Origin of the sequence: Micromonospora tarapacensis, from assembly GCF_019697375.1 — a bacterium.
Taxonomy (GTDB): Bacteria; Actinomycetota; Actinomycetes; order Mycobacteriales; family Micromonosporaceae; genus Micromonospora; species Micromonospora tarapacensis.
Map to the genome: position 1 here is coordinate 1,748,579 of NZ_JAHCDI010000004.1, position 55,033 is coordinate 1,803,611.

Consider the following 55,033-nt stretch of genomic DNA (forward strand, 5'->3'; position numbering starts at 1 on the left):
ACCCCCGAGATGCGCGTCGAGCTGCCCCTGCTCGACGTCTTCGGCCGTGGCGGCGCGTTGAGGTCCAGCTGGTACGGCGACTGCCTGCCCAGCCGTGACTTCCCGATGCTCACCGCGCTCTACCTGCAGGGCCGCCTGGATCTCGACGCCTTCGTCACCGAGGAGATCGGCCTGGACGGGGTGGAGGAGGCGTTCGCCCGGATGCACCGCGGCGACGTGCTCCGCTCGGTGGTGGTCTTCTGATGGCCGCCCGCGTCGACCACGCCGTCACCTCCGGCACCTTCTCCCTCGACGGCCAGACCTTCGACGTCGACAACAACGTCTGGGTGGTCGGCGACGACGCCGAGTGCGTCGTGATCGACGCCCCGCACGACGTCGACGCCATCCTCCAGCTGGTGGCCGGCCGCCGGGTCACCGCGATCGTCGCCACCCACGCCCACGACGACCACGTCCGGGTCGCCCCGCAGCTGTCCCGCGCCACCGGCGCCCCGGTGCTGCTACATCCCGCCGACCGGGTGCTGTGGGACATGGTGCATCCCGACGAGCCGCCGGGCGGGCAACTGGATGACGGCGAGACCATCGAGGTGGGCGGCACCACGCTGACCGTGCTGCACACCCCGGGGCACAGCCCCGGCGCGTGCTGCCTGCACGCTCCCGCGCTCGGCGTCGTCTTCACCGGCGACACCCTGTTCGCCGGCGGCCCCGGCGCCACCGGCCGCTCGTACAGCGACTTCGGCACCGTCATCGAATCGATCCGCGACCGGCTGCTGACCCTGCCGCCGCAAACCGTGGTGCACACCGGTCACGGCGACAGCACCACCATCGCCGCGGAGGCGCCGCAGCTGCCGCAGTGGCTGGCCCGGGGCCATTGACCGGACCGGCAACCCGGCGTGCCGGTGAGCCGGGAACGCGGACGCGTCGGCCCGCCCGTGTCGGCGACAATGCCGGCGTGTCCGGGTGCCGCGGGCGAGCCCGCAAACTCGGTCCACAAGGGTCTTCACGCAGCCCGGGGCAGCGTCGCGCCGGTCGAGGACGTACTTGACGCTGCTCTTCGGTGTTGGGTCCGACGCGAGGGCGGCCACCCCGCGCCGGACCCAACCGCCGCCCCCGTCGCCACGCCTTGTCACTCTGGCGGTTTGTGGTAGATGTCTGCCAGGGCGTTCACGGCGCACGAATCTCCAATTCGTGTCGTGCGGGTGCGTACCATGCGAGGCGCGGAGGTGTGATCATGGGCGAGCTCGTGGGTCAGATGCTGCGGCATTGGCGCGGTCGTCTGACACGCGAGGACATCGGGCTACCGTCCCGGCTGCGCCGCCGCCGCAGTGGAGGTCTGACCCAGGAGGACGTGGCCGAGGCGGTGGGGTATGGTCTACGCACCTATGTGGATCTTGAACACGGTGGTCGTGGCCGTCCCAGCGCCGACCTGTTGGAGCTGGTCGCGGATGTGCTGCGCCTGGACGCCGGCGAGCGCCGCGCATTGTGGGTGACGGCGACCGGCACGTCCCGGCCGGCGCAGAGCTACGCGACCGATCCCGACGCTGGCCTGACGCAGCTGTGCGAGCAGATGGCTTGCCCGGCGTACGTGACCGACGCGGCATGGCAGGTCCTCGCGGCGAACCGCGCCGTCGCCCAGTGGTTCGTCGACTTCGGATCCGTACCTGTCGACGACCGCAACGTCGCCAAATGGATCTTCGGTAACGTGCATTCCCAGCACGCGTTCGTCGACTGGCCGCGCTTCGCAGACGAATTCGTGGCCCGCTTCCGCGCCCTGTACGCGCCGATGACCAGGAACCCGGGATTCTTGGCGCTTCTTGAAGATCTGCTCGGCTACCCCGAGTTCGCCGCCAGATGGGCTACGACCTCGGTGATCAGCGTGGACCCACCCACCGCACGCCGCCGTTTCCGGGAGCCCGGTACCGATCTCGATGATCCCGGTGTGCCCCTGGACATGGTGATCCTCGCTGCGGTGGCACCGGAGGACGGCCGGCGCGTCGTCGTGTTTCAGTTTCCGCCCGAGTACACGCCGCCGGCGCCGTCGGCCGATACTGCGCCGGACCGTTGCCCGGCCTGCGCGCGACTGCGGACATGACCGCCGCCCGGCCCGCGGGCGCCTGGCTGGCCGCCGTCCGCCGTAGCGCGGGCCTGACCCAGGCAGCCGCCGCGCGTCGGGCAGGTTTCACCAGTCGGGCCTGGCAGTCCATCGAGGCCGGCCACCGGGCGGCACCCCACACCCTCGCCCGGTTGGCCGAGGTGCTCGCCCTCGACGCTGCTGCGGTGCGGCATCTGGACCGGCTGAACCGGCCGCCGTATGCGGCCCCCGTGCCGCCGGACCCCGTCCATCTCTCGCTGCTGGTCGCGGGCCTGGCCGTCCCCGCGTGGGTGGTCGACCCGGCCTGGACCGTGCTGTCGGCCAGCCCGGTCGCCGCCCCGACCGTGCACAACGTCGCACGATGGGCGATCCAGATTCGCGGCCTGTGGGACGACTGGCCGACCATCGCCGGCCCAGTTGGTGGCACGGACCCGGTCGGTGGCCTCCTGGTACGCCGTCCCTGGGCAGGCCGTGCACGATGTCGTCGCAGCCCTGTGCGCGGCGAGCAGTTCCGCGACCGCCGCATGGTCTGCTGGCCGGGTCGACGACACTCCGCATCACGAGGTCGTCGGCCTAGCTGGCTCCGCAATCACCGTGCAGTGGGCGTGGCTGGGCACGGACCCGTCAGCCCGGCTGGTCATGATTACGGATGTCGACGGACGGCCTCCGGTGCTGTCATCCTGGTTCGGTGACACAACTTCCCGCGACCAGTCTCGTCCTGGTCCAACCCGGCCCTGAATGGGACCATTCTCAGCCGCTGGCAGCACAGCGCAACGCCGCCGGCCACATGGCGTGGATCAAGCGCCAGGTTGAGACCGGGACGGCCGTGGTCGCCGGACCGATCTGGCGGCATGACCAGCGACTGACCGGCAACCTCGTCGGCGTTCTGGTCCTGGCGCTGCCTCCAGGTCCGGCCGCCGATCTGACCGCGACCGATCCGGCTGTCGCCGGCGGCCAACTCACAATGATCACGCACCCTTACCACCAGGTCCACCCTCGGTAGCGCCATTGGTGGCGACACCACGGCGTCGCCAGTGGATGTAGCCGGCTCCTCGCGAGCACAGTCGGCGGCTTCGCCCGCTCACTCCCGGTATCGGCTGGCCGCTACACGCCGCCGGGCTGCTAACCGGTTCGCCGTCATCGCGGACCGAGAGGCGCTGACCGTCATCGACGACCCAAAGATCGCGCCGATCTCTCACGGTTGCTGACCCGCCGCCATCAAACGACAGCAGACCCTCAAGGGTCGACTCGACCTCGGACGACACGGCGGACCACCGGCCCCGACGTTCTCGTACGCGTCCTACGACGCGTCTGAGCGGCGCCGTCCGGTTCGTGCCCGCAGCGGCCCGCCGGTCCGGGTTTCGCGGTGACCCAGGTCGCAGCCACGAGGGCTGGCCGGCATTTCCGGAATGCCCGACACGTCGGTCAGGTTGTCCCCCCGTAGCGCCGGTTCGTAAACGTCGACCGGTCCCCGCTGTCCCCCGAGAGCGGCTCGACCCCGAGCGGCTCGTACCCGATCGAAAGGGCAACCATCGTGAAGTTGGACTTCACTCGATGGCTCCCCGCCATCGCGACGATCCCGAACCGGAAGACCACGCTGAGCGTGGTGGGCGTGACCGCCCTGGCCGGACTGGCCTTCGGCCCCACGGCTGTCGCCGCACCGATCACCGCCGGCCCGCACTCCGGGGCCGTGGCGGCGATCGACCTGGCCACCGGCCGGAACACGACCGGCACCACGGTGGAATCCGGGCTGACCACCGGCGGTCACACGGACAAGCCGGACGCCGGCAAGCCCACCCGCGACCAGCTGATCCCGCACGGCGTGCAGGGCGCGCAGTCGCGCATCCCGCTCGACGACGCCCAGCGCGACAACGCCAAGACCATCATCGAGGTGGCCAAGAAGACCGGCGTGGGTGAGCGGGGCGCGGTGATCGGCATCGCCACTGCGTTGCAGGAATCGAAGCTGTACAACCTCGGCCACCTGGGCACGTACAACGACCACGACTCGCAGGGCCTGTTCCAGCAGCGGCCGTCCAGCGGGTGGGGCACCGAGGAGCAGATCACCGATCCCGAGTACTCCTCGCGGGCGTTCTTCCAGGCACTCCGGAACGTCGGCGGCTGGCAGGACCTGCCGCTGACCGCCGCCGCGCAGACGGTGCAGGTCTCCGCCTACCCGTTCCACTACGCGCAGTGGGAGGAGCAGGCGGCGGACATCGTCTCCCAGCTCTGGTGACATCGATGGTGAACCCGGCCGGCCCCGATGCGGGCCGGCCGGTTCGCGTCCTCCGGGCCGGCTCGCCGGCGTCTCCGGCGCGCCCGAGCGCGCCACCGGCCGGCGCGACGGCTCAGGCCAGCGGCGTACCCACCCCGCGTAGCTTCGCCGAGCCGCCGCCGACCGACCAGCCGGCCGTGCCGGAAGGTGCCGGCGGCGGCCAGTGCCGCCGCGCTGGCGGCGAGGGTGGAGCCGGCCAGTGCCGCCGTGCCGGCGGAGGCGCCGGCCACGCGCAGGAGCGTACGACGGTCGAGGGTGTTCGTCGTGGTTGCCGTTACCGGCAGCCCGAGGCCCCGCGTTCGCACCGGACGAGGTGTGGTGCCGATCGTCCGGGTTCGTCGGGGCGGGCGGCGTCCCGGGATCGGAATGGTCGGGGGGTGGGTGGTGTTGTGGTGGGGTGGCGGGCCGTGGTGGCCGTCCCTGCCTGCGTCTTCGCCTTCGGGTGGGGGCCGGGTGGGGGAATGGTGTGGGCGGGTCGGTGGTTGTATCAGGTTCCGGCGTTGCGGTAGCAGCCGTTGGCCCCGCCCTGCCGGTCAGCGAGTTCCCCTTCTTGTGAATCTTCTTTCCCCCCTTTTGTTTGGGCGCCTGTCGGTGCTTGCGTGCGCGTGCCTTCTCCCCCTTGGGGTGCGTGTGCGTCGACCCCCGAATGGAGCTTGGTGATGAACACGATCATTCGTAGGAGTGTGCTGGGTGTGGCGGGTGTGGCGTTCGCCGGTGGTGTGTTCGCCGGTCCGGTGGCCGGTCACGCCGATGTCACGGCGGTTCGGGCCGCGCCGGTCGCGGTGGTGCAGGCGGACAAGCCCGACGTGGGTAAGCTGTTGCCGCACGGCATTCCGGGCGGCCAGTCGCGGATCGAGTTGAACGACGAGCAGACGGCGAACGCGAAGGCGATCGTCGCGGCGACGAAGAAGGCCGGGATGGACGAGCGGGCGGCCGTGGTGGCCATCGGTACCGCGTTGCAGGAGTCGAAGTTGGAGAACCTGGGTCATCTGGGTGACCGCAACGATCACGACTCGCAGGGCCTGTTCCAGCAGCGTCCGTCGAGCGGGTGGGGCACGGTGGACCAGATCACCGACCCCGAGTACGCGACCCTGGCGTTCCTGAAGGGCCTGAAGCAGGTCGACGGCTGGCAGGACATGCCGCTGACCGAGGCCGCGCAGACGGTGCAGGTGTCGGCCTACCCGGACCACTACGCCCAGTGGGAACAGCAGGCCGCCGACCTGGTCGCCGCACACTGGACCAGCTGACCACCACCCGAACCAGCCGACAACCGTCAGCTGACAACCGAAGACATTCCTCCACCGGGGGAGCAGGAACCGCCGGCCGGCACCTGGAGGTGCCGGCCGGCGGCATCTTCATCCCCGGCCGCGCCGGTGGTTGCGGGCGATGTCGACGATGGCCGCTAGCAGGGCCAGCGAGATGATCCCGGCCGAGGCCAGCAGTGACCGCTCGAACGCCCTCGACCAGGCGTCCGCGCCGTCGGACAGCGCCGAGAAGAAGACCGCGCCGACCCCCGCGATGCCGGCCGCCGACCCGATGCGCTGGCCGGTCTGGAGCATGCCCGCCCCGCTGCCCGCCTGCGGGACCGGCACCTGCGACAGGGTCAGCGTCTGGTTCGGGGCGATCACCAGGCCGCTGCCGAGCCCGGCGAGCAGGAGCGGAGCCGCGGTCACCCAGGGCACGGGCGCGTGCGGCGCGAGTTCGATGGCGAGCGCCGTCAGGGCGAGACCGGCCACCACGGCCACCAGGCCGACGGCGACCAGTGGCCGACCGTACCGGTTGACGATCCGCCCGCCGACCGCTGCCGCGGCGGCCGAGCCGAGCGCGAACGGAGTGATCGCCAGGCCCGCGACGAGTGCGCTGTAGCCGAGCCCGCTCTGCAGGTACAGCGTGAGAATGAAGAAGATCGCGGTGAACCCACCGAAGTACAGCAACGCGATCAGCGAGCCGAGTGCGTACGACTGGTGGCTGATCAGGCGGACGTCGAACAGTGGCGGGCCGTTGCGCGCGTACCGCCGCTCCCAGAACCCGAAGCCGACCAGCGTGCCCAGGCCGGCGGGCACCAGCAGCCACTTTGCCGCGCCCTGCCACTGTTCGCGCTGCACCAGCGGCAGCAGCACCAGCGTCACCCCGACGCCGAGCAGCAGCACACCGATCGGGTCCTGTCGCCGCCGGACCGGCTGGCCGGCCGGCCGCCCGGGCAGTAGCCGCCAGCCGAGGACCACCGCGACGATTCCGACGGGCACGTTGACGAAGAAGACCCAGCGCCACCCGTGCTCCGCGCCGCCGGCCGCGATCAGCAGGCCGCCGAGCAGCGGACCGATCGCCGTGGAGACGCCGATGGTGGCGCCGAGCAGCCCGAACGGTCGGCCCCGCTCAGGCCCCTGGAACAGCTGTTGGATAAGCCCGGTCACCTGCGGGTTCACCAGACCGGCGGCGGCGCCCTGGACCAGCCGGGCGGCGACCAGCCAGCCGGGGGACTGGGCCAGCCCCGCCAGCCCGCTGGTCAGCGTGAACAGGGCGATGCCCAGGACGAACGCGTTGCGGCGACCCCGGACGTCACCGAAGCGTCCCGCCGGGACCAGGACCAGACCGAAGGCCAGCGCGTATCCGGACAGCACCCACTGCAGGTCGCTCGGGCTGGCCTGCAACGCCCGGTCCAGCGACGGGATGGCGACGTTGACGATGCTGATGTCGAGCAGCGTCATGAACGCCGCGACCAGTCCGACGCCCAGCGCCTGCCAGCGCCGCCGCTCGTCGTACGCCGTGTCGGCGTCGGCGCTCACGCCAACTGTTGCGCGCAGAACCGTGGGCCGAAGTCGAGCCCGGCCATCGGCGAGTCCTCCCGGTGTAGCAGGTTCTTTTCGGTGAGCAGGTGCAGCGGGGTCTGCAACTGTTCCTCGGTCAGGCCGCACTCCTGGGCGATCAGGTCCGGGTAGGGAACCTGCCCGCGCGACTCCAGGGCCGCCACCGCGTCGTAAACCCGAGCCTCGACATCCGACAGCTGCACCTGCCGCATGGTGTCCTCCTCACGTCCTCCCGCCGGTTGCTGGCGGTCCGCGTCGCGCGGTTACCCCGGGCCGCGCCGAAGATGCGCCCCGGCCGGGCGGTGGCGTGCCGTTCCCGTCCGGCGTTCAGTTGACCTACGCTGCACCGGTGACCGTCTGGGATCTCGTGGTGATCGGCGGCGGCCCCGCCGGACTGTCCGCCGCTCACGTCGCCGCCGGTCGTGGCGTACGCACGCTGGTCGTCGAGCGGGCCGCACACCCGCGCTACAAGACCTGCGGCGGCGGGTTGACCGGCACCTCGCTGGCGGCCGTCGCCGGACGGATCGAGGTGCCCGCCCACGACGCGGTCGACCGGATCACCTTCACCCTGGACGGGCGACGCGGTTTCACCCGCCGGCACGGCGCGGGACCACTGGTGAGCATGGTGCGCCGGGACGAGTTCGACGACCGGCTACGGGCCGCGGCGGTGGCCGCCGGAGCCGAGGTCCGCGAGCGGGTCGCGGTCCGCTCGCTGGACCTGACCACCGAGGGCGTACGCCTGCGCCTGGCCGACGGTGACACGCTCCTCGCCCGCACCGTGGTCGGTGCCGACGGCTCCTCCGGGGTCAGCGCTCGGCACGTCGGGGTCCGTTACCGGCAGGTCGATCTGGGGCTGGAACTGGAGCTGCCGGTGCCGCCCCCGCAGCAGGCCCGCTGGCGGCACCGGGCGCTGCTGGACTGGGGGCCGCTGCCCGGCTCGTACGCCTGGGTTTTTCCGAAGGGTGACCGGCTCACCGTCGGGGTGATCGCCGGTCGGGGCCAGGGGGAGCGGACCCGGCAGTACCTTCGCCGTTTCGTCGACCGGCTGGGCCTGGCCGGCCTGCCGCCGGCGCACGACTCGGGGCACCTGACCCGCTGCCGGGCCGACGACTCGCCGCTGCGGCGGGGCCGGGTGCTGGTCGTCGGTGACGCCGCCGGCCTGCTGGAACCCTGGACCAGGGAGGGGATCAGCTACGCCCTGCGCTCCGGCATGTGGGCCGGCGAGGCGGTCGCCGACGACGATCTCGCCGGCTACGAACGGGCGGTGGCCGAGCGGCTGGTGCCGGCCATCCAAGCCGGACATCGACTGCTCGACGTCTTCTCCCGGCGGCCGGAGATCTGCCACGCGCTGCTGGCGATGCCACCGGGCTGGCGGGCGTTCACCCGTTTCTGCCTGGGCCGGGCCGACTTCGACGAGTTGGTCGGGCGCGCGCCGGTCCGGGCCGCGCTGGCACTGGCGGACCACCTGCCGAGCCCGAGACGCCCCAGCGCCGTGCCGCCATCCCGCTGAGCCCTCACCTGCCGGCTCGGTATCCCGCTCGACCGCAGATCCGAGCCAGCCGTCCAGGATCCTAGGATGCCGTAGGGGTGGTGGTGACCCCGACCAAACACAGCGGGGAGTTTTCGTCGACCGCGGCCGGGTAGGGCCTTGCGGGACCGCATCCCCCGATCGCCCGAGGAGACGTCCGTGAGCAAGGACCAGCACACCCGGCAGGACCCGGCCGAGCGGTACGGCCAGCAGTCCGGGCAGCCCGACCAGCAGCAGCGCCCGCCGGGCCGGACCGACGAGATGACGCCGGAACCGGATCACGGCGAGCAGACCTACCGGGGCACCGGCAAGCTGGACGGCAGGAAGGCGGTGATCACCGGCGGCGATTCCGGCATCGGCCGGGCGGTGGCCATCGCGTACGCGCGGGAGGGCGCCGACGTGCTGATCTCCTACCTCGGTGAGGAGGAGGACGCCGACGCCCGGGAGACCGTCCGGCTCGTCGAGGCGGCCGGCCGCACCGGCATCGCGGTCCGGGGCGACATCGCCGACGAGCGCAACTGCCAGGCGTTGATCGGGCAGGCGGTGACCGAACTCGGTGGCATCGACATCCTGGTGAACAACGCGGCGTACCAGATGGCGCAGGACAAGGGCATCGCGGGGATCGGCACCGAGCAGTTCGACCGGGTCTTCAAGACCAACATCTACGCGATGTTCTGGCTGTGCAAGGCCGCCCTGCCCCACCTGGGCGAGGGGGCCACGATCATCAACACCTCGTCGATCCAGGCGTTCGACCCGTCGCCGCAGCTGCTCGACTACGCCACCACCAAGGCGGGAGTCGCGAACTTCACCAAGGCCCTCGCCGCCGACCTGGCCGACCGTGGCATCCGGGTCAACGCGGTCGCGCCGGGACCGATCTGGACGCCGCTGATCCCGGCGACCATGCCGGAGGGAAAGGTCGAGAAGTTCGGCCAGGACACCCCGGTCGGCCGCCCCGGGCAGCCCGCCGAGTTGGCTCCGGCGTACGTCTTCTTCGCCTCGCCGGAGTCGAGCTTCATCACCGGCGAGGTCCTCGGCGTCACCGGAGGACGTTTCACCAAGTGAGGCGCCGAGAGGGGCCCCTCCACGCCTGGGAGGAGGGGACAGCCGGCTCCGGCTGGCGGACGTCCTGTCGAGGAGGGCTCAGCGTGGCCAGGCGGCGAGCTGCCGCCGGACCCGGACGATGTCGGCGGGGCCCAACCCGTAGCGGGTGAACCGGCGGTCCGGTATCCGGTCCAGGTAGCGGCCGGCGGCGCGGACGTCGGAGTCGTCGAGGGCAGGGTCGAGCTGCCGGGCGAGTGCCAGCAGTTCGACCACGGACCGGCCGTCCAGCGCGGCGGCCACGTCGATGTAGTCGCGGACCTCACGGCGGTTGACCAGGGCGGCGGTCTTGTTGGCGATGAGGTCGCGGACGTCCATCACCGGTCCGAGGTCCATCACCACGGGGCTGCGGTGCCGGTCGAGGCGGGCCAGGCTCAGCCGGATCCGCCGGCCGTCGCGGCTGACCACGAAGTCCCGAAGATCCCGGTCGAAACCGTCGAACAGGTCGCCCAGGTCGCTGTCCGGGTCCGCCTCGGCCACCTCGAACCCGGCCGTCCGCAGCGCGGCCCGCACCCCGTCGGCCGCCGCCGCGGCGGCACCCTCCACGTCGGCGAACAGGTCGACGTCCTCGGTGGGGCGGGTGACCAGACCGTGTGCGGCCCAGGCGACCCCGCCGCCGAGCACGAAACGGTGCGGCCCGGCGACGGTCAACGCGACCCGGGCCACCTCGCGGTAGAACTCGTGCGGGTGGGCTTCGGGTCGGGCCTCGCTCACGCCGACCGGAGGCACCGGTGCCGGGTCTCCCACGCCAGCCGGACGCCCCGGGGCAGGTTGAGCAGTCGCCAGACCCGGCGCAGCATCCGGCCGTTGACCAGCCGGCGCAGGTCGTCGGGGTTGCTGGCTTCCCGCAACACGTTCTCGTACAGCCAGAGCAGTTGGTCGGGGTCGGCCAGGTCGAACGCGCGGTCCGGGCACCACATCAGCCGCACCGGCAGCTCCACCACGCCCCGGGTGGGCCCGCCCAGCTCGGCCAGCGTCCGGGCCACCACGGCTGGACGGCCGGGTCGAGCCAGGTGCGCCACACCGGTGGTGGTGGGGGAGACGGCCTGCATGCTGTCAGGGTAACCCCAGCCGGGCCGGTAAGGGCCCCCACGACCTGACCCCGGCGCGCCATTGCTCACCCGGTTCACCCGGTTCATCCGGTTCCGCGCCACCCCGCGCGGGGTGCGCCCTGTGTGAGTGCTGGACGCTTTTCATCAATCGTCGCCAATCGTCGACGGAAGGTGTCCAAGATTCGCGTGGTGGGCGGCCTGGGAGGGACGGGCGGTGATGTCCGATCCGCTTTCGGGCGGCGTCCCGGGATCGGAATGGTCGGGGGGTGGGTGGTGTTGTGGTGGGGTGGCGGGCCGTGGTGGCCGTCCCTGCCTGCGTCTTCGCCTTCGGGTGGGGGGCCGGGTGGGGGAATGGTGTGGGCGGGTCGGTGGTTGTATCGGGTTCCGGCGTTGCGGTAGCAGCCGTTGGCCCCGCCCTGCCGGTCAGCGAGTTCCCCTTCTTGTGAATCTTCTTTCCCCCCTTTTGTTTGGGCGCCTGTCGGTGCTTGCGTGCGCGTGCCTTCTCCCCCTTGGGGTGCGTGTGCGTCGACCCCCGAATGGAGCTTGGTGATGAACACGATCATTCGTAGGAGTGTGCTGGGTGTGGCGGGTGTGGCGTTCGCCGGTGGTGTGTTCGCCGGTCCGGTGGCCGGTCACGCCGATGTCACGGCGGTTCGGGCCGCGCCGGTCGCGGTGGTGCAGGCGGACAAGCCCGACGTGGGTAAGCTGTTGCCGCACGGCATTCCGGGCGGCCAGTCGCGGATCGAGTTGAACGACGAGCAGACGGCGAACGCGAAGGCGATCGTCGCGGCGACGAAGAAGGCCGGGATGGACGAGCGGGCGGCCGTGGTGGCCATCGGTACCGCGTTGCAGGAGTCGAAGTTGGAGAACCTGGGTCATCTGGGTGACCGCAACGATCACGACTCGCAGGGCCTGTTCCAGCAGCGTCCGTCGAGCGGGTGGGGCACGGTGGAGCAGATCACCGATCCCGAGTACGCGACCCTGGCGTTCCTGAAGGGCCTGAAGCAGGTCGACGGCTGGCAGGACATGCCGCTGACCGAGGCCGCGCAGACGGTGCAGGTGTCGGCCTACCCGGACCACTACGCCCAGTGGGAACAGCAGGCCGCCGACCTGGTCGCCGCACACTGGACCAGCTGACCACCACCCGAACCAGCCGACAACCGTCAGCTGACCACCGAAGACATTCCTCCACCGGGGGAGCAGGAAACCGCCGGCCGGCACCTGGAGGTGCCGGCCGGCGGCACGCTGGTCGAAGGCCGGCGCGAGTGGTGTGGCGGCGGTCACGGCAGGGGTAGGAAGACCCGAACCGGGTAAGGTGTTGACTCGGGTGTCGGTGTGATCCAGTGTCCCCGGGCCTCACCTAAATTGCCTTCGCGGAATACCGTCCGGCTGGAGCCGCGTCGCGCCACTCGCCGAGAGGCGACCTGCACACCGACACCCACCGCCGCCCCCGGCCCGCTCTCGGGCCGGGGCGGCGGCGTTGTGCCGAAGGTGGGTCGCCGACCCGGCCCGGCTGCCCTAAGGTCGAGACCGGAGGTGTCGGCGTGGGGCTTCGGGACGTGTTGCTGGGCTGGCCGGTCTACCGGCAGCTGACCGGCGGTGACCCGCTGGGGCGGGGCGCGGCGGTGCGGTCCGGGCGCACGGCCGGCCGCACCGCCCGCACCGAGGTCGCCGACAAGGTGGCCCGTTCCGTCTGCCCTTATTGTGCCGTCGGCTGCGGCCAGCGGGTCTTCGTGACCGACAACCGGGTCACCCAGATCGAGGGCGATCCGGACAGCCCGATCTCCCGTGGCCGGCTCTGCCCGAAGGGTTCGGCCAGCCGGAGCCTGGTCACCAGTCCGCTGCGCCAGACCAAGGTCCGCTACCGGCGGCCGTACGGCACCGAGTGGGAGGACCTCGACCTCGACACGGCGCTCGACATGATCGCCGACCGGGTGCTCGCCGCCCGTGCCGAGACGTGGGAGGACGCCGACGCCGCGGGCCGGCCGCTGAACCGTACGCTGGGCATCTCCAGCCTGGGCGGGGCCACCCTGGACAACGAGGAGAACTACCTCATCAAGAAGCTGTTCACCGCGATGGGGGCGCTCCAGATCGAGAACCAGGCGCGTATTTGACACTCCGCCACCGTCCCCGGTCTGGGGGCCAGCTTCGGTCGCGGTGGCGCGACGGACTTCCAGCAGGACGTGGCCAACGCCGACGTCATCGTCATCCAGGGCTCCAACATGGCAGAGGCCCATCCGGTGGGCTTCCAGTGGGTGATGGAGGCGAAGCGGCGCGGCGCCAAGGTCTTCCACGTCGACCCGCGGTTTACCCGCACCAGTGCGGTGGCCGACGCGTACCTGCCGATCCGGGCGGGCACGGACATCGCGTTGCTCGGCGGGGTGGTGAACCACATCCTCGCCAACGAGCTGGACTTCCGGGAGTACGTGCTGGCGTACACCAACGCCGCGACGATCGTCAGCGACGACTTCGTCGACGCCGAGGAGGCCGACGGTCTCTTCTCCGGTTTCGACCCGGCGACCGGCAGCTACGTGCAGGACAGCTGGCAGTACGCCGGCCATGAGCGGGATTCCGGCAGCGGGCACACGGCCGCCGAGCGGGACACCGCCGCCGGCCTGCACCACGAGTCGCACGGTGCGCCGGTCTCCCGCGAGGTGCGGCGCGACGAGACCCTGCAACACCCGCGCTGCGTGTACCAGATCCTCAAGCGGCACTTCGCCCGCTACACCCCGGAGATGGTGGAGCGGGTCTGCGGACTGCCGCGGGAGAGGTTCCTGGAACTGGCCCGCGCCTGGACGGAGAACTCCGGCCGGGAACGCACCGGATGCCTGATCTACTCGGTGGGCTGGACCCAGCACACCGTCGGTGTGCAGTACATCCGCACCGGGGCGATCATCCAGTTGCTGCTGGGCAACGTGGGCCGGCCGGGCGGTGGGGTGTTGGCGCTGCGCGGGCACGCCAGCATCCAGGGGTCGACGGACATCCCGACCCTGTTCAACCTGCTGCCCGGCTATCTGCCCATGCCGCACCACGCCCGGCACGCCGACTTCGAGTCCTGGGTGGAGAGCATCCGGCACCCGGGTCAGAAGGGCTTCTGGGGCAACGCCCGCGCCTACGCGGCCAGCCTGCTGAAGGCGTACTGGGGGGACGCGGCGACGCCGGACAACGACTTCTGCTACGGCTACCTGCCCCGGCTGACCGGCGATCACGGCACCTACCGGCAGGTCCTCGACATGATCGACGGCAAGATCAAGGGATACTTCCTGCTCGGCCAGAATCCGGCGGTCGGCTCGGCCCACGGCCGGGCGCAGCGGCTGGGCATGGCCAATCTGGACTGGCTGGTCGTCCGCGACCTGTTCATGATCGAGAGCGCGACGTTCTGGCAACGCGGCCCCGAGGTCGCCACCGGCGAGATCGTGCCGGAGCGGTGCGGCACCGAGGTGTTCTTCCTGCCCGCCGCCTCCCACGTGGAGAAGGAGGGCACGTTCACCCAGACCCAGCGGCTGCTGCAATGGCGGGAGAAGGCGGTCGATCCACCCGGCGACGCCCGCTCCGAGCTGTGGTTCTTCTACCACCTGGGGCGCCGGCTGCGGGAGAAGCTGGCCGATTCGCCGCTGCCGCGCGACCGGGCACTGCTGGACCTGACCTGGGACTATCCCACGCACGGTCGGCACGCCGAGCCGGACGCCGAGGCGGTGCTGCGCGAGATCAACGGGTACGACACCTCCACCGGCCGCCCGCTGTCCGCGTTCACGCAGGCCCGTGGCGACGGTACGACGGCGGTTGGCTGCTGGATCTACACCGGCGTGTACGCCGACGGGGTGAACCAGGCGGCCCGGCGTCGGCCCGGGCAGGAGCAGGACTGGGTGGCCGCCGAGTGGGGCTGGGCGTGGCCGGCGAACCGCCGCCTGCTCTACAACCGCGCCTCCGCCGACCCGCAGGGGCGGCCGTGGAGCGAGCGGAAGCGCTACGTGTGGTGGGATGCCGACGCCGGGCGGTGGACCGGCCGTGACGTGCCGGACTTCGAGGTGACGAAACCGCCGTCGTACCGCCCCCCGCCGGGGGTCACCGGCCCGGCGGCGCTGGCCGGTGATGATCCGTTCATCATGCAGGCCGACGGCAAGGGCTGGCTGTACGCCCCGAGTGGCGTGCTGGACGGACCGCTGCCCACCCACTACGAGCCGGTCGAGTCGCCGGTGCGTAACCCGCTCTACGGCCAGCAGGCCAACCCGACCCGCAAGATGTACGCGCACCCGGTGAACTCGACGAACCCGAGCCCGCCGCAGGAGCACGGTCAGGTCTTCCCGTACGTCTTCACGGTCAGCCGGCTCACCGAGCACCACACGGCCGGTGGGATGAGCCGCACGGTCGCACCGCTGGCGGAGCTGCAGCCGGAGATGTTCGTCGAGGTCTCCCCGGAGTTGGCCGCGCTGGCGGGGTTGACCCAGCTGGGGTGGGCGCACCTGGCCACCGCCCGGGCGGTGATCGAGGCCAGGGTGCTGGTCACCGACCGGCTCGCGCCGCTGCGGGTGGACGGCCGGGTGATCCACCAGCTGTGGCTGCCGTACCACTTCGGGTTCGAGGGGTTGGTCACCGGCGACTCGGCCAACGACCTGTTCGGCATCACTCTCGACCCGAACGTGCTGATCCAGGAGAGCAAGATCGGCACCTGTGACGTCCGGCCGGGCCGCCGGCCCACCGGGGCGGCGCTGCGTGACCTGGTGGAGGATTACCGTCGGCGGGCCGGCATCGTGGCGGGTGTCACCCCGCCGGCGGTCACTGACGGTGTGCCGGTCGAGCCGGCCGGGCCCGGCGACGGAAGGGGGCGCGGTGATGGTCGATCAGGGTGACCGGTCCAATCCGGGTGCGACGCCGGCAGGCGTCGCCGCGACCGCAGACGACCCGGCGGCGCGGGCCGGTTGGGTCGACGCGCCGCCGAGGATGGGCTTCTTCACCGACACCAGCGTCTGCATCGGCTGCAAGGCCTGCGAGGTGGCCTGCAAGGAGTGGAACGGGGTGCCCACCTCCGGGCTGGATCTGCTCGGCATGTCGTACGACAACACCGGTGCGCTGACCGCGGACTCCTGGCGGCATGTCGCGTTCGTCGAGCAGCCCGTACCGGCGGGTCAGCACGGCGCCGCCCCGACCTCGGCGGAGTTCCTCGGCATGCCGGCCGCCGGGCCGCCCGGGCGCACCGGCAGCGAGCAGGGGCGCAGCGACTTCCGCTGGCTGATGATGTCCGACGTGTGCAAGCACTGCACCGACGCCGGCTGCCTGGACGTGTGCCCGACCGGGGCGTTGTTCCGCACCGAGTTCGGCACCGTCGTGGTGCAGGAGGACATCTGCAACGGCTGCGGCTACTGCGTGTCGGCCTGCCCGTACGGCGTCATCGACCGGCGGGCCGGCGACGGCCGGGTGTGGAAGTGCACGCTGTGCTATGACCGGATCGGCGTGGGGCTGACCCCGGCCTGCGCGCAGGCCTGCCCGACCGAGTCCATTCAGTACGGGCCGCTGGACGAGCTGCGGGACCGGGCCGCGGCCCGGGTCGCCACGTTGCACGAGCGGGGGCGCCGCAGGCGCGGCTCTACGGCCACGACCCGGCCGACGGCGTCGGGGGCGACGGCGCGTTCTTCCTGCTGCTCGACGAGCCGGAGGTGTACGGGCTGCCACCGGATCCGCAGGTCACCACCCGTGATCTGCCGCGCATGTGGAAGCGCGCGGGGATGGCGGCGCTGGCCATGACGGCCGCGGCGGTGGCCGCGTTCGTCGGCGGCGCACGGTGAACCCGGATCGGCCGGCGGTGGGCGCCCGGTTCACCCGCTTCCGCGACCGCCTGCGGGCCGCCGGGGCGACATCACCGGCCCGACCGGGCGCGGTGGCCGCCGCGACGGCCCGACCCGCCGGGGCGGCGGCACCGACGCGCCGGCGTGGGCGTGGCGGTGAGGAACTGGCCGTGCCTCAGGCGGAATTCTCGTCCTACTACGGCCGGCCGATCCTGAAGGCACCGGTGTGGACGTGGGAGATCGCCGCGTACCTGTTCACCGGCGGGCTGGCCGCCGGCTCGTCGCTGCTCGCGGCGGGTGGGCAGGTCACCGGGCGGCCCGAGATACGCCGCGCGGGCCGGGTCGCCGCGCTGGCCGCGGTCACCGCCAGCGCCGCCCTGCTGGTCAAGGACCTGGGCCGGCCGGAGCGGTTCCACCACATGCTGCGGGTGGCGAAACCGACCTCACCGATGTCGGTGGGCACCTGGATCCTCAGCGCGTACGGCCCGGCCGCCGGGCTCGCCGCCGCCGCCGAGGTGGCACCGCTGCTGCCCGAGAGGGGTCCGCTCGGCCTGGTCCGCCGGGTGTTGCCGCCGGTGGGCGGGGCCGCCGGGCTCGTCGCCGCGGCGACCGCACCCGCCCTGGGTACGTACACGGCGGTGCTGCTGGCCGACACGGCCGTGCCGTCGTGGCACGAGGCGTACCCTCACCTGCCGCTCGTCTTCGCCGGCAGCGCCCTGGCCAGCGGCGCGGCCGTGGGGCTGCTTGCCGTGCCGTCGGCGCAGGCCGGCCCGGCCCGGCGGTTGGCGGTGGCCGGTGCCGGCCTGGAGCTGCTCGGTGCGCATCGGCTGGAGACGCGCCTCGGCCTGGTCGGCGAGCCGTACCGGACGGGTCGGCCGGGCCGGCTGTTGCGCGCCGGGCGGGCTCTGACCGCCGCCGGGGTGGCCGGCGCGGTGCTGGGCGCGCGCAGCCGGACCGTCTCGGCGCTTTCCGGCGTCGCGCTGCTGGCCGCCTCGGTGGTGACCCGGTTCGGGGTGTTCCACGCCGGTGTCGCCTCGACCCGGGATCCGAAGTACACGGTGCTGCCGCAGCGGGAACGCCGCGACCGGCGCGGCGACGCCGAGCCGGACCGGTAGGCACGATCCGATCCGGTCGCACACCCGCCGCCGAGCTGTGGTCCAATGCTCGGTGGAGGCGTTCAGGCGGCTGGTGCCCCTCCCGGTCTTCAAAACCGGTGTGGTCCGGGATCCGGGCCAGGCGGGTTCGATTCCCGTCCGTCTCCGCCAGGCTGCGAGGTGATGACGCGATGGGCGACGGCGCCGACCCGCGGCGTCGGGTGCCGCGCACCGATGTGCTGCTGGCCGACGCGCTGTTGACCTCGGCCGCCGCCACCGTCGGACGTGACCGGGTCAGGGTCGCCGTGCGGCAGGCCCAGGACCGCGCCCGGCGTGGTGAGATCACTCCCGACGAGGTGCGCGACGCCGCGCTGGCCGGCTTGCCGGCGGCCACCCCGCGGGCCGTGCTCAACGCCACCGGGGTGGTGCTGCACACCAACCTCGGCCGGGCCGCCCTCTCCGACGCCGCGCTGGCCGCGGTGGGCGCCGCCGCCGGGCACACCGACGTCGAACTGGACCTGGCCACCGGCCGGCGGGCCCGCCGCGGCCGGGACGCCCTGGCCGCCCTCGCCGCGGCCGTGCCGGCTGCCGAGGCGGTGCACGTGGTGAACAACGGTGCCGCCGCCCTGGTCCTCGCGGCGGCCGCGCTCGCCGCCGACGCGGAGATCGTGGTCAGTCGGGGAGAGCTGGTGGAGATCGGCGACGGTTTCCGGCTGCCCGACCTGTTGACCAGCACGGGCGCTCGGCTGCGGGAGGTGGGCACCACCAACCGGAGCACCGTCGCCGACTACGCCGCCGCCGTCGGCCCCCGCACCGCTTTCGTGCTCAAGGTGCACCCGTCCAATTTCCGGGTCAGCGGCTTCACCTCGGCCGTGCCGGTGCGGCGGCTGGCCGGCCTCGGCGTGCCGGTGGTCGCCGACATCGGGTCCGGGCTGCTCGCCCCGGACCCGTTGCTGCCCGACGAGCCGGACGCCGCGACCACGCTGCGCGCCGGGGCGGCCCTGGTCACCGCCAGTGGTGACAAGCTGCTCGGCGGGCCGCAGGCCGGGTTGCTGCTGGGCACCGCCGACCTGGTCGAGCGGCTGCGCCGGCACCCCTGGCCCGGGCGGTGCGGGTGGACAAGCTGACCCTGGCCGGGCTGGCCGCCACCCTGGCCGATCCGGTCACGCCCACCCGCCGTGCGCTGCACGCCGACGCGGTGGCGCTGCGTGAGCGGACCGAGCGGCTGCGTGACGCGCTCGCCGCCGACGGCCGCAAGGTCGAGGTGGTGCCGTCGGTCGCCGTGGTCGGCGGTGGCGGTGCCCCCGGCGTCGAGCTGGCCTCGTGGGCGTTGAGCCTGCCCGAGCGGTACGCCGGACCGTTGCGCACCGGGCACCCGCCGGTGCTGGGCAGGGTGGTCCGGGGCCGGCTGCTGCTGGATCTGCGCTGCGTGCCCGAACACGCCGATGTCCGGGTCCGCGCCGCGGTGCTGGCCGTGCCGGGCGGCGACTGAGCATGCTGGTGGTGGCCACCGCCGGGCATGTGGACCACGGCAAGTCGACGCTGGTGCGGGCGCTGACCGGGATGGAACCGGACAGGTGGGCGGAGGAACGCCGCCGTGGCATGACCATCGACCTGGGATTCGCCTGGACGGCGCTGCCGTCCGGCGGCACCGTCGCGTTCGTCGACGTGCCGGGGCACGAACGCTTCGTGCCGAACATGCTCGCCGGGGTCGGGCCGGTGCCCGCCGCCGTGGTGGTGGTGGCTGCCGACGAGGGCTGGATGCCGCAGTCCGCCGAGCACCTGGCCGCGCTGGACGCGCTCGGGGTCGCGTACGGCCTGCTGGTGGTGACCCGCGCGGACCTGGCCGAACCGGGGCCGGCGCTGGCGCGGGCCGGTGCGGAGGTGGCGGCGACCTCGCTGGGTGCGGTGGAGGCGGTGGCGGTCAGCGCGGTCACCGGCAGCGGCCTGCCCGAACTGCGCGACGCCCTGGACCGCCTCGCCGCCCGGCTGCCGACCCCGGCGGGCGATGCGCCGGTCCGGCTCTGGGTCGACCGCTGCTTCACGGTGCGCGGCAGCGGCACCGTGGTCACCGGCACCCTGGGAGCGGGCCGGCTGCGCGTCGGCGACGAGCTGGAGTTGGCCGGCACCGGCGAGCCGGTCCGGGTGCGGGGCCTGCACCGTCTCGGTGCGCCCTGCGGCGAGGCCGGCCCGGTGGCCCGGGTGGCGGTCAACCTGCGCGGCGTGTCCCGGGACCGGGTCGCCCGCGGTGCCGCCCTGCTCACCCCGGGCCGGTTCCGGCTGACCGACCTGGTCGACGTGCGCCTGTCCGGCGACCCGGTGGCCGACCTGCCGGCGACACTCACCCTGCACGTCGGCTCCGCCGCGGTGGCGGTGCGGGTGCGTCCGCTGGGTCGGGACACGGCCCGGCTGCGGCTGGGCCGTCCGCTGCCGCTGCTGGTGGGGACCGGGCGTTGCTGCGCGACCCCGGTCGCCACCGGGTCGCCGGTGGCGTCACCGTGCTGGACGTGCTGCCGCCGCCGCTGCGGCGGCGGGTGCCGCCGCGACCCGGGCGGCGGTGCTGGCCGGCCTGGACGGGTGCCCCGACCTGGCCGGCGAGCTGCGCCGCCGGGGCCTGATCCGGGCCGCTGACCTGGTGCGTTCGGGCGTGCCGGTGACCGTCGGGCCGGTGGCGGGGGACTGGCTGGCCGATCCCGAGCACTGGCGGCGGCTGGGCGACCGGCTCGCCGTCGCCGTCGCCCGCTACGCCCGGGAGCACCCGCTGGAGCCGGGCGCCCCGGTCGAGGTGCTGCGCCAGCAGCTCGACCTGCCCGACCGGGCGCTGGTCGAGGCCCTGGTGCGGCTGCCGCTGCGGCTGCGGGCCGGCCGGGTCGCGCTCCCGGGCGCGGACCCGTTGCCCGAGCCGGTGGCCCGCGCGCTCGCCCTGGTCGGCGCCGACTTCGCGGTCCACCCGTTCCGCGCACCCGACGCCGACCGGCTCGCCGCCGTGGGCCTCGGCGACCGGGAGATCGGCGCCGCCGTGCGCGCCGGTGCGTTGCTGCGGCTGGCCGGCAACGTGCTGTTGCCGCCCGGCGCACCCCGGCAGGCCGTCCGGGTGCTGGCCGGGCTGCCCCAACCCTTCACGCTCAGCGCCGCCCGGCAGGCCCTGGACACCACCCGTCGGGTGGCGGTGCCGTTACTGGAACTGCTGGACCGGCAGGGGATGACCCGCCGGCTGCCCGACGACGCGCGGGTGGTGGTCGCGGGTTGACCGCAACGCCGGCCAGCAGCGGGGCGGTCCGCCTACGGTGACGCCATGGACCCATCCGCGGTCTGGCGGGACCGGCAGCACCGGTGGCGGATCGAGGCGTACCGCGCGCCGGACCTGCGGTTCGCCATCTTCGCCACCAACGGCACCACCGAGTCGGCGCCGCTGTGGCTGTTCGGCATGTCGGCGCTGGCCCGCTGGCTGATGAGCCACAAGATCTCGCTCGACGACCTGGAGGCCGACTGAAAGGGTCGCCCGGTCGGGGGACAACCGCGGATCGATGCGACGTGGTGGCCGGGCCGACCGTACGGTGCGAGCTGTGAAGGACCGAGGCATCCGGAAATTCGTCGCGGTGCTGGCCGGCCTCGCCGTGATCTACTTCGGCACCACCGGCCGCGCGCCGGAGGAAGGTGGCGGGCTCTCCGGCGGGCTGGTGGTGCTGGCGTTGCTCGCCGCCCTGCTGGTGTGGCACCTGACCAAGCCGGGCGGCGACGCGGCGAAATGAGCCGGCTGGCGACTGACGCCGGCGGGCGTCGTCGCCCGCTCAGCGGGCGGCCACGCTGCGGCTGATCTGCCCCGCCGACTCCTCGCCGAGGGCCACCCGGACCAGCGCCGAGGCCAGCCGGCCGAAGTCGACCTCGTCGACCAGCCGGGCCAACCGGTCGGTGGCGGCGGGTAGCCCCAGCCGCTTCGCCCCGGCGACGGCGCGACGGTCGGCGTACGGGCGCAGCTCCGGCCAGACCGTCTGCACCTCGCGCAGGAAGATGTCCGCCCCGGTGGGGCCGACGCCGGGGAAGTTGGTGAGCAGCCGCCGCAGCCCGGCCGGGTCGCCGGCCGCCTCCCGGTGCAGCCGGCGCAGGTCGCCGTGCCAGCGCTCCAGGCACAGCCGGGCGCCGGTGCCGAGCATCGTCGCGGTCCGCTCGTCGTAGCGGCGGTAGTGGCCGCGCCCCAGCGCGTCGACCCGCTCCTGCCAACTCGCCGCCTCCATCGCCCGCGGGGTCCGGTAGCCGGCCGCGAAGAGTTCCCGGGCCGCCGCCACCGCAACCTGCGCCCTGATCCGGGTGCTGAGCAGGGTGACGAGCACCAGCAGTTGGTACAGCGGTGCCGGCCGGTCGGCGAGCGTGATGCCCGCCTCCTCTGCGTACGTCCGGCGGGTCAGCAGGACCCGCGCCACAGCCTGTTGGTCGCCCATCGTCGGGGGATACCCCCCTCGGGCCCGGCTAGACCCGGCACCCCGCCGTCACCGAATGCCGCCGGCGGCGGCGGGTAAGCCGCGGGTGGACGCGGCAGCCCGCCGCACCGGCGAAGGGAGACGACCGTGACGAACCCGCAGCAACAGGAGCTTCGGCGCGACGCGCAGGGCGGGACCAGCCAGGACAGCAAGGGCCCCGGCCCGACGGGTCATCCCCGCAACCGCGGTTCGTCGACCGGGGACACCGGTCGACCGGTGCCGCGTGGGCAGGTGTCGCCGTACGGCCCGACGGACCAGCCGGTGGCCGAGGACGACAGCGACCGGGCCGCTTAGGGTCTCGACGGCCGCAGCCGGTTCCAGGTGGCTGCGGCCGTCAAGCCGTAGGCGAGGTGCGGGACGAGATCCGAGATCCAGTCGACGCGCCGCCAGGTACGCGGGTCGGTGACGCCGAGCAGCGTCAGCGACCCGTCGGTCAGCGTCATCACGCCCCCGCCGAGCAGTGCGGTGGCCCGCAGTACCGGCTGCCGCCGGCCGCGGGCCACCATCGCGAAGCCGACCGCCGCGGCCATGCCGAGGCCGTAACCCATCAGCGCGCCCAGGCCGGAACGACGGTTGGTCGCCTGCTCCTCCGACCCCAGGTCGACGTGCGCGGCGCCGGCCAGCTTCCCGACGCTCTCCTCGGGGGTCTGGCTGGCCGGCCGCGCCCGGGCCGTCATGTCCAGATAGGTCACGATGTTGAGGGCCGTGGTGCCCACCGCCCCGGCGATGAGGCCGTCGGCCAGGTCGGCGGCTTTCACTTCTTCGGGTCGCCCGGTTCGCGGTTGCCCTTGGGACCGTAGGTGCGTTCGCCCCGCGCTACGCCGCGCTGGCCGCGATCCTCCTGCAGGATCCGGTTGGCGGTCTCGTCGGCCTTCTGGTCCGGTGCGTGCCGGCCGGAGCCGTCGATCGCGTTGCGGAGGCGGGCGCGCTGCTTGTCGTAGGCGTTGCTGCCGGGCCGAGGTCCTGGCATCGCTGTCTCCTCTGGTCGTCGCCGGTGGCGTACGCGGCCCGTCTACCCGCCTGGACCGCCGCCAACCCCGTCGACGGCCGGGCCCGGGGCGCGCACCACCGCGACCGGGCAGTGGCTGTGGTGCAGCAGGGACTGGCTCACCGACCCCAGCAGCAGCCCGGTCACCTCGCCTCGCCCCTGACCCCCCACGACCAGCAGTTGTGCCCGGCGGGAGGCCTCGGTGAGCACCTTGGCGGCGCGACCGCGTACCGCCTCCCGGGTGACCGGCACCTGCGGGTACCGTTCGGCCAGCCCGGCCACGGACTCCGCGGTCACCCGGTCCTCGTCGGCCCGCAGTTCCGACTCGTCGTACACCAGTGGTTGCATGTCGCCGGGGCCGGTGGACACCGGATGCCGGTAGGCGTGCAGCGCGACCACCTCGGCGCCGCGTAGCGCGGCGGTCCGCACGGCGAACTCCACGGCGTGCCGGGACAACTCGGAACCGTCCACACCGACCACGACCGGGCCGTCGGGTCGCTGCGCGCCGCGCGCCACCAGTACGGGGCAGTCGGCGTGCGCGGCCACCTGCACCGCCACCGAGCCGACAAGCAACGCGGCGAACCCGCCCATACCCCGGTCACCGAGCACGATCATCGCTGCGTCGGGCGCCGCGTCGAGCAGGACCGCGGTGGCCGCACCGTCGACGATCTCGCCGGTGACCGGCAGCCCCGGGCCGCGGCCGCGGCCTGGTCGACCGCGGCGGCGACCAGTTGTTCCGCCTGCCGGCGTAACCCGCCGTCGGGCGCGCCGGCGGTGGCCGGCCGGACGGGGAGTGCAGCAGTGGCCAGATGAAGGCGTGCACCACCCGCAGCGGTCGGCGGCTCCGGGCCGCCTCGGCCGCGGCGAGCCGGACGGCGGCGAGCGCCGGCTCGGAGCCGTCCACGCCCACCACCACCACCGCCGCGCCGCTGGCCGAGTTCACCGTCGCCTCCCTGCTGTGGGCCGTCATCGAGCCCGGTCGAGGCCAGTATCGCGGTCGGCGGTGGCCGGCGGGGCGATACCGGCGAGCGGCACGCTGACCACGACCTATCATCCTAGGATGTCCTTCGAGTGGTGACGCCGGTCACACCGCCGGAACGCGAAACCCCGACGCTCGGCACCGAAGACACTGGTGGCCGCCCGTTATAGTGGCAGCGCATCCGACCGGCCCGTGATCATCGACGGTGGACGGCGGGCCAGGGGAGGTCCCGGACCGGGGATCGCAGGGGGGTTGCCGGCGCCAGCCGGCAGGACAGCGCGTACGACGCTCCACGGCGGGTCACGTCCGCGGTGGCCGAGCGTGTCGGGGGAGGAGGTTCGGTGTCGCGTCGGGCGGAGCAACCGCAGGCCCGGCAGTCCCGCGACCAGGTGCTCACCTGGCCGAACCTGATCAGCCTGATCCGGCTGCTGGGTGTCCCGCTCTTCCTCTACCTGTTCCTGGTCGTGCGCGCCGACGTGGCAGCGCTCGTGGTGTTGGCCGTCGGTGGCACCAGCGACTGGGTGGACGGCTGGATCGCCCGCCGGCTGCGGCAGGTCAGCCACCTCGGCGAGTTGCTCGACCCGCTCGCCGACCGGCTCTACATCCTGGCCACCCTGGTCGCGTTCACCGCCCGCGACGTGGTGCCGTGGCAGTTCACCGCCGCGTTGCTGGCCAGGGAGGCGCTGTTGCTCGGTTCGCTCGCGGTGCTGCGGCGGCACGGCTACGGGCCGCCGCCGGTGCACTACGTCGGCAAGACCGCCACGTTCCTGCTGCTGGCCGCGTTTCCGGTGCTGCTGCTGGCCGCCGCTGTGCCGGCGGTCGCGGCGGTCGCCGGTGCGGTGGGCTGGGCACTGGCGTGGTGGGGTCTGGTGCTCTATTGGGTGGCCGGGGCGTTCTACGTGATCCAGTCGCGTCAGCTGGTCCGCGCGGTACGCGGTCGACGGGGAGGGCCGGCGTGAGCGGACGAGTCATCGACCTGACCGGGGTGTCCTCGTGAGTGACGGTCCCGGCGACGGCCGGCGCAACGCCCGGGGGTTCACCCCGGACTTCCTCACCGAACTGTTCCGCAATCCGTTGGATCCCGGTTACGCCGACGCGGCGGCCCAGCGTGCGAAGACCGGCCGGGCGGCTCGGCCGGGCTGGTCGGTGGGCCCGGTCGGCCTCGTGGTGATCGTGTTGCTCGGCTTCCTGTGCGCGGTGGCGTACCGGCAGACGATGGCCGAGGAGCCGGGACGCGCCCAGGCCCGCTCCGGGCTGGTGGCGCAGATCAAGCAGCGGCAGGGCGAGACGGACGAGTTGTCGGTGCGGGCCGAGCAGCTGCGCGAGGAGGTCAGCCGGCAGCGCGAGGCGGCGCTGGGTGGTTCCCGGGCGGCGCAGCTGCGTGACCTGGAGGCGAGCACCGGCCTGGGGCGGGTGCGCGGCGACGGTGTGGTGGTGCGGCTGGCCGACGCTCCACCGGAGCAGGACGCTCTCAGCGGTGCCGATGTCGGTCCGCCTCAGGTGATCTACAGCGATCTGCAGGGGGTGGCCAACGACCTGTGGGGCGCCGGCGCGGAGGCGATCGCCATCAACGGGCAGCGGTTGACGTCGACGTCGACGATCCGGTCCGCGGGTAAGGCGATCCTGGTGGACTTCCGGCCGGTGACCGGGCCGTACGAGGTGTCGGCGATCGGCCCGGGGTCGATGCGTGAGCGGTACGAGGCCAGCCGGAGCGCGTCGACGATGCGCACGGTGGCACAGAAGACCGGGCTGTCGTTCGCGGTGCGGGACGCCGACGACCTCACCCTGCCGGCGGCTCCGGAACCGCGGCTACGCTACGCGGAGCCCTCGGTGAGTCCGAGTGTGTCGCCGTCGGGTGCAGACGAGCCGTCGGGCTCGGGTACGTCCCCCAGCCCCTCCGGAGGTGGTCGATGATCGCGGTGCTGGCCCTGTTGGCCGGTGTGGTGTTCGGGCTGTGGCTCGATCCCACGGTGCCGGCGGCGTTGCAGCCGTACCTGCCGATCGCGGTGGTGGCCGCGTTGGATGCGGTGTTCGGTGGGGTCCGGGCGAAGCTGGACCGGATCTTCGACGACAAGCAGTTCGTGGTGTCGTTCATCTCCAACGTGCTGGTGGCGGCGCTGATCGTGTATCTGGGTGACCAGTTGGGGGTGGGTGGGCAGTTGTCCACCGGTGTGGTGGTGGTGTTGGGAGTTCGCATCTTCGGCAACGTGGCGGCGATCCGCCGGCACCTGTTCCGGGCGTAGGTTTGTGGCGTGAGTGACGAGCACACGGAGACGGGCACGGGGTGGCCGCAGCCGGCGGGGCCGGTCCGCCCGGGTGGCCCGGCGGGGAGCCGGATCCGCGTCCGGACGCGCCGGATCCGGACGAGTTGAGTCCGTTGTCGCCGCCGGGTCGATCCGAGCCGGATGGCTCACCGCCGGCGGAGGTGGTGCCGGCGGAGCCGCCGATGCCGCGTCGGCGTCGGCGCCGCGGCGGCGGAGGTTGAGTTCGGCGGCGGTGATGATCGCCGTGTTGTTGGGCTTGTTCGGTTTCACGCTGGCGGTGCAGCTGAAGACGACGTCGACTGATTCGTCGTTGGCGGCGGCGCGGCAGGAGGATCTGGTCCGGATCCTGTACGACCTGGAGGCGCGGGAGATCCGGCTGCGGCAGGACATCGCGGCGCTGGAGGACAGCCAGCGGCAGTTGCGTTCGGGTGAGCAGGGTCGTGAGGCGGCGTTGGAGGAGGCGACCCGGCGGGCGGACGAGTTGGGGATCCTGGCGGGTACGTTGCCGGCGCGGGGTCCGGGTCTGGCGGTGCGTTTCCAGGCGGGTCCGGCGAAGCCGATCTCGGCGGGTGGGGTGCTGGACGCGGTGCAGGAGTTGCGGGGTGCCGGTGCCGAGGCGATGCAGATCTCCGGTGGTGACCGCGCGTCGGTGCGGATCGTCGCGTCGACGTATTTCGTGGACGGGGAGAACGGTTCTTTGATCGTGGACGGGCGTCGGTTGACGGGTCCGTTCACGATCACGGTGATCGGGGATCCGGCGACGATGCGGACGGCGCTCAACATTCCAGGTGGGGTGGTCGCGTCGGTGGCGCGCGACGGCGGTAACGTGATCGTCGAGGATCGTGAGGTTGCCGAGGTTTCGGCGCTGCACGTGCCGAGCCCGCTGAAACATGCCCATCCGGTCGCCTGAGACCGGCGGGGCCGGCACCGGTTGGTCCGGTGCCGCGATGGATGAGGACACTTCTGGTGATTCCTGAGGATCTGCGGTACACCGCCGAGCATGAGTGGGTGGTCGCCGCCGAGGGTGGGGCCGTGCGGGTGGGTGTCACCCATTTCGCGCAGGATGCTCTTGGCGACATCGTGTATGTGCAGTTGCCGGAGGCCGGTGCGGTGGTGGCGGCCGGTGAGTCGCTGGGTGAGATCGAGTCGACCAAGAGTGTGTCGGAGATCTACGCGCCGGTGGGCGGTACGGTGTCGGCGCGCAACGAGGTGTTGGTGGACACTCCTGAGATGATCAACACGGATCCGTACGGTGCGGGGTGGTTGGTGGAGATCGCGCCGGCGGATCCGGCGGCGGTCGACGGGTTGTTGAGTGCGGACGCGTATCGCGTGCTGACCGAGAGCTGAGCGTTTCCTGTGCCGGCGGGTCGGTTTCCGTGCCGCGCGTCCGGTTGCCCTGTTTTTCGGCGCTGGCTAGGCTCGCCCAGTCGACCGAGAACCCATTAGTTGAGCGTCGCGGACAGCCTTTCGGGGCACGGAGAGCCAGCCGCCGGGTGGATGAGAGCCCGGCGGCCAGACCCGCCGTCACCCGACGCCGACCGAAACAGATCCGTGAGGTGGTCCCCATGACTCGCCCAGGCGACGAGTTCCCCCCGCTCGACGTCACGTCGACGCTGAATCTCGGCTCGCTCGAGGAAGCGCTGGAGGGACCGGACACCGATGTGGTGCCGAGCCGGATGTCCGGGTCGTTGCCGCCGGGGATGGCGCTGCTGGTGGTCCGGCGGGGTCCGAACGCGGGTGCCCGGTTCCTGTTGGATCATGACGTGACGACCAGTGGGCGGCATCCGGACAGTGACATTTTCCTCGACGATGTGACGGTGTCGCGGCGGCACGCTGAGTTCCACCGCGACGGTGGGACGTTCACGGTGCGGGACGTGGGCAGTCTGAACGGCACGTACGTGAACCGGGAGCGGGTCGAGGCGGCGACCTTGACCAACGGTGACGAGGTGCAGATCGGCAAGTTCCGGGTGGTGTTCATCGCCGGTCCGCGCCCGGAGGGGGAGGCCGGCCGGGGGTGAACGAGCCTGCGGCCTCCACGCCGTCCGGGGCGGGTCGCGCCCAGCCGTTGATGAGCATCGGCGAGGTGCTGTCCCAGTTGCGGGCGGATTTTCCGGATGTGACGATTTCGAAGCTGCGGTTTCTGGAGGCTGAGGGCCTGGTGGAGCCGCAGCGGACGGCGGCGGGTTACCGGAAGTACGGCTGGGATGATGTGGCGCGGTTGCGGTTCGTGTTGACCGCGCAGCGGGATCAGTATCTGCCGTTGCGGGTGATCCGGGAGCAGTTGGCCCAGTGGGATGTCGACGGTGAGGCGCCGGAGCGTTCGCGCCCGGCGTTGGTGGCGGTGGGTCCCGACGGTGAGGTGCCGGGGCGTGGTGCGGCGCAGCCGGTCGAGTCGGCGCAGGTGCGGCTGGATCGGGCGGAGCTGTTGGCGCGCAGCGGGCTGGACGAGTCGATGCTGGGTGAGTTGGAGCGGCTCGGGTTGGTGGTGTCGGATCCGCCGGGTTGGTACGACGGCGACGCGTTGATCATCGCGGGGGCGGTGGCGGGTCTGGCGGCGTACGGGTTCCAGCCGCGGCATCTGCGTGGTTATCGGACGGCGGCCGATCGGGAGGTCGGCTTGTTCGCGCAGTTGGTGGCGCCGTTGGTGCGGCAGAGTGATCCGGCGGCGCGGGCGCGGGCGGCGGAGACGGCGCGGGAGTTGGTGGCCCTGTCGCAGCAGTTGCACGCGGCCCTGGTGCGGGTGGGATTGCGTTCGACGTTGGGGCGGTGAGGCGCGGGTGCGTACCGGTCGGTGGTGTCGGGGCGTGGCGTAGGCTTGCCGGGGTAACCCCTCTTCTGGCGCGGGCGTGGGCTGCGGACAGCGCGTGGGACGGCCGTGTCGCGGTCCGTGTACCGTGCAGGGAAGGGCACGGTGCGGCGTAGGTGACAACGACACGGAGGCGGCGGTGCGCGAGCTGAGCGTGGTCGGGGTTCGGGTGGAACTGCCCAGTAACCAGCCGATCGTCCTGCTCAGGGAGGTCGAGGGGGACCGCTATCTGCCGATCTGGATCGGCGCGGTCGAGGCGACGGCGATCGCTTACGAGCAGCAGGGTGTCAAGCCGGCGCGGCCGTTGACCCATGATCTTCTGCGGGACGTGTTGGCGGCGTTGCAGGCGCCGTTGGAGGCGGTGGAGATCACGGAGCTGAAGGAGAACGTGTTCTTCGCTGATCTGCTGATCGGTGACGGGGTGCGGGTCTCGGCTCGGCCGAGTGATTCGATCGCTTTGGCGTTGCGGGTCGGTGCGCCGATTCGTTGTGCGGAGCAGGTCCTCAGTGAGGCGGGGATCGTGATTCCCGACGAGCAGGAGGACGAGGTGGAGAAGTTCCGGGAGTTCCTGGAGCAGGTCCGCCCGGAGGACTTCGCCGGTTGAGGTCCGGTGGCCGTCCGGTGTCGACGGGCAGTGCCTTTCGCGTCGGGTGGTGACTTTCGGTGATGGTGACGGTTATCGCCATCGATGCGCGGCGTGTCGCGCCGGTTTCTCCGTGGTAACCCTTGGCGGTCGCTATAGGGTTGCCGTGTCGAGGGGTGCGCGTCGGCGGAAGCGACGGGTCACCGCACTGACGGGGAGGTTGTCCGGATGCACGAGCCGCGAGATTCCGATCCGGGTACGGGGCCGGACGAGCCGGGTGGGATGCCCGGGTGGGCGACTGACGGTGACGGTGCGGTGGGCTACCGCGGTGTGACGGCGTGCCACGCGGTGGGGATCAGCTACCGGCAGTTGGACTACTGGGCGCGGACGTCGCTGGTGGTGCCGGGTGTGCGGGACGCCTCGGGTTCCGGTACGCAGCGGTTGTACTCGTTCCGCGACCTGGTGGTGTTGAAGGTCGTGAAGCGGCTGTTGGACGCCGGCGTGTCGTTGCAGAACATCCGTAGGGCGATCGAGGCGTTGCGCTCGCGTGGGGTGGAGGATCTGGCGGGCATCACGTTGATCTCCGATGGGACGACGGTGTACGAGTGTCGTTCACCCGAGGAGGTGGTCGACCTGTTGCAGGGCGGCCAGGGGGTGTTCGGCATCGCGATCGGCGGCGCGTTCAAGGAGATCCAGGGGTCGTTGTCGCACCTTCCGGCGGAGCCCGCGGGCGGGTCCGTGGTGCAGGAGCCGGAGGCGGCCCCGTCCGGGGCGCAGGTGGGCGACGAGTTGGCGGCGCGGCGGGCCCGGCGGCGGGCCGGTTGAGGCGTTTGCGGTTCGGGTGACGCGTCCGGGTGGGCGCGGGTCCGCCGGTTCACCGGTCCGGTTTCCGGATCGAAGGGTTGTCACTGCTCGTGGTCGGTTGCTGCCGGAACTCGCCAGGTCGGCGGTGACGGGTCCGCTGCGGCACGCTATCGTCCGACACGGTCTGCCGGATGCCGCTGCGGTAACGCGGGTCCGGTGTGCCGGCGGGTCGTCGCGTGCTGCGCGCCGACGCCGTGTGTCCCCTCACGACGGAAGGAACGACCGTGACGGTTACCGGAGAGACCGCCGCCCCCGCCTCGCATTTCGAGCGGATCGGCGGGGCGCGTTCGGTGCAGGCCGCTGTCGAGCTGTTCTATGACCGGGTGCTCGCCGACCCGGAGCTCGCCGGCTATTTCGCCGGCGTGGACATGGCGGGGCAGCGGCGGCATCTGGCGTTGATGCTGACGGTGGTGCTCGGTGGTCCGAACGAGTACACGGGCCGTGACCTGGCGTCGGCGCATCAGCCGCTGAACATCCCGGTGGCGCACTACGTCGAGGTGGGCGGGCATCTGACGGCGACGTTGACGCAGCTGGGTGTGCCGGGCGACATCATCACCGACGTGCAGGCGGTGCTGGCGCAGGTGCAGGACCAGGTGGTGGCCGGCGGGAACCCGGCGGGCGCCTGAGCGTGGACGTCTCGCGGCTGAAACAGAGTTGGTCCCTGGTTGCCGGGCACGGCGACCAGGTGCCGCTCTACTTCTACTCGACGCTGTTCCTGGCATATCCCGAGACCCGGCAGATGTTCCCGACCAACATGGCGGGTCAGCGGGACCGGCTGGTCACCGCGCTCGGTCACATCGTGTCGCGGGTGGACCAGGTCGACCAGTTGGTCGGTTTCCTGCAGGATCTCGGTGTGGACCACCGCAAGTTCGCGGTGCGGGCGGAGCACTATCCGGCGGTGGGGGAGGCGTTGCTGGCGACGCTGCGGCATTTCCTCGGTGACCAGTGGACGGACGAGCTGGCACAGGACTGGGCGGCGGCGTACGGGTTGGTCGCGAAGGTGATGAGCGAGGCGGCGCAGGCCGCCGAGGCGGTGCATCCACCGTGGTGGGTGGCCGAGATCGTCGGGCATGAGCGGCGGGCGTTCGACGTGGCGGTCCTGACGTTGCGTCCGCAGTATCTGTTGCCGTTCCACCCGGGGCAGTCGATCGGGGTGTCCCATCCGGCGGTGCGGTCGTGGCGGTACTACTCGCCGGCGAACGCGCCGCGCCCGGACGGGACGGTGGAGTTGCACGTGCGGGCGGCTCCCGGTGGTGCGGTGTCGTCGCGGCTGGTGTACGGGTGCGCGGTGGGTGACCAGGTGCATCTGGCGGCCCCGGTGGGTGACGGGTTGACGCTGCGGCCGGCCGGGTCGGCGGATCTGCTGCTGCTGGCCGGTGGCACCGGCTGGGCGCCGTTGAAGGCGCTGGTGGAGCAGGTGGCCGCCGAGGGGTCGCGGCGCCGGGTCGATCTGTACGTGGGGGCCCGTTCGCGCAGCGAGTTCTACGACGGTGAGGCGATCGAGAAGTTCGCCGCCTCGTACCCGTGGTTGACGGTGACGCAGGTGGTGGGGTTGGACCTGAACCGGCCGGGGCAGTTCGTGCAGCCGGTGGACCGGGCGCTGGCCGATGGTGACTGGCGGTCGCGGCAGGTGTACGTGTGTGGTTCCGACGACATGGTGTCGCAGACGGTGGCGACTCTGACCCGGTCCGGTTTCCATGCCGGGCAGCTTCACCACGAGGGTCTGGGTGGGCACTGGTACGGCCCCGTGTGGCGGACGACGGGTGCGCGTCCCGCCGTTCCTGACGATTCCGGAGGTGCCCGGTGAGTGAGCCCCGCAGCCGCGAATGGCCGGCCGGCACGGTCGGCGCCGCCCCGGTCGACAGGTACGACGGTGGGCACGTCGCCGGTGGTGCGCAGGTGCGGATGAGCGCCGACCGGGTCCGCCGGTGGGAGTTCGGGTCGGCGTCGTTCGGCCGGCGTGGTGTGGACCAGGCCGACGTGGACCGGTTCCGGGTGCAGGTGGCCGACGAACTGGATCTGCTGTCGACGCAGGTGGCGCATCTGCGGGCGGAGAACGAGCGGCTCAACGACCATGTGGAGCTGCACCGGCACGGGGTGATTCCGAGTTCGGACCCGGCTCCGAAGGCGCCGGCGGCCAAGGAGGTGAATCTGCTCTCGGCGGCGCAGCGGGAGGCCGAGCAGATCATCGCGCAGGCGCACGACTACGCCCGGCGGGTCGCCGAGTACGCCCGGACCCAGTACGAGAGCTACGTGCGGGCGGCGGTGGAGGAGGCCCGTCAGCAGGCGGAGCGGGCGGTGCAGGACTATCGCGCGTCGGCCGGGCCGACGTTCGACGAGGGGGTGGCCGCGCGGGAGGCGCTGCGGATCTACGGCGAGTTGATGATCTCGCACATGCAGGCGGCGGCGCGGCACCTCGACGACGGCAGCGAGCAGTTGGCCCGCACGATCGAGCGGATGGGTGGCCAGCCGCCGGCCGCGGTCGGCGGGGCGGCGGTCGGCGGGGCGGCCGGCTCGTTGCCCCGGCACCAGCAGCGCTGACCCGGCGGCGGTGCGGGCAGGGCGACGAGGAGTCCGAGCCCCGCCGACCCGACCGGCCGGGTTCGTCGGGGCTGGCCGGGCTGGGGCAACATGGTCGGGTGGACGAGGTGATGGAGCCGGTGGCGGGCCTGGTGGCCGGCGGTGGGGTGGTGGTGCTCAGTGGCGCCGGGCTGTCCACCGAGTCGGGCATTCCCGACTACCGGGGGCCCAGTGGCGCGGCCCGCCGGCACACCCCGATGACGTACCAGGTGTTCACCGGGGACGCGGCGGCACGGCGGCGGTACTGGGCCCGCAGCCATCTGGGGTGGCGGCTGGTCGCCCGGGCGGCACCGAACGACGGGCACCGGGCGGTGGCCCGCCTGCAACACGGCGGTCTCGTGACGGGGATCATCACCCAGAACGTCGACGGTCTGCACACGGCGGCCGGCAGCCGTGACGTGACGGAGCTGCACGGCAGGCTCGACGTGGTGGTGTGTCTGGGGTGTGGGGAGCGTACCGGCCGGCTGGACCTGGACCGGCGGCTGCGGGCGGCCAACCCGGGGTTCGTCGCGCACCCCGATGTGATCAACCCCGACGGTGACGTGGATCTCGGTGACGCGCAGGTGGCCGGGTTCCGTACGGTCGACTGTGTGAGCTGCGGCGGGCTGCTCAAGCCCGACGTGGTCTTCTTCGGTGAGACGGTGCCGGCGGCGCGGGTGCAGGCGTGTTTCGCGATGGTGGAGCGGGCCCGGCTGCTGCTGGTGCTGGGGTCGTCGCTGACGGTGATGTCGGGGCGCCGGTTCGTGTTGCGGGCGGCGAAGCGGGGGGTGCCGGTGGTGATCGTCAACCAGGGACCGACCCGTGGTGACGGGTACGCCTGCGTGCGGGTGGACGCGCCGCTGGGTGCGTTGCTGCCGGCGCTGGCCGACCGGCTCGGTGTCGGGCCGGCCCGGCCGCGTGACGCCGCCACGGTGCCGACGTTGCCGGCGCCCGCCGGCCGGTGACCCCGGCGGGCCGCGGCGTCGCTGCGGGGGCTTCGCTGCGGGCCGGCGGGGCCCGCTGGTAGCGTTGATCGCGCCGGTAGCACCGACGTGGGAGAGACCGCCTGGCGGCAGCCGGGGCGGCGCCGAAGGGGCAAATCCTCCCCGGAACCTCTCAGGCAGAAGGACCGCGTCGGTCAGGCACTGTGGAGCGCCCGCGGGTGTGACAGAGGGGGAGGGCCGACCTGTCGACCCCCGCCCCCGCAGGAGCGCCGCTGATGACCGCAGACCAGTTCGCCGACCGTCACATCGGTCCCGGCCCGGACGACGAGCGGCGGATGCTCGGCGCCGTCGGATACGCCTCGATCGACGAGCTGATGGACGCGGCGATCCCGGAGGTGATCCGCTGGCATGGCCGGCTCGACCTGCCGGAGCCGGCCAGCGAGCAGGACACCCTGGCCGAGTTGCGGGCCTTCGCCGCCGGCAACACGGTCGCCGTGTCGATGATCGGGCTGGGCTACCACGGCACCCACACCCCGGCGGTGATCCGCCGCAACGTGCTGGAGAATCCGGCCTGGTACACGGCGTACACGCCGTACCAGCCGGAGATCAGCCAGGGCCGGCTGGAGGCGCTGCTGAACTTCCAGACGATGGTGTCCGACCTGACCGGGCTGGCCACCGCGAACGCGTCGATGCTCGACGAGGGCACCGCGGCGGCGGAGGCGATGACGCTGGCCCGGCGGGCGTCGAAGAGCAGCAGCCCGGTGTACGTCGTCGACGCGGACGCCCTGCCGCAGACCATCGCGGTGATCGTCGGGCGGGCCGAGCCGCTCGGTATCGAGGTCCGGGTGCTGGACCTGGACAGCGAGGCGCTGCCGGCGCAGTTCTTCGGTTTGCACCTGCAGTATCCGGGGGCGTCCGGGGCGGTGCGCGACCATGCCCCGCTGGTCGAGGCCGCGCACGCCGCCGGGGCGGTGGTGGCGGTGGCGGCGGACCTGCTCGCGCTGACGGTGCTGCGCCCGCCGGGGGAGATCGGCGCCGACATCGCCGCCGGCACCACCCAACGTTTCGGCGTGCCGATGGGTTTCGGTGGGCCGCACGCCGGCTATCTGGCGGTACGGCCGGGTCTGGAGCGGATGCTGCCCGGCCGGCTGGTCGGGGTGTCCCGGGACGCGGCCGGCAACCCGGCGTACCGGTTGGCGTTGCAGACCCGTGAGCAGCACATCCGTCGGGAGAAGGCGACCAGCAACATCTGCACCGCGCAGGTGCTGCTCGCCGTGATGGCCAGCATGTACGCCGTCTACCACGGTCCGGACGGGTTGCGGGCGATCGCGGCGCGTACCCACCAGATGGCGGCCCGGCTGGCGGCGGGGCTGCGCGCCGGTGGGGTCGACGTCGCCGCGCCGGCGTTCTTCGACACGGTCACCGCCACGGTGCCGGGCCGGGCCGCCGAGGTGGTCGCGTCCGCCGCGCGGCGTGGGGTGAACCTGCGGCTGGTCGACGCCGACCGGGTCGGGATCTCCTGCGACGAGACCACCACCACCGGGCGGTTGGCCGTGGTGTGGGAGGCGTTCGGCGTCGACGCGGTCGACGGTGAGGTGGCTACGGCGCTGCCGGTCGAGCTGGCCCGCACCAGTGACTTCCTCACCCATCCGGTGTTCCGCAGCCACCGGTCGGAGACCGCGATGCTGCGTTACCTGCGCCGGCTGGCCGACTTCGACTACGCCCTGGACCGCGGCATGATCCCGCTCGGGTCGTGCACGATGAAGCTCAACGCCACCACCGAGATGGAGCCGGTGAGCTGGGCGGAGTTCGCCGACATCCATCCGTTCGCCCCGGCGGAGCAGACCGCCGGGTACCGGGACCTGATCGGCCAGTTGCAGGGGTGGCTGGCGGAGGTGACCGGCTACGACGCGGTCAGTGTGCAACCCAACGCCGGGTCGCAGGGTGAGCTGGCCGGGTTGCTGGCCATCCGTGCCTGGCATCGCAGCCGGGGTGAGCGGCACCGCGACGTGTGCCTGATCCCGTCGTCGGCGCACGGCACGAACGCCGCCAGCGCCGTGATGGCCGGGATGCGGGTGGTCGTGGTCGGTTGCGACGACGACGGCAACGTCGACCTGGTCGACCTCGACGCGAAGATCGACGCGCACCGCGGCACCCTGGCGGCGATCATGGTGACGTACCCGTCGACGCACGGGGTGTACGAGACGGGTATCGCGTCGCTGTGCGCGAAGGTCCACGACGCCGGTGGGCAGGTGTACGTCGACGGGGCGAACCTCAACGCGCTGGTCGGGTTCGCCAAGCCGGGCCGGTTCGGTGCGGACGTGTCGCACCTGAACCTGCACAAGACGTTCTGCATCCCGCACGGCGGTGGCGGGCCCGGGGTGGGGCCGGTGGCGGTGCGGGCACACCTGGCGCCGTTCCTGCCGGGCGACCCGGGCGGGGCGCCGGTCGACGGCCGGCCGGCGATCTCGGCGGCCCGGTACGGGTCGGCGGGGATCCTGCCGATTCCGTGGGCGTATCTGCGGATGATGGGTGCCGACGGGCTGTCCCGGGCTACCGGGGTGGCGGTGCTGGCGGCCAACTACGTGGCGGCGCGGCTGCGCGGGCATTTCCCGGTGCTGTACGCGGGCAACAAGGGTCTGGTGGCCCACGAGTGCGTCCTGGACCTGCGGCCGTTGACCAGGTCGACCGGGGTGAGTGTCGACGACGTGGCGAAGCGGTTGATCGACTACGGTTTCCACGCGCCGACGATGTCGTTCCCGGTGGCGGGGACGCTGATGGTGGAGCCGACGGAGAGCGAGGACCTGGCCGAGCTGGACCGGTTCTGCGACGCGATGATCGCCATCCGGGCGGAGATCGACAAGGTCGGTTCCGGCCAGTGGCCGGCCGGCGACAATCCCCTGGCCAATGCGCCGCACACGGCGGCGATGATCGGCGGTGACGAGTGGCCGCATCCGTATCCTCGGTCGGTCGGCGGCTGGCCGGCCGGGGTGGACCGGGCGGGGAAGTACTGGCCGCCGGTGCGTCGGGTCGACGGCGGGTACGGCGACCGGAACCTGGTCTGCTCGTGCCCGTCGCCGCAGGCGTACGAGAGCTGACCGGCGGATCCGGGGCGGTCAGCGCCGCCCCGGCACCGCGCCGACCTGGTCGTGGCGGTCCCTGACGGGGGATTAGCCTGGGTCGGCGCGGGAAGGTTGTGACGAATCGTGATCGTGTCAGGCGGCGAGTGCGTGTCGGGCGGGGCCGCGGTGCGGAGCGACGCTGCTGCCGTCGGGGAGCAGCTCGCCGGTGTCCTCGAAGACGATGACGCCGTTGCAGAGCAGGCTCCAGCCCTGCTCACGGAAGCAGGCGATGACCCTGGCGGCTTCCCGGTCGGTGGCGTCGGCGGAGGGGCAGGTGGGTTGGTGCTGGCACATCGGGTTCTCCGGACTGTGGGGGCACTGTGTCATGGTTCACATGACCAGTGACGCACAGTACCAAGCGAAAGCACGCCGCATCGAGCAGATGTGCGCGTGGTGCGGGCGAAATCCGCTGAACGGATGACCATGTATAGCCCAGACGTCGTGGAAACGCTCCCACGGATGGTTGCCGATCCGCCTGCCGTGCCCGCCCCGTGCCGGGGCCGCCTCGTCGAGCAGGCCCGCTGGCAGTGGCGCCCGGCCGACGGCGGTGACCCGGCCGCGCGTACCGAGGAGTTCCTCGCCGCCCACGGCCTGCACCTGGACGACCTGGCCCGCCCGACCCCCGACACGACCCCGACGGCGTCTGCGGCGCCGCGCTCTACGTCTCCGCCGCCGCCGGCGCCCTGCTGGCCGGCGGCGCACCCGGCCCGGCCAACCCGGCCGACCTGCCCGAGGTGGTGGCTGTCGTCTACGGCCACACCGACGCCCGCCCGACCCCGGTAGGCCCGCCACCCGACTGGTGGCGCGGCACCTGGACCGAGAGCTGGAATCCCCGCCAGCACGCCGACGCCGTCGACGCCGTCCGCACCGCCATCGGACACGGCGAGGTCTACCAGGTCAACCTGGTCGGTCACGCCGCCGCCGCGTACACCGGCGATCCGCTGCCGGCCCTGGCCCGACTCGGCCGGCTGCCCGGCGCCCGCTACGGCGGCGTGCTCACCGGCCCGGGCTGGGCCATCGGCTGCGCCAGCCCGGAGACCCTGATCGAGGTCCGCCACGGCACCCTGACCACCCGGCCGATCAAGGGCACCCGCCCGGCGACCGCCGCCGGCCGCGCCGACCTGCTCGCCTCGCCCAAGGAACGCGCCGAACACATCATGATCGTCGACCTGGAGCGCAACGACCTGGCCCGCGTCGCCCGCACCGGCAGCGTCCGCGTCGACGACCTGTTCGCCGTCCGCCGCTGGTGCGACCTGTGGCAGGCCGAGTCGACGGTACGCGCCGACATCGCCGACGGGCTCGGCCTGGCCGACCTGCTGCGCGCCGTCTGCCCCGGCGGTTCGGTCACCGGCGCGCCGAAGCTGGCCGCCCTGGACCACATCGCCGCCCTGGAACCCGTCGGCCGCGGCGCCAGCATGGGCGGCCTCGGCTGGGTCGGCCCGGGCCACGTCGACCTGGGACTGACCATCCGCACCGCCGCCGTCGACGGTGCGGCCGTGCACGTCTGGGCCGGCGGCGGCATCACCTGGGACAGCGACCCCGACGCCGAGGTCGCCGAAGCCGCCGCGAAGAGCACCCCGGTCCGCGCCACCCTCAGCTGACCACCCGGACACCGTACGACGTACGACTCCCGGCTAGGGTGCAGACGGTGAACACCGAGTACAGCGGCACCGGCGACCCGGCACGCAGCCTCGCCCTGCTGTGGCGCACCCGGGACCGCACCAGCCGCAAGGGACACCCCGACCTGTCCGTCGACCGGATCGTGCGCGCCGCCATCGACATCGCCGACACCGAAGGGCTGGCCGCCCTGTCCATGCGCCGCGTCGCCCACACCCTCGACGTCGGCACCATGTCGCTGTACACCCACGTACCCGGCAAGGGCGAACTGCTCGACGTCATGCTCGACACCGTCCACGGCGAACTCACCCACCCCGACCGCGACGCCGACGGCTGGCGGACCCGCCTGGAACACATCGCCCGCGCCCGGTGGCAGCTCTACCTGCGCCACCCGTGGCTGCTCCAGGTTGCCACCACCCGACCCGCGCTCGGCCCACACGTCATCGCCACCTACGAACGCGAACTGCACGCCGTCGACGGCATCGGCCTGACCGACCTGGAAATGGACGCCGTGCTCACCCTCGTCACCGGGTACGTCCACGGCGCCGTCCGCACCGCCGTGGAGGCCGCCCAGGCCGCCGGCCGCACCGGCCTGACCGAACAGCAATGGTGGCAGGCCCACGCCCCGTACCTGGAGCAGGCCCTCGACCCGCGCCGCTTCCCCTCGCCGCCCGGGTCGGCACCGCCGCCGGCCAGCAGCACCAGGGCGCCGCCGACCCCACCCACGCCTTCGAGTTCGGCCTGACCCGCATCCTCGACGGCATCGCCGTCCTCGTCGACGCCCGCCCGGGCACCCCCACACCGGGCACCGCCAACCGATAGCCTTGCCCGCATGACGATGCGGGACATCCGAATCATCGGCGACCCGGTGCTGCGCACCCCCAGCGAGCCGATCACCAGCTTCGACGCCGAACTGCGCACCCTGGTCACCGACCTGATGGACACCCTGCTCGGCGCGCCCGGCCGCGCTGGCGTCGCCGCCCCGCAGATCGGCGTCAACGCCCAGGTCTTCGTCTACGACGCCGACGGACACCGCGGCCACATGGTCAACCCGACCCTGGACGTCTCCGAAGAACTCCAGGACGACGACGAAGGCTGCCTGTCCATCCCCGGCCTGTACTTCCCGACCCCCCGCGCCCTGCACGCCACCGCCCGCGGCTTCGACCAGCACGGCGAACCGCTGACCATCGCCGGCACCGGTTTCCTCGCCCGCGCCCTGCAACACGAGACCGACCACCTCGCCGGGCGTCTCTACGTGGACATCCTGCGCGGCGAGACCCGCCGCCACGCCCTACGGGAGATCCGCGCCGGCCGTTTCGACTCATCCCACCGCGGCTGACCCGGCCCACCACCGTTGCCGGGTGATCTCGTACTCCACCTCACCGTCCTGCGAACCCGGCAGCGGATCCGGCCACGGCTGGTGGAACGTACGCACGTAGCGCATCCCGACCGCCGCCATCGTCGCCCGCGACGCGACGTTGACCGCCATCGTCTCGGCGAAGATCCGCCGCAGACCGAGGTCGGTGAAGCCGTGCCGGATCAACTCCCGAGCCCCCTCACTGGCCAGCCCTCGCCGCCAGTGCCGGCGCAGCAGCCGGTAACCCAGCTCCGCCTGCCCCGCCACCGGCCCCTGGTCCGGCCGCGACGGCGGCTCCAGGATCCACCAGCCGACGAAACCACCATCGACGAACCCGGCCCAGAACCCCAAGCCCGGCACCCGCCGCGCCGCCGCCAACCGCTGCCGGTGTGCCCGCACCACCTCGACCCGGGAACGGACCGGCCCGAGATAGCGCATCACCTCCGGATCGGCGTCCAACTCGACCTCGTGGTCCAGATGCTCATCGGCCAACGGCACGAGCACGATCCGCGAACTTCGCAACGTCACCTGCGACACGGGCGCATTCTGCCCGGCGCCCCACCGCCACCGCCACCCGCCGATGATCACACGCGCGGCGACGCGCCGCTCACCCGGCCACCCACTGGTCGTAGCCCAGCTTCGCCACCAACGCCAGCACCACCACCAGCAGCACCGCCCGCACGAAACCCGACCCGCGACGCAACGCCATCCGCGCCCCCACCGTCGCCCCGACGATGTTGCACACCGCCATCGCCGCGCCCAGCAGCCACCACACGTTCCCGGTCACCGCGAACACCGCCAGCGCACCGGCGTTCGTGCCGGCGTTGACCACCTTCGCCATCGCCGAACCATGCACGAAGTCCGCACCCACCAGCGCGGTGAACGCCACCACCAGGAACGTGCCGGTGCCCGGCCCGATCAACCCGTCATAGCTCGCGATGCCCACCCCGGCCACCAGCACCGCCACCACCATCCGGCCCCGCGTGCGCCGCCGCGGCACCGCCAGCACCCCCAGCCGGGGACGCAGCACCACGAACAACGCCACCGACACCAGCACCACCAGCACCACCGGCCGGTACGCCGACGGCGGCACCGCCCCGGCCAACGCCGCGCCCAGCCCGGCGCAGACCACCGCCAACGCCGCCGCCGGCCCCGCCACCACCCAGTCGATCTTCGTACGGCGGGCATACGTCACCGCCGCCGTCGACGTACCCGCGATCGCCGCCAACTTGTTCGTGCCCAACGCCATGGCCGGCGGCATCCCCGGCACGGCCACCAGCAGCGCCGGCAACAACAGCAGACCCCCACCGCCCACCACGGCATCCACCCAACCCGCCAGGGCCGCAGCGGTCAGCAGCGTCGCGATGGTCAGCGGATCCAACTCCACGAGCCGCCATTCTTCCCATCCGGGGCAACCCGACGCCGCCGGCTGTGGCCAGCCTCACCGGCCGCGCCGACGCCGCAGCCAGATCCCCGCCGCGCCGACCGCCACGAACACCAGCATCGAACAGAGCAACAACCGCACCATCGGGCAACTGTGCCACGGCGTCGTTAAGGTGACACGGTGCGCCTGGCCACGTTCAACATGTTGCACGGCCGGTCCCTCACCGACGGCCTGGTCGACCCGGCCCGACTGGCCACCGCCGTCGCCGCTCTCGACGCCGACGTCCTCGCCCTGCAGGAGGTCGACCGCGACCAGTCTCGCAGCGGCAACCTCGACCTCACCGCCATCGCCGCCCAGGCCCTCGGCACTGCCGAGCACCGGTTCGCCGCCGCCGTGGTCGGCACCCCCGGCGAGGCGTTCCGCCCACTGACCCACGACGACGACGGTCACGGCGAGCCCTGCTACGGCGTCGGCCTGGTCACCCGCCACCCGGTCACCACCTGGCGGGTGACGCGGCTACGCCCCGCCCCGGTACGCTCCCCGGTCTACGTGCCCGGCCCCGGCGGCGGGCTGATCCTGCTGCGCGACGAACCCCGGGTGGTGCTCGCCGCCGTGCTGGACACCCCACACGGCCCGACCACCGTCGCCGCCACCCACCTGTCCTTCGTGCCCGGCTGGAACGCCCGCCAACTGCGCCAGATCGTCCGCGCCCTACGCACCCTGCCCGCACCGCGGATCCTGCTCGGCGACCTGAACCTGCCCGCCTGGGCGGCCCGCGCCGCCTCCGGCTGGCACCTGCTGGGCCGCCGCCCCACCTACCCGGCCGGGCAACCACGCGTCCAACTCGACCACGCCCTCGCCGACCGGCAGGGCTTCGACCGGCTGCCCCCGGTCACCGCCGTACGCACCCCCCTGTCGACCATCTCCGACCACCGGCCCCTGCTGGTCGACCTCGGCTGAGGCCGGCCAGACCGAAACTCCCCGCCGCCCTACGACCGGTCCGCCAGACCGGCCGCTGACCGCGCCGCCCGCAACGCGTTGCGGAACAACATCGCCACCGTCACCGGACCCACCCCACCGACCCGCGGCGTGATCGCCCCCGCCACCCGGTCACACGACGGATCCACGTCCGGCAACAACCGCCGCCCCGCATACCGCACCCCACCACCGACCACCACCGCGCCCGGCCGCACGTGCTCCGGCCGCACGATCCCCGGCACCCCGGCCGCCGCCACCAGGATCTGCGCCCGCCGGGCGTACCGCGGCCAGTCCGCCACCCCGGTGTGCACCACCGTCACCGCGGCGTCCGCCGTCGGCCGCTTCTGCGCCAGCAACATCGCCAACGGCCGGCCCAACGTCGCACCCCGCCCCAGCACCACCACCTCACGGCCCGCCACCGACACCCCGTGGTACGCCAACAACGCCTCGATCGCCGCCGGCGTACACGGCAACGGACCCGGCAACCCCAACGCCAGCCGCCCCATGTTCACCGGATGCATCCCGTCGACGTCAGAATCCGGATCCAGGGCCTGCAACGCCCGGTCGTAGTCCAGACCCTCGGGTACCGGATGCTGCAACAGCACACCGTGCACACCCGGATCCCTGTTGAAATCGGCCAGCACCGCACGCAGATCGGCCTGCGACGCCGAGCCCGGCAACCGCACGTGCGGCGAGGCGAAACCCAACTCCGCCGCCTGCCGCTGCTTGATCCCGATGTAGCCGGCACTGGCCGCGTCGTCACCCACCAGCACCGTCGCCAGCGCTGGCGTCACCCCCGCCGCCCGCAGCCCCGCCACACCCTCGGCCACCTCGGCCAGAATCGCCTCCGCCACCGGCCCACCCGGTAGCAACCGCGCCCTGCTCGTCACCGTCGACATGGTCCACCCCGCCCGCGGAGGCCCAGGCGGACGACCTCCACGACGAGAGCTCCCCGATGGTCCAACCCATCCCCGGTGCCGCCAGTCGCGTCACCGCCGGTCTGCGTGCCCGCAGCGCGGGCGGGCAAGGATCGGCCAGGAATCAGGCGAAGACCACCGGCGGCTTCTCCGAGGAAGCAACGTGCCGCGCCCACCACCCTCCGCCGGCGATCCTCACCGCTCAACCGGCCTGAGGCCCCACCAGCCCCACCAACGCCCGGTTCGTGCGATTCGCCCGCGCCGCCTCCCGCTGCTGACCCGCGGTCACCTCGATGTACGTCTGCGACGACGCCAACGACGCGTGCCCCAACAACCGCATGATCTCCGACGCGCCCGCCCCGTCCTCCGCCAACCGCGTCGCGAACGTGTGCCGCAACGCGTGCAACCGCGCCCCACGCGGTACCCGGTCACCGATGCCGGCTCGCCGGAAACAGGACTCCACCAGATACTGCAACCCACCCCGACGCAGCGGCTCACCCCGCCGATCCACAAGCAGCGACGAATCCGGCCGCACCGCACGCGAACCGAACCGGCGCGCCCGACTGTCCAGATAGCCCACCAGCACCGCATCCAGGCCCGGCTCCACCGGCACCATCCGAGGACGCCCACCCTTGCCGGACACCTCCAGACGACGCTCGCCGGGCCGCCCGCCGAGCGAACCGACCCGCAGCGCCAGCAACTCCGACAACCGCAACCCCGCACACAGCGCCACCGCCAGCACCGCCACGTCCCGCTCCGGCCACGGGTCACGCTGCCGACCCTCGGCCCGCGCGGCCGAGGCGAGCAGGTGCTCCGGAGTGTCCTCGCCGCGCAGCGGCTTGGGTTGGGGGAGCGGAGCCCGAGGACGCCCCACCGCCGGCATCGGATTTCCCGGCACCACCTGCTCGGCTACCAGGAAGGAGAAGAAGCCGTTCCAGGTCGACCAGGCCCGCCCGACCGAGGTGGCGGCCCGGGCGGCGGCGAACCGGGCGAACGCGGCCCGGATGAGCCTGGGGGAGAGGGCCGCGACACCTAGGTGATCAAGGGGGAGGGGAGGGCTGGCGAGCTCTGCCGCGAGCGCGGCGACGCTCGCCAGGTCCCGCCGGTACGCATCCTGGGTGTGGGGGGAGGGCTTGCGGGTGGCCCGGGTGGTCAGGAACTCCTCGATCAGCGTGACAACCAACTTATCCGTTTTGTCATGCATAATGAGTATTATGCATGACTTTCGTGTTCCCGGCTATCGGGAGCCCCGGTCGATGTTGAAAGGGGGAGCCGCAAGCGGCAGGAACAACGCTTTCTGGGGTTCAGGCGCGGCGGAGCCGCCGGGCACCAACGTCGGGCGTCGGCGAAGTCATCACCACCACCTCCGGGCAGCGGTGCGCACGCTGCTACGGCAGGGCGACCCCGCCGTAGCAGCGAGAACCTCTCTCGACGTACGGCGCACTCCGGACCGCCAACTTTACATAATGTAGATTATCGAATCGGGACTCGTCGGGGATTACCGCACGCCTCACTCGACCGGCTGGGCCGGAGCGTTGAGCACCGGCGGATGGCTCAGCGTGAATGAGAAGTGGCATCCCGACCGGCCTGCTCGTCCGCCATGTGGCGGGCGTACCAGTCCGGCCAGTCCGGGTCGGGATGCCCGAGTTCCTCCTCGAAGCGGCCGTGCGCGGACGCCGCCCGACGCAGCGCGGCCGCCAGGTCCTCCACCGAGTCGTAGCTGGTCTGCATCTGACTGCTCCTTCTTTGTCCGAACGGTGCTCATCCTTCTTTGTCCGAACGGTGCTCACCACGTCCCGTTCACCGTCCGGGCAGGCGCCTGGTAGAAGTCCTTGGCCGGTCCACGTCGGCGACCGGCAACACCACGACCTTGAGCTTCATGTCCACGAAGCGTCTCCCCCGCGCCGTTCTCAGGCGCCCTGGCCCTGGTTCTGCATCAGGCCGCCGTCCACGAAGTACGTCGAGCCCGTCACGTAGTCGGCGTCGTCGCTGGCCAGGAAGACCGCGACCTTGGCGATCTCGGCCGGCTCGGCGGCCCGCTTCCAGGGGATGCTCTGCACCTGTTCCTCCAGGTACTTCGGGTCGTCGATAGCCTGCTGGTTGAACGGTGTCAGCACCATACCCGGCCCGACGTTGTTGACGTTCATGTGCATCGGGGCGACTTCCAGGGCGAGGCTCTTGGCGAACTCCAGCAGGGCTCCCTTGCTGGTGTCGTAGTCGGCTCCGCCGGCCCGGGCGACCTCCTGGTGGACTGAGGTCGTGTTGATGATCTTCCCGTGTCCCCCCTGGTCGCGGCGGTGCCGCACGAAGCGGCGGGAGCAGAAGAACGCGCCGTAGACGTTGATCCGGATGGCCCGGTCGAAGGTGTCGGTGTCCAGGTCGGCGACCGGAATGCCGGCGGCGTCCACCCCGGCGTTGTTCATCAGGATGTCCAGCGTGCCGAACTCCGCTAGGGCCTCGTCGAACATCGCCTCGACCTGGTGTTCGACGCTGATGTCGCCCTGCACCACGACGGCCCGCCGGCCGGCCTGCTCCACCATCGCCCTGGTGTGGTTGGCGCCGGCGTGGTCGTTGAGGTAGTGCACCACCACGTCGGCGCCCTCCCGGCCGAACTCGATGGCGGTGGCCTGCCCGATCCCCGAGTCGGACCCGGTGATGAGGGCGGTCTTTCCTGCGAGGCGTCCGGTCACGATGATGCTCCTCCTTCCGTCCGTCCCGTACCGGCCGGCACGGGTTTTCGTGGCTGGCCCGCGGCGCGCCGTTCGACGGCCTCGGTGAGCCGGCCGGCGGCGTTGACGAGCCCGATGTGTGAGAAGGCCTGCGGAAAGTTGCCGAGTTGCTCGCCGGTGACGGGGTCGATCTGCTCCGCGAAGAGCCCCAGGTCGTTGGCCCGGGCGGCGAGTCGCCTGAAGAGCCGTTCGGCCCGGTCCACGTCACCGGCCAGCGCCAGGCAGGTGACCAGCCAGAAGGAGCAGATGACGAAGCCGGCCGGGTCGCCGGCCCAGCGGCGCAGCAGCCCGTTGTGGGAGAGTTCGCGCTCGATGACGCTCACCGTGGAGCGCATCTTCGGGTGGTCGGCCGGCAGGAAACCGACCAGCGGCATGATCAGCACGGAGGCGTCGAGGTGATCGGAGTCGAAGGCCCCGGTGAAGGTGCCGAGGTGCTCGTTCCAGCCGCGGGTGAGGACGGCCTCGCGGATCTCGTCGCGGGTGGTGGACCAGCGGGTCAGGTCGGGCTCGTCGCCGAGGCGGTGGCCGAAGCGGACGGCCCGGTCCAGCGCCGTCCAGCACTGCACTTTGGAGGAGACGTAGTGTCGCTCGGCGTCCCGGGCCTCCCACATGCCGGCGTCGGCGTGGTGCCAGTCCACGACCGCCTGGTCGGCGAGGTCGCGCAGCAGCTGTCGCACGTCGGGCGTCAGCGGGTCGAGGTAGTGGCGCATCAGCCAGGCCGCGTCGAGGACCTCGCCGAGTACGTCGCTCTGTCGCTGCTTCCAGGCGCCGTTGCCGATGGTGACCGGCCGGCTGCCGGCGTATCCGGCGAGGTGGTCGAGGTTGTGTTCGGTGAGGTCCCGCTCGCCCTCCACGCCGTACATGATGGGCACTGGTTCGTCGCTGATCCGTCCTGTCGCGCGGGCCACCCAGTCGAACTGCCGGTTCGCCTCGTCGAGGCAGGCGGCCCGCCAGAGGGCCTGGATGGTGAGGCTGAAGTCGCGTATCCAGACGAAGCGGTAGTCGTAGTTGCGGTCTCCGCCCAGCGCCTCGGGCAGCGAGGTGGTGGCCGCCGCGACGATGGCGCCGCTGGGCTGGTAGGTCATTCCCTGCAGGATCATGGCGCTGTGCCGGACCTGGTCGCGGAAGAGGCCGCGGTACTGGTCGCGGTGCAGGTCGGCCCAGGACCGCCAGCCGGCGGCGGTGTCGGCGACGGCCTGGTCCGCGTCGGGCAGGGCGGGTGGGTCGGCGTCGAAGGCCGGCGCGTGTCCGAGGGTGAAGCGGTAGGTTTCGGCGGCCCTGACGGTGAAGTTGGCGTCCGCGTTGCCCTGTGCGCAGGTCAGTGGGACGTCGCCGCGCAGGCTCAGCCGGCAGGCGCCGGCGCTGGCGTCGACGACGCCGTCGTGTTCGGTCAGGTAGGCGGTCACCCGGCCGTATTCGAACCGTGGCCGGTAGTGCAGCCGGACGGGTACCTCTCCGGAGAGCCCTTCGACGACGCGGGCCAGTACCCGGGGTGAGTGCAGGCCGATGTCGTGGCCGCGGGCGCCGGGTTCCAGGGCGAGGGCGTCGGTCAGCGCCATGCGGCCGTGGCGGGTGGTGAAGACGGTACGCAGTACGAGGGTGTCGGGCAGGTAGGACCGTTCGGTGGTGAAGGGCTCTGCTGGTTGGATCGACCAGTGGCCGGCGTCGTCGTCGAGCAGGCGTGCGAAGACGGAGGGTCCGTCGAAGCGTGGTGGGCTCCACCAGTTCACGGATCCGTCCCGGTCCACCAGGGCCGCGCTGCGCCCGTCCGCGAGGAAGCCGTGGTCGTCGATGCGTCCGTTCTGCACGGGGGTGGCTACCCGGGCGGGCGAGGTGGTATACCTCGGCGGGCTGGTTGGCTTCCGGGTTGTTCACCGGTCGCGGCGTCGAGGGGCCGGATTGGGGTTGTTACAGGGTGTTTCGTGCCCCGTTTCCCTGTCCCGGTGGTCAGAGGCCGCCGCCGACGCGGAGGATGGCGCCGGTGGTGTAGGAGGCGTCGGGGCCGAGGAGCCAGGCGATGGCGGCGGCGACCTCGTCGGGTTCGCCGGGGCGGCCGAGTGGGATGCGGCCGGCGGCGTGTTCGGGTCGGTCGGGTTGGCCGGAGAGGGCGTGGATGTCGGTGCGGATGATGCCGGGGGCGACGGCGTTGACCCGGATGCCGCGGGGGGCGAGTTCCTTGGCCAGGCCGATGGTGAGGGTGTCGGTGGCGGCTTTGACGGCGGCGTAGTGGACGTACTCCCCTGGGCTGCCGAGGGTGGCGGCGACGGAGGAGATGTTGACGATGGCGCCGTGGGTCATCCGGCGGGCGGCCTGTTGGGCGCAGAGGATGTAGCCGACGAGGTTGATGTCGATGACGTCGCGCAGGTCGGCCAGGCGCAGCTCGGTGAAGGCTCCGATCGGGCTGGTGATGCCGGCGTTGTTGACCAGTCCGCTGATCGGGCCGAGTTCGGCGGCGGCGTCGAAGAGGGCGGCCACCTGGTCGGGGTCGCGGGTGTCGGCGGGTATGGCGATGGCGCGTACGCCGGTGGCGCGCAGCTCGGTCACGACGGTGTCGGCGGCGGTGTGGTCGCGGCGGTAGCCGAGTGCGAGGTGGTGGCCGGTGTGGGCGAGGCGGCGGGCGGTGGCGGCGCCGATGCCGCGGCTGCCGCCGGTGATGACGGTGACGGGTGCCATTGTCCTCCCCCTGCCCGGCTGGTGTCGGGGAGGTTACCGCGGCGGTCGGGGGTGGCGGGCAGGGCGTGGTCGAGCGCACCGAGGTGGCGCGGGTGCGGGTGCATACGGTGACGGTGTCGAGTGAGGAGTGCGCGTGGCGGGTGTGGGTGTCGGTGACCTGGTCGAGGACTTCGAGTTGCCGGACGAGACGGGTCGTCCCCGGCGGTTGTCGGAGTTCCTGGCGGCGGGTCCGGTGGTGTTGTTCTTCTATCCGGCGGCGATGACGCGGGGGTGTACGGCGGAGAGTTGCCACTTTCGGGATCTGGCGGCGGAGTTCGCCGCGGTCGGGGCGCAGCGGGTGGGGATCAGTCGGGATTCGGTGCAGCGGCAGGCGGAGTTCTCGCGGCTGCACGGGTTCGACTATCCGCTGCTGTCGGATCGGGATGGTGTGGTGGCGGACCGGTTCGGTGTGCGGCGTCGGTTGCCGCTGGGGCCGTTGAGTACCCGGCGGATGACGTTCGTGATCGGGGTTGATCGGCGGATCGTCGAGGTGGTGCGCAGTGAGCTGGGCATGAACGAGCATGCGGATCGGGCGTTGCGGGTGTTGGGGGGCTGATCTTCAGGTTGTCGCCGGCGGCTGGTATCAAGGCAGGCGGCTGAACATGTGTACGAGGGAAGAGGGTTGCTGATGGGTGCCGCTGGCCAGGGTTTGTCCGATGACGAGGTGCGCGGCATCCGGGAGGCGTTGAGCGCGGGGCGCAAGCCGAAGGTGGTGTTCACGGCTGCGGCCGGTCAGGTCGCCGGTCAGTTGGGTCAGGTGGTGGAGTTGACGGATCCGGCGGTGTCCGACGAGTTCGTGGTGGTGCGGTTCGGGCGGGACGAGTTGCCCTTCTCCCCCGCGGATGTGGCGGTGGCGCCGCGGGGTGCGGGGCGTCGGCCGGCCGAGCCGGCGTCGGCTGAGCCGACGGTGGTGGAGCCGACGGTGGTGGAGCCGGAGTTCGTGCTGGATCGGGTGCCGCAGCCGCGCCGGGAGGAGTCCAAGGTGGAGACGGTGGAGACGAAGGTGGACGCGGTGGAGGCGAAGCCACCGGCGCGGCGGGTGGCGAAGGCGGCCAAGCCGAAGGGTCCGGCGGGGCTGACGGTGACGTTGGCGTACGCCGAGGGCGAGTGGACGGTGGCGGCGCAGCAGGGCGGGAAGGTGCTGGCCAAGCCGTATGTACTGAAGCCTGCGGAAGCGCTGCGGATGGTGGCGTTGGTGGATGTGCCGGGGGTGCATGAGGCGGTGGAGCAGATCCTGGCCAGTGAGCGGTCGGAGGCGGAGCGGCAGGCGGAGCGGCTGCGGGCGGAGTTGGCGGAGATCGAGGCCCGGTTGGCGGAGTTGCGCGAGGCGGGTTGACCGGCAGCGGTGGAGGTGCTGTGCCGAGGGGCCCGGCTGCGGTTTTCGCGGTCGGGCCCTTGTGCTGGCGATGGCCGTGGTCGTGCCGCTTCGGGGTGCCGGGCCGGGCGGTGTGGTCAGGTGGCGGTGGTGGGTTCGTGGCGTACCGGGAAGTTGACGGAGTTGGCGATGAAGCAGGCGCGGTGGGCGTCGGTGTGCAGGGCGGTGGCGGTGTCGGCGGTGGTGGGGTCGGCGACGGTGACCTCGGGGTGCAGGACGGCCTCGGTGAAGTGGCCGGCGCCGGTGGCGTCGGTGGCGTCGGTGGTCATGGTGCCGGTGGCGTGGTCGACGTAGCTGGTGACGACGACGCCGTTGACGGCGCAGAGGTGCAGGTAGGCGAGCATGTGGCACTGGGACAGCGCGGCGAGCAGGAGTTGTTCGGGGTTCCAGCGGGTGGGGTCGCCGCGGAAGGTGGGGTCGGAGCTGCCGGCGATCGGTGGGCGGCCGTCGGTGGTGAGGTCGTGGTCGCGGCGGTAGTCGCGGTATCCGCTGGTGCCGGTGCCGAGGTTGCCGGTCCAGGTGACGGTGGTGGCGTAGTGGTGTGCGTGGGGCATGCGGATCAGCTCTCCGGTTGGTCGGGGTGGGTGGGGTGGGTTGCGCCGCGGTGGTGAGTGAGGAGCCGGTCGAGCAGGCGGACGAGTTCGCGGCGTTCGGTGGGGTCGAGGGGGGCGAGCAGGGTGTCCTGGGCGGTGTCGAGGGCCTGTTGCAGGTGGGTGAGTTCGCGGCGGCCGGCGGGGGTGATGTTGACGACGTTGCGGCGCCGGTCGTCGGGGTCGGGGTCGCGTCGCACGAGGTGACGGTCGGCGAGGTCGTTGAGGGTGCTGACGATGTCGCTACGGTCGATGCCGCTGTGCCGGCCGAGGTCGGCCTGGCTGGTGGGGCCGGTCTCGTCGAGGGCGGCGAGGAGGCGGTAGTGGTAGCCGCGGGCGTGGCGGCGGTCGAGGGCCGCACTGACCAGGCGGCCGGCGTGGGCGGCGGTCTGGGTGAGCAGCCAGCTGGGTGTGGTGCGGAGGCGGTTGGGTGCGCTGGTGCCGGTGGGCTGCATGCCTCGACTCTACGCTTACCGTTGGCCATACCCACGATCGGTGTTACGTTGGTCAAGCCAACATTGGTTCAACCAACTGGATGGGGTCGTCATGTCCACCACTCTCGACGGGCAGTTGCTCGGCCGGACCCACCACGCCACCCGGGCGGTGCTGGAGCGGGAACTGACCCGCCTCGGCCTCACCTTCGCGCAGTCGTTGCTGCTGACGATCCTGGTCCGCGCCGACGGCCCGCTCCCCGCGCCGAGGCGGCCCGGCGGCTGGCCGACACGCTGAAGCTCAGCGGCTCGGCGGCACACACCACGCTCGCCGAGTTGATCGCGGCGACGCTGGTGGCGCCGCTTGCCGAGGACGCCTCCCGGGTCGCGGTAACACCGACCGGACGGCAGGCCCATCGCCTGGTCGCCGCGGCCAGCGGTGAGATCGGTCACCGGCTCTGGGCGGGCCTGCCCGCCGACGACCTGGCCGCCGCCGCCCGGGTGCTCGACACGGTGCGGCGCCGGGCCGAGGAGAGCCTGGCGGCGGCGTGAACGGCCGGGCCGGCGGTGGCGCACCCGCCCCGCCGGCCCGCCGGGCTCAGTGCCGCGGGATGTGGGCCACGCCGATGCGCTTGCGGAACACCCAGTACGTCCAGCCCTGGTAGGCCAGCACGATCGGCGTGAAGAACACCGCCACCCACGTCATGATCGTCAGCGTGTACGGGGTGGCGGCGGCGTTGGTGGCGGTCAGCGTGCCGGCCGGGTCCAGCGTGGAGGGCAGCACATTCGGGAACAGCGCGGCGAACAGGGTCGCCACGGCCAGGCCGATCGCCAGGGCGGTGCCGGTGAACGCCCAGCCCTCCCGGCGTACCGCGGCGGCGGCGAGACCACCGAGCAGCGCGAGCGCGGCGCCGACGGCGAGCACGACGGCCGCGGCGCTGGACCGGATGGTCAGCGTCCAGCTCAGGAAGGCCACCGCGAGGACCGCGGCGGCGAGGCCGAGGCGGACCGCGAGGTCGGCGGCCCGGCGACGGATGTCGCCGACGGTCTTGAGGGCGACGAAGACGGCGCCGTGGGTGAGGAACAGCGCCGCGGTGGTCGCCCCGCCGAGCAGTGCGTACGGGCTCAGCAGGTCGAGCAGGCCGCCGGCGTACTCGTGGTCGGCGGCCAGCGGTACGCCGCGCAGGATGTTGGCGAAGGCGACGCCCCACAGCACCGCCGGGATCAGCGAGCCGACGAAGATCGCGACGTCCCAGCGGCGCTTCCAGGACTCCTCGGGCCGCTTGTGGCGGTACTCGAAGGCGACGCCCCGGGCGATCAGGGCCAGCAGGATCAGCAGCAGCGGCAGGTAGAAGCCGGAGAACAGGGTGGCGTACCACTCGGGGAAGGCGGCGAACATGGCGCCACCGGCGGTGATCAGCCAGACCTCGTTGCCGTCCCACACCGGCCCGATGGTGTTGATCATCACGCGGCGTTCCCGGTCGTCACGGCCGAGTACGGGCAGCAGCATGCCGACGCCGAAGTCGAAGCCCTCAAGGATGAAGTAGCCGGTGAACAGCACGGCGACGAGGAGAAACCAGATGGTGGTCAGGTCCACGATGGGGCTCCGGGGTCAGTAGGCGAAGGCGAGCGGCCGGTCGGCGTCGGTGTCGTCGGGTGCCGGGTCGGGCGTCACGTCGGGCACGCCGGCCCGGGCGTAGCGGACCAGCAGTTTCACCTCGATGACGGCGAGGGTGGCGTAGATGAGGGTGAAGGCGGTGAAGCTGGTGAGCACCTCGGCGAGGGAGACGCTGCGGGAGACGCCGTCGCGGGTGAGCATCTCGCCGAAGACGATCCACGGCTGGCGGCCCATCTCGGTGAAGATCCAGCCGAAGGAGTTGGCCAGCAGCGGCAGGATCGGCATGGCCAGGCCGGCGCGCAGCAGCCACCTGCTGCGCGGGGTGCGGCCCCGGCGCTGGCTCCACAGCACGAGCAGCGCGATGGCGGCGGCGGCGAGCCCGAAACCGATCATGAAGCGGAAGCTCCAGTAGGTGACCGGGATGATCGGGGTGTAGCTGCCCGGGCCGTACTGGGCGGTGTACGCGGCCTGTAGGTCGTTGATGCCCTGCACGGTGCCGTTGGGGTCGCCGGTGCCCAGGTAGGACAGCAGGTACGGGATCTTGAGGGCGAACAGTTCCCGGGTGCCGTCGAGGCTGCCGACGGTCAGTACGGAGAACGACGCGGGGCTCTCGGTGGCGTAGAGGCCCTCGGCGGCGGCCATCTTCATCGGCTGCACCTGAGTCATGATCTTGCCCTGGATGTCGCCGGTGATCACGACGGCGGCGGCGGAGAGCAGCGTGACCCAGGAGCCGAAGCGGGCGGCGAAGCGGTACGCCGGAGTGTCGGTGCTGTCGCGGTCGCGGATCAGGTGCCACAGGGCGACGGCCACCAGCAGCGACCCGGCGACCAGGAAGGCGCCGGCGATGGTGTGCGGGAAGGTGATCAGGGCGACCTTGTTGGTGAGCACGGCGACGAAGTCGGTGAGTTCGGCCCGCCCGCTGTCGGGGTTGATCCGGTAGCCCACGGGGTTCTGCATGAACGAGTTCGCGGCCAGGATGAAGTACGCCGACAGGTTGGTGCCGATGGCGGCGGCCCAGATGCTGGCCAGGTGCAGGCGTGCGGGCAGCCGATCCCAGCCGAAGATCCATAGACCGATGAATGTGGATTCGAGGAAGAAGGCGACCAGGGCCTCGATGGCCAGGGGTGCGCCGAAGATGTCGCCGACGAAGCGGGAGTAGTCGCTCCAGTTCATGCCGAACTGGAATTCCTGCACGATGCCGGTGACGACGCCCATGGCAAAGTTGATCAGGAAGAGTTTGCCGTAGAACCTGGTGAGCTTGAGGTACTTCTCGTCTGCGGTGCGGTGCCAGAGTGTTTGCAGGATGGCGACCAGGACGGACAGGCCGATGGTCAGCGGTACGAAGAGAAAGTGGTAGACGGTGGTGACACCGAACTGCCAGCGGGCGACGTCCAACGCGTCCACCTGCGACCCCCAGCTGCTCATACTACAAGACGTAGTAAATACTACAGCCCGTCGTACGACGATCGGCAGAGGCGGGCGACCCGAACCGGGTCGGGACCAATGACCCTGCTCACCTGCGCCGTACGGCCCGCCCTGGGCGCGGCCGGGGCCGGACGCCGTGCGACCATGTCCCGCTGATGGACACGGCCCACTCCCCCTGGCAGCCGCCGCTGATCTGGCGTGCCGCGCTGCTGCTCGCCCGCGTCCTGGTCGGGCTGCTGGCCCGGCTGGAGGTCACCGGCGACATCCCCGCCCGGCTGCGCGGCGGGCCGCTGATCCTGGCCGCCAACCACATCAGCCCGTTCGACCCGGTCGTGCTCGCCGCCGCCTGCCGGGCCCGCCGCGTCGCGCCGAGGATCATGGCCACCGGCGGGTTGTTCCGCGCCCCGGTCATCGGCGCCGCGATGCGCAGTGCCGGGCACATCCGCGTCGACCGGGGCACCGCCGGGGTGCACCGCGCCCTCGACGACGCCGCCGCCGCGGTCGGCGGCGGCGCGCCGATCCTGGTCTACCCCGAGGGGCGCATCGGGCTCGACCCGGGCATCTGGCCCGAACGCGGCAAGACCGGCGCC

General features: G+C 72.4%; 57 protein-coding genes, 1 tRNA gene, 7 pseudogenes and 2 riboswitches (2 of these 67 cut by a window edge). Of the genes and pseudogenes, 43 read left to right on the forward strand and 22 right to left on the reverse strand.

All coding sequences use genetic code 11. The annotated features are described in order from the left end of the window. The 6 genes from KIF24_RS13795 to KIF24_RS13820 all read left to right on the forward strand — a co-directional run. Window positions 1–243 carry the 3' end of an S-(hydroxymethyl)mycothiol dehydrogenase gene (locus KIF24_RS13795; protein WP_221084381.1) on the forward strand. The gene continues 843 nt to the left of window position 1, outside the view, so the window shows 243 of its 1,086 coding nt (coding positions 844–1,086); the start codon falls outside the window, past its left edge; the stop codon is at window positions 241–243. Further along, the gene (locus KIF24_RS13800) at window positions 243–872 is read left to right on the forward strand and encodes an MBL fold metallo-hydrolase (RefSeq protein WP_221084382.1); all 630 of its coding nucleotides are present in this window, start codon (window positions 243–245) and stop codon (window positions 870–872) included. The genes KIF24_RS13795 and KIF24_RS13800 overlap by 1 nt, the downstream gene beginning before the upstream one ends. Window positions 873–1,228: 356 nt before the next feature. Further along, window positions 1,229–2,089, forward strand: coding sequence for a helix-turn-helix domain-containing protein (locus KIF24_RS13805; protein ID WP_221084383.1), 861 nt, complete (start codon window positions 1,229–1,231; stop codon window positions 2,087–2,089). Next, window positions 2,086–2,781 (forward strand): helix-turn-helix domain-containing protein, encoded by a 696-nt coding sequence (locus KIF24_RS35070; protein WP_221084384.1) that lies wholly within the window; start codon window positions 2,086–2,088, stop codon window positions 2,779–2,781. The genes KIF24_RS13805 and KIF24_RS35070 overlap by 4 nt, the downstream gene beginning before the upstream one ends. Continuing rightward, the gene (locus tag KIF24_RS13815; protein WP_221084385.1) at window positions 2,778–3,092 is read left to right on the forward strand and encodes a YciI family protein; all 315 of its coding nucleotides are present in this window, start codon (window positions 2,778–2,780) and stop codon (window positions 3,090–3,092) included. The genes KIF24_RS35070 and KIF24_RS13815 overlap by 4 nt, the downstream gene beginning before the upstream one ends. A gap of 531 nt (window positions 3,093–3,623) precedes the next feature. Continuing rightward, window positions 3,624–4,322 (forward strand): hypothetical protein, encoded by a 699-nt coding sequence (locus KIF24_RS13820; RefSeq protein ID WP_221084386.1) that lies wholly within the window; start codon window positions 3,624–3,626, stop codon window positions 4,320–4,322. Window positions 4,323–4,848: 526 nt separating this feature from the next. Here KIF24_RS13820 and KIF24_RS13825 read toward each other — a convergent pair. Then, on the reverse strand, window positions 4,849–5,034 hold the full coding sequence (locus KIF24_RS13825; RefSeq protein WP_221084387.1) for a hypothetical protein: 186 nt from the start codon (window positions 5,032–5,034) through the stop codon (window positions 4,849–4,851). Here KIF24_RS13825 and KIF24_RS13830 point away from each other — a divergent pair. Next, on the forward strand, window positions 5,021–5,608 hold the full coding sequence (locus tag KIF24_RS13830; protein ID WP_221084388.1) for a hypothetical protein: 588 nt from the start codon (window positions 5,021–5,023) through the stop codon (window positions 5,606–5,608). The two genes, KIF24_RS13825 and KIF24_RS13830, sit on opposite strands and share 14 nt — an antisense overlap. Window positions 5,609–5,716: 108 nt before the next feature. On the opposite strand, the gene KIF24_RS13835 is transcribed toward KIF24_RS13830, so the two are convergent. Together KIF24_RS13835 and KIF24_RS13840 are read right to left on the reverse strand one after the other, a co-directional pair. Beyond that, entirely contained in the window at window positions 5,717–7,147 is a 1,431-nt protein-coding gene (locus KIF24_RS13835; protein WP_331461121.1) for an MFS transporter, read from the reverse strand. Continuing rightward, the gene (locus KIF24_RS13840) at window positions 7,144–7,380 is read right to left on the reverse strand and encodes a hypothetical protein (protein WP_221084389.1); all 237 of its coding nucleotides are present in this window, start codon (window positions 7,378–7,380) and stop codon (window positions 7,144–7,146) included. The genes KIF24_RS13835 and KIF24_RS13840 overlap by 4 nt, the downstream gene beginning before the upstream one ends. Before the next feature lie 137 nt (window positions 7,381–7,517). Here KIF24_RS13840 and KIF24_RS13845 point away from each other — a divergent pair, with 137 nt between their 5' ends. Together KIF24_RS13845 and KIF24_RS13850 are read left to right on the forward strand one after the other, a co-directional pair. Continuing rightward, window positions 7,518–8,678 carry a geranylgeranyl reductase family protein gene (locus tag KIF24_RS13845; RefSeq protein WP_221084390.1) on the forward strand — a complete coding sequence of 387 codons (1,161 nt, stop codon included), beginning with the start codon at window positions 7,518–7,520 and terminating at the stop codon, window positions 8,676–8,678. 177 nt (window positions 8,679–8,855) lie between these two features. Further along, window positions 8,856–9,758, forward strand: coding sequence for an SDR family oxidoreductase (locus KIF24_RS13850; RefSeq protein WP_221084391.1), 903 nt, complete (start codon window positions 8,856–8,858; stop codon window positions 9,756–9,758). A 78-nt stretch (window positions 9,759–9,836) separates the two neighbouring features. Here the strand turns inward: KIF24_RS13850 and KIF24_RS13855 are convergent, their stop codons facing one another. Continuing rightward, entirely contained in the window at window positions 9,837–10,508 is a 672-nt protein-coding gene (locus KIF24_RS13855; RefSeq protein WP_331461122.1) for a nucleotidyl transferase AbiEii/AbiGii toxin family protein, read from the reverse strand. After that, on the reverse strand, window positions 10,505–10,846 hold the full coding sequence (locus tag KIF24_RS13860) for a hypothetical protein (protein ID WP_221084393.1): 342 nt from the start codon (window positions 10,844–10,846) through the stop codon (window positions 10,505–10,507). The genes KIF24_RS13855 and KIF24_RS13860 overlap by 4 nt, the downstream gene beginning before the upstream one ends. Before the next feature lie 549 nt (window positions 10,847–11,395). Between KIF24_RS13860 and KIF24_RS13865 the strand changes: the two genes are divergently transcribed. The 9 genes and pseudogenes from KIF24_RS13865 (at window position 11,396) to KIF24_RS13910 (ending at window position 21,475) form a co-directional block, all read left to right on the forward strand. Then, window positions 11,396–11,983, forward strand: coding sequence for a hypothetical protein (locus KIF24_RS13865; RefSeq protein ID WP_221084394.1), 588 nt, complete (start codon window positions 11,396–11,398; stop codon window positions 11,981–11,983). A gap of 407 nt (window positions 11,984–12,390) precedes the next feature. Next, window positions 12,391–15,696, forward strand: a complete 3,306-nt coding sequence (gene fdh, locus KIF24_RS13875; protein WP_331461123.1) for a formate dehydrogenase — start codon at window positions 12,391–12,393, stop codon at window positions 15,694–15,696. After that, window positions 15,680–16,629 (forward strand): annotated as a pseudogene (locus KIF24_RS33950) (4Fe-4S dicluster domain-containing protein). The gene fdh and the pseudogene KIF24_RS33950 overlap by 17 nt, the downstream one beginning before the upstream one ends. After that, window positions 16,626–17,744, forward strand: coding sequence for an NrfD/PsrC family molybdoenzyme membrane anchor subunit (nrfD, locus tag KIF24_RS13885; protein ID WP_221084397.1), 1,119 nt, complete (start codon window positions 16,626–16,628; stop codon window positions 17,742–17,744). Before KIF24_RS33950 ends, nrfD begins: the two are co-directional and overlap by 4 nt. A 54-nt stretch (window positions 17,745–17,798) precedes the next feature. Further along, a tRNA-Sec gene (locus tag KIF24_RS13890) sits at window positions 17,799–17,894 on the forward strand. Between the two features lie 20 nt (window positions 17,895–17,914). Then, window positions 17,915–19,215: pseudogene (gene selA, locus KIF24_RS13895) on the forward strand (L-seryl-tRNA(Sec) selenium transferase). A 2-nt stretch (window positions 19,216–19,217) separates the two neighbouring features. After that, window positions 19,218–20,973: pseudogene (selB, locus tag KIF24_RS13900) on the forward strand (selenocysteine-specific translation elongation factor). A 45-nt stretch (window positions 20,974–21,018) separates the two neighbouring features. Next, window positions 21,019–21,216, forward strand: coding sequence for a hypothetical protein (locus tag KIF24_RS13905; protein WP_221084398.1), 198 nt, complete (start codon window positions 21,019–21,021; stop codon window positions 21,214–21,216). 73 nt (window positions 21,217–21,289) lie between these two features. Continuing rightward, entirely contained in the window at window positions 21,290–21,475 is a 186-nt protein-coding gene (locus KIF24_RS13910) for a hypothetical protein (protein ID WP_221087670.1), read from the forward strand. A gap of 39 nt (window positions 21,476–21,514) precedes the next feature. Here KIF24_RS13910 and KIF24_RS13915 read toward each other — a convergent pair whose 3' ends face one another. After that, complete coding sequence (locus KIF24_RS13915) at window positions 21,515–22,162, reverse strand: hypothetical protein (RefSeq protein ID WP_221084399.1); 648 nt, start codon at window positions 22,160–22,162, stop codon at window positions 21,515–21,517. A gap of 126 nt (window positions 22,163–22,288) precedes the next feature. On the opposite strand from KIF24_RS13915, the gene KIF24_RS13920 reads away from it, so the two are divergent. Further along, the gene (locus tag KIF24_RS13920; protein WP_221084400.1) at window positions 22,289–22,495 is read left to right on the forward strand and encodes a hypothetical protein; all 207 of its coding nucleotides are present in this window, start codon (window positions 22,289–22,291) and stop codon (window positions 22,493–22,495) included. Here KIF24_RS13920 and KIF24_RS13925 read toward each other — a convergent pair. From KIF24_RS13925 to KIF24_RS13935, 3 genes and pseudogenes are all read right to left on the reverse strand, one after another. Then, window positions 22,492–22,959, reverse strand: a complete 468-nt coding sequence (locus tag KIF24_RS13925; protein ID WP_221084401.1) for a hypothetical protein — start codon at window positions 22,957–22,959, stop codon at window positions 22,492–22,494. The two genes, KIF24_RS13920 and KIF24_RS13925, sit on opposite strands and share 4 nt — an antisense overlap. Beyond that, complete coding sequence (locus tag KIF24_RS13930) at window positions 22,956–23,171, reverse strand: phosphatidylethanolamine-binding protein (RefSeq protein WP_221084402.1); 216 nt, start codon at window positions 23,169–23,171, stop codon at window positions 22,956–22,958. The genes KIF24_RS13925 and KIF24_RS13930 overlap by 4 nt, the downstream gene beginning before the upstream one ends. Window positions 23,172–23,213: 42 nt before the next feature. Beyond that, window positions 23,214–24,093, reverse strand: a pseudogene (locus KIF24_RS13935) (universal stress protein). Between KIF24_RS13935 and KIF24_RS34490 the strand changes: the two are divergent. The 15 genes and pseudogenes from KIF24_RS34490 (at window position 23,999) to gcvP (ending at window position 37,286) form a co-directional block, all read left to right on the forward strand. After that, on the forward strand, window positions 23,999–24,229 hold the full coding sequence (locus tag KIF24_RS34490) for a hypothetical protein (RefSeq protein WP_331461409.1): 231 nt from the start codon (window positions 23,999–24,001) through the stop codon (window positions 24,227–24,229). The pseudogene KIF24_RS13935 and the gene KIF24_RS34490 overlap by 95 nt on opposite strands. Before the next feature lie 280 nt (window positions 24,230–24,509). Next, entirely contained in the window at window positions 24,510–25,127 is a 618-nt protein-coding gene (locus KIF24_RS13940; RefSeq protein WP_221084403.1) for a CDP-alcohol phosphatidyltransferase family protein, read from the forward strand. A gap of 34 nt (window positions 25,128–25,161) precedes the next feature. Then, complete coding sequence (locus KIF24_RS13945) at window positions 25,162–26,082, forward strand: DUF881 domain-containing protein (protein WP_221084404.1); 921 nt, start codon at window positions 25,162–25,164, stop codon at window positions 26,080–26,082. Further along, window positions 26,079–26,411, forward strand: a complete 333-nt coding sequence (locus KIF24_RS13950) for a small basic family protein (RefSeq protein WP_221084405.1) — start codon at window positions 26,079–26,081, stop codon at window positions 26,409–26,411. Before KIF24_RS13945 ends, KIF24_RS13950 begins: the two co-directional genes overlap by 4 nt. Window positions 26,412–26,420: 9 nt before the next feature. Beyond that, window positions 26,421–27,342 (forward strand): annotated as a pseudogene (locus KIF24_RS13955) (DUF881 domain-containing protein). 56 nt (window positions 27,343–27,398) lie between these two features. Then, window positions 27,399–27,779: a glycine cleavage system protein GcvH gene (gcvH, locus tag KIF24_RS13960; RefSeq protein WP_221084406.1), complete on the forward strand. Its 381-nt coding sequence runs from the start codon at window positions 27,399–27,401 to the stop codon at window positions 27,777–27,779. Window positions 27,780–27,997: 218 nt separating this feature from the next. Next, window positions 27,998–28,450, forward strand: coding sequence for an oxoglutarate dehydrogenase inhibitor Odhl (gene odhI / locus KIF24_RS13965; RefSeq protein ID WP_013733916.1), 453 nt, complete (start codon window positions 27,998–28,000; stop codon window positions 28,448–28,450). 50 nt (window positions 28,451–28,500) lie between these two features. Then, entirely contained in the window at window positions 28,501–29,202 is a 702-nt protein-coding gene (ftsR, locus tag KIF24_RS13970; RefSeq protein ID WP_221087342.1) for a transcriptional regulator FtsR, read from the forward strand. Between the two features lie 175 nt (window positions 29,203–29,377). Further along, window positions 29,378–29,842 (forward strand): bifunctional nuclease family protein, encoded by a 465-nt coding sequence (locus KIF24_RS13975; RefSeq protein ID WP_221084407.1) that lies wholly within the window; start codon window positions 29,378–29,380, stop codon window positions 29,840–29,842. A gap of 207 nt (window positions 29,843–30,049) precedes the next feature. Then, the gene (locus tag KIF24_RS13980) at window positions 30,050–30,646 is read left to right on the forward strand and encodes a MerR family transcriptional regulator (protein ID WP_221084408.1); all 597 of its coding nucleotides are present in this window, start codon (window positions 30,050–30,052) and stop codon (window positions 30,644–30,646) included. 215 nt (window positions 30,647–30,861) lie between these two features. Continuing rightward, window positions 30,862–31,311, forward strand: a complete 450-nt coding sequence (locus KIF24_RS13985) for a group I truncated hemoglobin (RefSeq protein ID WP_331461124.1) — start codon at window positions 30,862–30,864, stop codon at window positions 31,309–31,311. 2 nt (window positions 31,312–31,313) lie between these two features. After that, on the forward strand, window positions 31,314–32,492 hold the full coding sequence (locus tag KIF24_RS13990) for a globin domain-containing protein (protein WP_221084409.1): 1,179 nt from the start codon (window positions 31,314–31,316) through the stop codon (window positions 32,490–32,492). Then, window positions 32,489–33,226: a DivIVA domain-containing protein gene (locus KIF24_RS33955; RefSeq protein WP_269440615.1), complete on the forward strand. Its 738-nt coding sequence runs from the start codon at window positions 32,489–32,491 to the stop codon at window positions 33,224–33,226. Before KIF24_RS13990 ends, KIF24_RS33955 begins: the two co-directional genes overlap by 4 nt. A gap of 110 nt (window positions 33,227–33,336) precedes the next feature. Then, window positions 33,337–34,209 (forward strand): NAD-dependent protein deacetylase, encoded by an 873-nt coding sequence (locus tag KIF24_RS14000; RefSeq protein WP_221087345.1) that lies wholly within the window; start codon window positions 33,337–33,339, stop codon window positions 34,207–34,209. Window positions 34,210–34,287: 78 nt separating this feature from the next. Further along, window positions 34,288–34,386: riboswitch (glycine riboswitch) on the forward strand. 77 nt (window positions 34,387–34,463) lie between these two features. Continuing rightward, complete coding sequence (gene gcvP / locus KIF24_RS14005; RefSeq protein WP_221084410.1) at window positions 34,464–37,286, forward strand: aminomethyl-transferring glycine dehydrogenase; 2,823 nt, start codon at window positions 34,464–34,466, stop codon at window positions 37,284–37,286. Between the two features lie 117 nt (window positions 37,287–37,403). On the opposite strand, the gene KIF24_RS14010 is transcribed toward gcvP, so the two are convergent. Continuing rightward, window positions 37,404–37,604 carry a DUF5999 family protein gene (locus tag KIF24_RS14010; protein WP_221084411.1) on the reverse strand — a complete coding sequence of 67 codons (201 nt, stop codon included), beginning with the start codon at window positions 37,602–37,604 and terminating at the stop codon, window positions 37,404–37,406. Between the two features lie 96 nt (window positions 37,605–37,700). On the opposite strand from KIF24_RS14010, the pseudogene KIF24_RS14015 reads away from it, so the two are divergent. From KIF24_RS14015 to def, 3 genes and pseudogenes are all read left to right on the forward strand, one after another. Beyond that, window positions 37,701–38,911: pseudogene (locus KIF24_RS14015) on the forward strand (chorismate-binding protein). Window positions 38,912–38,958: 47 nt separating this feature from the next. Next, window positions 38,959–39,749: pseudogene (locus KIF24_RS14020) on the forward strand (TetR/AcrR family transcriptional regulator C-terminal domain-containing protein). 10 nt (window positions 39,750–39,759) lie between these two features. Then, window positions 39,760–40,266, forward strand: coding sequence for a peptide deformylase (def, locus tag KIF24_RS14025; protein WP_221084412.1), 507 nt, complete (start codon window positions 39,760–39,762; stop codon window positions 40,264–40,266). On the opposite strand, the gene KIF24_RS14030 is transcribed toward def, so the two are convergent. Continuing rightward, entirely contained in the window at window positions 40,249–40,821 is a 573-nt protein-coding gene (locus KIF24_RS14030) for a GNAT family N-acetyltransferase (protein ID WP_221084413.1), read from the reverse strand. The two genes, def and KIF24_RS14030, sit on opposite strands and share 18 nt — an antisense overlap. A gap of 70 nt (window positions 40,822–40,891) precedes the next feature. Beyond that, window positions 40,892–41,671, reverse strand: a complete 780-nt coding sequence (locus KIF24_RS14035) for a sulfite exporter TauE/SafE family protein (RefSeq protein ID WP_221084414.1) — start codon at window positions 41,669–41,671, stop codon at window positions 40,892–40,894. 177 nt (window positions 41,672–41,848) lie between these two features. Here KIF24_RS14035 and KIF24_RS14040 point away from each other — a divergent pair, with 177 nt between their 5' ends. Beyond that, window positions 41,849–42,628 (forward strand): endonuclease/exonuclease/phosphatase family protein, encoded by a 780-nt coding sequence (locus KIF24_RS14040; RefSeq protein ID WP_221084415.1) that lies wholly within the window; start codon window positions 41,849–41,851, stop codon window positions 42,626–42,628. A gap of 29 nt (window positions 42,629–42,657) precedes the next feature. On the opposite strand, the gene KIF24_RS14045 is transcribed toward KIF24_RS14040, so the two are convergent. The 6 genes from KIF24_RS14045 to KIF24_RS14070 form a co-directional block, all read right to left on the reverse strand. Further along, window positions 42,658–43,545: a bifunctional 5,10-methylenetetrahydrofolate dehydrogenase/5,10-methenyltetrahydrofolate cyclohydrolase gene (locus KIF24_RS14045; RefSeq protein ID WP_221084416.1), complete on the reverse strand. Its 888-nt coding sequence runs from the start codon at window positions 43,543–43,545 to the stop codon at window positions 42,658–42,660. A gap of 13 nt (window positions 43,546–43,558) precedes the next feature. Next, window positions 43,559–43,640, reverse strand: a riboswitch (ZMP/ZTP riboswitch). Between the two features lie 125 nt (window positions 43,641–43,765). After that, complete coding sequence (locus KIF24_RS14050) at window positions 43,766–44,767, reverse strand: tyrosine-type recombinase/integrase (RefSeq protein WP_221084417.1); 1,002 nt, start codon at window positions 44,765–44,767, stop codon at window positions 43,766–43,768. Window positions 44,768–45,117: 350 nt separating this feature from the next. After that, complete coding sequence (locus tag KIF24_RS14055; protein WP_221084418.1) at window positions 45,118–45,294, reverse strand: hypothetical protein; 177 nt, start codon at window positions 45,292–45,294, stop codon at window positions 45,118–45,120. A 179-nt stretch (window positions 45,295–45,473) separates the two neighbouring features. After that, entirely contained in the window at window positions 45,474–46,253 is a 780-nt protein-coding gene (locus KIF24_RS14060; RefSeq protein WP_221084419.1) for a glucose 1-dehydrogenase, read from the reverse strand. Further along, a complete protein-coding gene (locus KIF24_RS14065; RefSeq protein WP_221084420.1) occupies window positions 46,250–48,100 on the reverse strand; it encodes a glycoside hydrolase family 15 protein in 1,851 nt (616 codons plus the stop codon). Before KIF24_RS14065 ends, KIF24_RS14060 begins: the two co-directional genes overlap by 4 nt. Before the next feature lie 139 nt (window positions 48,101–48,239). Further along, on the reverse strand, window positions 48,240–48,965 hold the full coding sequence (locus KIF24_RS14070; protein WP_221084421.1) for an SDR family NAD(P)-dependent oxidoreductase: 726 nt from the start codon (window positions 48,963–48,965) through the stop codon (window positions 48,240–48,242). A gap of 133 nt (window positions 48,966–49,098) precedes the next feature. Here KIF24_RS14070 and KIF24_RS14075 point away from each other — a divergent pair, with 133 nt between their 5' ends. Next, entirely contained in the window at window positions 49,099–49,560 is a 462-nt protein-coding gene (locus KIF24_RS14075) for a peroxiredoxin (RefSeq protein WP_331461125.1), read from the forward strand. 72 nt (window positions 49,561–49,632) lie between these two features. Beyond that, entirely contained in the window at window positions 49,633–50,340 is a 708-nt protein-coding gene (locus KIF24_RS14080; protein WP_221084422.1) for a hypothetical protein, read from the forward strand. 116 nt (window positions 50,341–50,456) lie between these two features. Here the strand turns inward: KIF24_RS14080 and KIF24_RS14085 are convergent, their stop codons facing one another. Both KIF24_RS14085 and KIF24_RS14090 read right to left on the reverse strand, forming a co-directional pair. Continuing rightward, the gene (locus KIF24_RS14085; protein WP_221084423.1) at window positions 50,457–50,933 is read right to left on the reverse strand and encodes an OsmC family protein; all 477 of its coding nucleotides are present in this window, start codon (window positions 50,931–50,933) and stop codon (window positions 50,457–50,459) included. 5 nt (window positions 50,934–50,938) lie between these two features. Then, entirely contained in the window at window positions 50,939–51,424 is a 486-nt protein-coding gene (locus KIF24_RS14090) for a MarR family winged helix-turn-helix transcriptional regulator (RefSeq protein WP_221084424.1), read from the reverse strand. A gap of 91 nt (window positions 51,425–51,515) precedes the next feature. Between KIF24_RS14090 and KIF24_RS14095 the strand changes: the two genes are divergently transcribed. After that, on the forward strand, window positions 51,516–51,698 hold the full coding sequence (locus KIF24_RS14095) for a hypothetical protein (RefSeq protein WP_221084425.1): 183 nt from the start codon (window positions 51,516–51,518) through the stop codon (window positions 51,696–51,698). Between the two features lie 38 nt (window positions 51,699–51,736). Then, window positions 51,737–51,952: a hypothetical protein gene (locus KIF24_RS14100; RefSeq protein WP_221084426.1), complete on the forward strand. Its 216-nt coding sequence runs from the start codon at window positions 51,737–51,739 to the stop codon at window positions 51,950–51,952. Between the two features lie 46 nt (window positions 51,953–51,998). Here the strand turns inward: KIF24_RS14100 and cydB are convergent, their stop codons facing one another. After that, window positions 51,999–52,997, reverse strand: coding sequence for a cytochrome d ubiquinol oxidase subunit II (gene cydB / locus KIF24_RS14105; protein WP_221084427.1), 999 nt, complete (start codon window positions 52,995–52,997; stop codon window positions 51,999–52,001). Window positions 52,998–53,012: 15 nt separating this feature from the next. Continuing rightward, entirely contained in the window at window positions 53,013–54,422 is a 1,410-nt protein-coding gene (locus KIF24_RS14110) for a cytochrome ubiquinol oxidase subunit I (RefSeq protein ID WP_221087347.1), read from the reverse strand. A gap of 176 nt (window positions 54,423–54,598) precedes the next feature. Here KIF24_RS14110 and KIF24_RS14115 point away from each other — a divergent pair, with 176 nt between their 5' ends. Beyond that, window positions 54,599–55,033 carry the 5' portion of a lysophospholipid acyltransferase family protein gene (locus KIF24_RS14115; RefSeq protein WP_221084428.1) on the forward strand. It continues 345 nt past the right edge of the window, so 435 of the gene's 780 nt are visible here — the first part of the coding sequence; its start codon is at window positions 54,599–54,601; its stop codon lies off the right edge, out of view.

Excerpts from the sequence above, each read along its gene's own strand:
- KIF24_RS13800 (WP_221084382.1), top strand. The coding sequence starts at position 243 with ATGGCCGCCCGCGTCGACCACGCCGTCACCTCCGGCACCTTCTCCCTC.
- KIF24_RS13805 (WP_221084383.1), top strand. The coding sequence starts at position 1,229 with ATGGGCGAGCTCGTGGGTCAGATGCTGCGGCATTGGCGCGGTCGTCTG.
- KIF24_RS35070 (WP_221084384.1), top strand. The coding sequence starts at position 2,086 with ATGACCGCCGCCCGGCCCGCGGGCGCCTGGCTGGCCGCCGTCCGCCGT.
- KIF24_RS13830 (WP_221084388.1), top strand. The coding sequence starts at position 5,021 with ATGAACACGATCATTCGTAGGAGTGTGCTGGGTGTGGCGGGTGTGGCG.
- KIF24_RS13825 (WP_221084387.1), bottom strand. The coding sequence starts at position 5,034 with ATGATCGTGTTCATCACCAAGCTCCATTCGGGGGTCGACGCACACGCA.
- KIF24_RS13840 (WP_221084389.1), bottom strand. The coding sequence starts at position 7,380 with ATGCGGCAGGTGCAGCTGTCGGATGTCGAGGCTCGGGTTTACGACGCG.
- KIF24_RS13860 (WP_221084393.1), bottom strand. The coding sequence starts at position 10,846 with ATGCAGGCCGTCTCCCCCACCACCACCGGTGTGGCGCACCTGGCTCGA.
- KIF24_RS13865 (WP_221084394.1), top strand. The coding sequence starts at position 11,396 with ATGAACACGATCATTCGTAGGAGTGTGCTGGGTGTGGCGGGTGTGGCG.
- KIF24_RS13905 (WP_221084398.1), top strand. The coding sequence starts at position 21,019 with ATGGACCCATCCGCGGTCTGGCGGGACCGGCAGCACCGGTGGCGGATC.
- KIF24_RS13915 (WP_221084399.1), bottom strand. The coding sequence starts at position 22,162 with ATGGGCGACCAACAGGCTGTGGCGCGGGTCCTGCTGACCCGCCGGACG.
- KIF24_RS13930 (WP_221084402.1), bottom strand. The coding sequence starts at position 23,171 with ATGCCAGGACCTCGGCCCGGCAGCAACGCCTACGACAAGCAGCGCGCC.
- KIF24_RS34490 (WP_331461409.1), top strand. The coding sequence starts at position 23,999 with ATGAAGGCGTGCACCACCCGCAGCGGTCGGCGGCTCCGGGCCGCCTCG.
- KIF24_RS13950 (WP_221084405.1), top strand. The coding sequence starts at position 26,079 with ATGATCGCGGTGCTGGCCCTGTTGGCCGGTGTGGTGTTCGGGCTGTGG.
- odhI (WP_013733916.1), top strand. The coding sequence starts at position 27,998 with ATGACTCGCCCAGGCGACGAGTTCCCCCCGCTCGACGTCACGTCGACG.
- ftsR (WP_221087342.1), top strand. The coding sequence starts at position 28,501 with ATGAGCATCGGCGAGGTGCTGTCCCAGTTGCGGGCGGATTTTCCGGAT.
- KIF24_RS13980 (WP_221084408.1), top strand. The coding sequence starts at position 30,050 with ATGCACGAGCCGCGAGATTCCGATCCGGGTACGGGGCCGGACGAGCCG.
- KIF24_RS14000 (WP_221087345.1), top strand. The coding sequence starts at position 33,337 with ATGGAGCCGGTGGCGGGCCTGGTGGCCGGCGGTGGGGTGGTGGTGCTC.
- gcvP (WP_221084410.1), top strand. The coding sequence starts at position 34,464 with ATGACCGCAGACCAGTTCGCCGACCGTCACATCGGTCCCGGCCCGGAC.
- KIF24_RS14010 (WP_221084411.1), bottom strand. The coding sequence starts at position 37,604 with ATGTGCCAGCACCAACCCACCTGCCCCTCCGCCGACGCCACCGACCGG.
- def (WP_221084412.1), top strand. The coding sequence starts at position 39,760 with ATGACGATGCGGGACATCCGAATCATCGGCGACCCGGTGCTGCGCACC.
- KIF24_RS14045 (WP_221084416.1), bottom strand. The coding sequence starts at position 43,545 with ATGTCGACGGTGACGAGCAGGGCGCGGTTGCTACCGGGTGGGCCGGTG.
- KIF24_RS14050 (WP_221084417.1), bottom strand. The coding sequence starts at position 44,767 with ATGCATGACAAAACGGATAAGTTGGTTGTCACGCTGATCGAGGAGTTC.
- KIF24_RS14055 (WP_221084418.1), bottom strand. The coding sequence starts at position 45,294 with ATGCAGACCAGCTACGACTCGGTGGAGGACCTGGCGGCCGCGCTGCGT.
- KIF24_RS14070 (WP_221084421.1), bottom strand. The coding sequence starts at position 48,965 with ATGGCACCCGTCACCGTCATCACCGGCGGCAGCCGCGGCATCGGCGCC.
- KIF24_RS14080 (WP_221084422.1), top strand. The coding sequence starts at position 49,633 with ATGGGTGCCGCTGGCCAGGGTTTGTCCGATGACGAGGTGCGCGGCATC.
- KIF24_RS14085 (WP_221084423.1), bottom strand. The coding sequence starts at position 50,933 with ATGCCCCACGCACACCACTACGCCACCACCGTCACCTGGACCGGCAAC.
- KIF24_RS14090 (WP_221084424.1), bottom strand. The coding sequence starts at position 51,424 with ATGCAGCCCACCGGCACCAGCGCACCCAACCGCCTCCGCACCACACCC.
- KIF24_RS14095 (WP_221084425.1), top strand. The coding sequence starts at position 51,516 with ATGTCCACCACTCTCGACGGGCAGTTGCTCGGCCGGACCCACCACGCC.